This is a genomic window from Acetobacter garciniae, assembly GCF_017377735.1.
Classification (GTDB): Bacteria; Pseudomonadota; Alphaproteobacteria; order Acetobacterales; family Acetobacteraceae; genus Acetobacter; species Acetobacter garciniae.
Genome location: NZ_JAFVMH010000012.1, coordinates 1 through 57,671, shown reverse-complemented (window position 1 = coordinate 57,671; position 57,671 = coordinate 1). Strand labels below are relative to the sequence as shown.

The 57,671-nt window shown below is 63.9% G+C and carries 50 protein-coding genes (1 of these 50 running past the window's edge); 31 read left to right on the top strand and 19 right to left on the bottom strand.

Going from position 1 to position 57,671, the window contains the following annotated elements; translation table 11 throughout:
• Window positions 1-741: the 3' portion of an FAD-dependent oxidoreductase gene (locus tag J2D77_RS15595; RefSeq protein WP_207847343.1), read on the top strand. Its footprint begins 375 nt before the window's first position; only the last 741 of its 1,116 coding nucleotides appear in the window; the start codon falls outside the window, past its left edge; it ends in the stop codon at window positions 739-741.
• 13 nt (window positions 742-754) lie between these two features.
• Here J2D77_RS15595 and J2D77_RS15590 read toward each other — a convergent pair whose 3' ends face one another.
• Together J2D77_RS15590 and J2D77_RS15585 are read right to left on the bottom strand one after the other, a co-directional pair.
• Window positions 755-1,303 (bottom strand): hypothetical protein, encoded by a 549-nt coding sequence (locus J2D77_RS15590; protein WP_207847341.1) that lies wholly within the window; start codon window positions 1,301-1,303, stop codon window positions 755-757.
• Complete coding sequence (locus J2D77_RS15585) at window positions 1,300-2,493, bottom strand: DUF3500 domain-containing protein (RefSeq protein WP_207847340.1); 1,194 nt, start codon at window positions 2,491-2,493, stop codon at window positions 1,300-1,302. Before J2D77_RS15585 ends, J2D77_RS15590 begins: the two co-directional genes overlap by 4 nt.
• A 379-nt stretch (window positions 2,494-2,872) precedes the next feature.
• On the opposite strand from J2D77_RS15585, the gene J2D77_RS15580 reads away from it, so the two are divergent.
• Complete coding sequence (locus J2D77_RS15580) at window positions 2,873-4,078, top strand: MFS transporter (protein WP_207847339.1); 1,206 nt, start codon at window positions 2,873-2,875, stop codon at window positions 4,076-4,078.
• On the opposite strand, the gene J2D77_RS15575 is transcribed toward J2D77_RS15580, so the two are convergent.
• Entirely contained in the window at window positions 4,063-5,067 is a 1,005-nt protein-coding gene (locus tag J2D77_RS15575; protein ID WP_207847338.1) for an LLM class flavin-dependent oxidoreductase, read from the bottom strand. The two genes, J2D77_RS15580 and J2D77_RS15575, sit on opposite strands and share 16 nt — an antisense overlap.
• A gap of 77 nt (window positions 5,068-5,144) precedes the next feature.
• Complete coding sequence (locus tag J2D77_RS15570) at window positions 5,145-6,182, bottom strand: Ldh family oxidoreductase (RefSeq protein ID WP_207847337.1); 1,038 nt, start codon at window positions 6,180-6,182, stop codon at window positions 5,145-5,147.
• A 145-nt stretch (window positions 6,183-6,327) separates the two neighbouring features.
• On the opposite strand from J2D77_RS15570, the gene J2D77_RS15565 reads away from it, so the two are divergent.
• Complete coding sequence (locus tag J2D77_RS15565) at window positions 6,328-7,845, top strand: aldehyde dehydrogenase (NADP(+)) (protein ID WP_207847336.1); 1,518 nt, start codon at window positions 6,328-6,330, stop codon at window positions 7,843-7,845.
• Window positions 7,846-8,000: 155 nt separating this feature from the next.
• The gene (locus J2D77_RS15560; protein WP_207847335.1) at window positions 8,001-9,242 is read left to right on the top strand and encodes an NAD(P)/FAD-dependent oxidoreductase; all 1,242 of its coding nucleotides are present in this window, start codon (window positions 8,001-8,003) and stop codon (window positions 9,240-9,242) included.
• 141 nt (window positions 9,243-9,383) lie between these two features.
• On the opposite strand, the gene J2D77_RS15555 is transcribed toward J2D77_RS15560, so the two are convergent.
• Window positions 9,384-10,556 carry an MFS transporter gene (locus tag J2D77_RS15555; protein WP_331000128.1) on the bottom strand — a complete coding sequence of 391 codons (1,173 nt, stop codon included), beginning with the start codon at window positions 10,554-10,556 and terminating at the stop codon, window positions 9,384-9,386.
• 324 nt (window positions 10,557-10,880) lie between these two features.
• Here J2D77_RS15555 and J2D77_RS15550 point away from each other — a divergent pair, with 324 nt between their 5' ends.
• From J2D77_RS15550 to J2D77_RS15530, 5 genes are all read left to right on the top strand, one after another.
• Complete coding sequence (locus tag J2D77_RS15550) at window positions 10,881-12,290, top strand: aminotransferase-like domain-containing protein (RefSeq protein ID WP_207847334.1); 1,410 nt, start codon at window positions 10,881-10,883, stop codon at window positions 12,288-12,290.
• Window positions 12,291-12,341: 51 nt separating this feature from the next.
• Window positions 12,342-12,671, top strand: coding sequence for a putative quinol monooxygenase (locus tag J2D77_RS15545; RefSeq protein WP_207847332.1), 330 nt, complete (start codon window positions 12,342-12,344; stop codon window positions 12,669-12,671).
• 185 nt (window positions 12,672-12,856) lie between these two features.
• Window positions 12,857-13,540 (top strand): Fe2+-dependent dioxygenase, encoded by a 684-nt coding sequence (locus J2D77_RS15540; protein ID WP_207847330.1) that lies wholly within the window; start codon window positions 12,857-12,859, stop codon window positions 13,538-13,540.
• Window positions 13,541-13,656: 116 nt separating this feature from the next.
• On the top strand, window positions 13,657-14,532 hold the full coding sequence (locus J2D77_RS15535; protein WP_230975872.1) for a DNA/RNA non-specific endonuclease: 876 nt from the start codon (window positions 13,657-13,659) through the stop codon (window positions 14,530-14,532).
• A 246-nt stretch (window positions 14,533-14,778) separates the two neighbouring features.
• Window positions 14,779-15,468: a YfdX family protein gene (locus J2D77_RS15530; protein WP_207847328.1), complete on the top strand. Its 690-nt coding sequence runs from the start codon at window positions 14,779-14,781 to the stop codon at window positions 15,466-15,468.
• 307 nt (window positions 15,469-15,775) lie between these two features.
• Here J2D77_RS15530 and J2D77_RS15525 read toward each other — a convergent pair whose 3' ends face one another.
• Window positions 15,776-17,194, bottom strand: a complete 1,419-nt coding sequence (locus tag J2D77_RS15525) for a helix-turn-helix domain-containing protein (RefSeq protein ID WP_207847326.1) — start codon at window positions 17,192-17,194, stop codon at window positions 15,776-15,778.
• A 130-nt stretch (window positions 17,195-17,324) separates the two neighbouring features.
• Here J2D77_RS15525 and J2D77_RS15520 point away from each other — a divergent pair, with 130 nt between their 5' ends.
• The 4 genes from J2D77_RS15520 to acs are packed head-to-tail and all read left to right on the top strand — an operon-like array spanning window position 17,325 to window position 23,068.
• Window positions 17,325-18,887 (top strand): MmgE/PrpD family protein, encoded by a 1,563-nt coding sequence (locus tag J2D77_RS15520; RefSeq protein WP_207847325.1) that lies wholly within the window; start codon window positions 17,325-17,327, stop codon window positions 18,885-18,887.
• 53 nt (window positions 18,888-18,940) lie between these two features.
• Window positions 18,941-20,107 carry a bifunctional 2-methylcitrate synthase/citrate synthase gene (gene prpC, locus J2D77_RS15515; protein WP_207847324.1) on the top strand — a complete coding sequence of 389 codons (1,167 nt, stop codon included), beginning with the start codon at window positions 18,941-18,943 and terminating at the stop codon, window positions 20,105-20,107.
• Window positions 20,104-21,036, top strand: coding sequence for a methylisocitrate lyase (gene prpB, locus J2D77_RS15510; protein WP_207847323.1), 933 nt, complete (start codon window positions 20,104-20,106; stop codon window positions 21,034-21,036). The genes prpC and prpB overlap by 4 nt, the downstream gene beginning before the upstream one ends.
• A gap of 49 nt (window positions 21,037-21,085) precedes the next feature.
• Window positions 21,086-23,068: an acetate--CoA ligase gene (gene acs, locus J2D77_RS15505; protein WP_207847322.1), complete on the top strand. Its 1,983-nt coding sequence runs from the start codon at window positions 21,086-21,088 to the stop codon at window positions 23,066-23,068.
• Window positions 23,069-23,318: 250 nt separating this feature from the next.
• On the opposite strand, the gene J2D77_RS15500 is transcribed toward acs, so the two are convergent.
• Complete coding sequence (locus tag J2D77_RS15500) at window positions 23,319-24,524, bottom strand: acyltransferase family protein (RefSeq protein ID WP_207847321.1); 1,206 nt, start codon at window positions 24,522-24,524, stop codon at window positions 23,319-23,321.
• A gap of 641 nt (window positions 24,525-25,165) precedes the next feature.
• Here J2D77_RS15500 and J2D77_RS15495 point away from each other — a divergent pair.
• The 5 genes from J2D77_RS15495 to J2D77_RS15475 all read left to right on the top strand — a co-directional run bounded on the left by J2D77_RS15495 (window position 25,166) and on the right by J2D77_RS15475 (window position 30,902).
• Entirely contained in the window at window positions 25,166-26,404 is a 1,239-nt protein-coding gene (locus tag J2D77_RS15495; protein ID WP_331000129.1) for an MFS transporter, read from the top strand.
• A 79-nt stretch (window positions 26,405-26,483) separates the two neighbouring features.
• Entirely contained in the window at window positions 26,484-27,059 is a 576-nt protein-coding gene (locus tag J2D77_RS15490) for a DUF1643 domain-containing protein (RefSeq protein WP_207847320.1), read from the top strand.
• Between the two features lie 197 nt (window positions 27,060-27,256).
• Entirely contained in the window at window positions 27,257-28,477 is a 1,221-nt protein-coding gene (locus tag J2D77_RS15485) for an aminopeptidase (RefSeq protein WP_207847384.1), read from the top strand.
• A 30-nt stretch (window positions 28,478-28,507) separates the two neighbouring features.
• Entirely contained in the window at window positions 28,508-29,050 is a 543-nt protein-coding gene (locus J2D77_RS15480) for a hypothetical protein (RefSeq protein ID WP_230975871.1), read from the top strand.
• Between the two features lie 298 nt (window positions 29,051-29,348).
• A complete protein-coding gene (locus J2D77_RS15475; protein ID WP_207847319.1) occupies window positions 29,349-30,902 on the top strand; it encodes a hypothetical protein in 1,554 nt (517 codons plus the stop codon).
• A gap of 32 nt (window positions 30,903-30,934) precedes the next feature.
• Here the strand turns inward: J2D77_RS15475 and J2D77_RS15470 are convergent, their stop codons facing one another.
• The 3 genes from J2D77_RS15470 to aspS form a co-directional block, all read right to left on the bottom strand.
• A complete protein-coding gene (locus J2D77_RS15470; RefSeq protein ID WP_207847317.1) occupies window positions 30,935-32,068 on the bottom strand; it encodes an L-dopachrome tautomerase-related protein in 1,134 nt (377 codons plus the stop codon).
• Between the two features lie 220 nt (window positions 32,069-32,288).
• Window positions 32,289-33,137 carry an EipB family protein gene (locus J2D77_RS15465; RefSeq protein ID WP_230975870.1) on the bottom strand — a complete coding sequence of 283 codons (849 nt, stop codon included), beginning with the start codon at window positions 33,135-33,137 and terminating at the stop codon, window positions 32,289-32,291.
• A gap of 129 nt (window positions 33,138-33,266) precedes the next feature.
• The gene (aspS, locus tag J2D77_RS15460; protein ID WP_207847313.1) at window positions 33,267-35,063 is read right to left on the bottom strand and encodes an aspartate--tRNA ligase; all 1,797 of its coding nucleotides are present in this window, start codon (window positions 35,061-35,063) and stop codon (window positions 33,267-33,269) included.
• A 223-nt stretch (window positions 35,064-35,286) separates the two neighbouring features.
• Here aspS and J2D77_RS15455 point away from each other — a divergent pair, with 223 nt between their 5' ends.
• The 13 genes from J2D77_RS15455 to J2D77_RS15395 all read left to right on the top strand — a co-directional run bounded on the left by J2D77_RS15455 (window position 35,287) and on the right by J2D77_RS15395 (window position 48,198).
• Entirely contained in the window at window positions 35,287-35,889 is a 603-nt protein-coding gene (locus J2D77_RS15455; protein ID WP_207847312.1) for a 50S ribosomal protein L25/general stress protein Ctc, read from the top strand.
• A gap of 92 nt (window positions 35,890-35,981) precedes the next feature.
• Entirely contained in the window at window positions 35,982-36,563 is a 582-nt protein-coding gene (pth, locus tag J2D77_RS15450) for an aminoacyl-tRNA hydrolase (protein ID WP_207847311.1), read from the top strand.
• The gene (gene ychF, locus J2D77_RS15445) at window positions 36,563-37,657 is read left to right on the top strand and encodes a redox-regulated ATPase YchF (RefSeq protein ID WP_207847310.1); all 1,095 of its coding nucleotides are present in this window, start codon (window positions 36,563-36,565) and stop codon (window positions 37,655-37,657) included. Before pth ends, ychF begins: the two co-directional genes overlap by 1 nt.
• A gap of 245 nt (window positions 37,658-37,902) precedes the next feature.
• The gene (locus J2D77_RS15440; RefSeq protein WP_230975876.1) at window positions 37,903-39,132 is read left to right on the top strand and encodes a glutamate-5-semialdehyde dehydrogenase; all 1,230 of its coding nucleotides are present in this window, start codon (window positions 37,903-37,905) and stop codon (window positions 39,130-39,132) included.
• Between the two features lie 28 nt (window positions 39,133-39,160).
• Complete coding sequence (locus J2D77_RS15435; protein ID WP_230975869.1) at window positions 39,161-39,847, top strand: nicotinate-nucleotide adenylyltransferase; 687 nt, start codon at window positions 39,161-39,163, stop codon at window positions 39,845-39,847.
• The gene (rsfS, locus tag J2D77_RS15430) at window positions 39,844-40,383 is read left to right on the top strand and encodes a ribosome silencing factor (RefSeq protein ID WP_207847378.1); all 540 of its coding nucleotides are present in this window, start codon (window positions 39,844-39,846) and stop codon (window positions 40,381-40,383) included. The genes J2D77_RS15435 and rsfS overlap by 4 nt, the downstream gene beginning before the upstream one ends.
• Window positions 40,384-40,644: 261 nt before the next feature.
• A complete protein-coding gene (locus J2D77_RS15425; RefSeq protein ID WP_207847308.1) occupies window positions 40,645-41,100 on the top strand; it encodes a 23S rRNA (pseudouridine(1915)-N(3))-methyltransferase RlmH in 456 nt (151 codons plus the stop codon).
• Between the two features lie 184 nt (window positions 41,101-41,284).
• Window positions 41,285-42,778: an FAD-linked oxidase C-terminal domain-containing protein gene (locus tag J2D77_RS15420; RefSeq protein WP_207847307.1), complete on the top strand. Its 1,494-nt coding sequence runs from the start codon at window positions 41,285-41,287 to the stop codon at window positions 42,776-42,778.
• 15 nt (window positions 42,779-42,793) lie between these two features.
• Window positions 42,794-44,023 carry an FAD-binding protein gene (locus J2D77_RS15415; RefSeq protein WP_207847306.1) on the top strand — a complete coding sequence of 410 codons (1,230 nt, stop codon included), beginning with the start codon at window positions 42,794-42,796 and terminating at the stop codon, window positions 44,021-44,023.
• Window positions 44,016-45,344: a glycolate oxidase subunit GlcF gene (gene glcF, locus J2D77_RS15410; RefSeq protein WP_207847304.1), complete on the top strand. Its 1,329-nt coding sequence runs from the start codon at window positions 44,016-44,018 to the stop codon at window positions 45,342-45,344. Before J2D77_RS15415 ends, glcF begins: the two co-directional genes overlap by 8 nt.
• A 102-nt stretch (window positions 45,345-45,446) precedes the next feature.
• Window positions 45,447-46,190, top strand: a complete 744-nt coding sequence (locus J2D77_RS15405; protein ID WP_207847302.1) for a (Fe-S)-binding protein — start codon at window positions 45,447-45,449, stop codon at window positions 46,188-46,190.
• Window positions 46,187-47,614, top strand: coding sequence for a lactate utilization protein B (locus J2D77_RS15400; RefSeq protein WP_207847300.1), 1,428 nt, complete (start codon window positions 46,187-46,189; stop codon window positions 47,612-47,614). Before J2D77_RS15405 ends, J2D77_RS15400 begins: the two co-directional genes overlap by 4 nt.
• The gene (locus J2D77_RS15395; protein WP_207847298.1) at window positions 47,611-48,198 is read left to right on the top strand and encodes a LutC/YkgG family protein; all 588 of its coding nucleotides are present in this window, start codon (window positions 47,611-47,613) and stop codon (window positions 48,196-48,198) included. The genes J2D77_RS15400 and J2D77_RS15395 overlap by 4 nt, the downstream gene beginning before the upstream one ends.
• A 365-nt stretch (window positions 48,199-48,563) precedes the next feature.
• On the opposite strand, the gene murA is transcribed toward J2D77_RS15395, so the two are convergent.
• The 9 genes from murA to J2D77_RS15350 form a co-directional block, all read right to left on the bottom strand.
• On the bottom strand, window positions 48,564-49,826 hold the full coding sequence (murA, locus tag J2D77_RS15390; RefSeq protein WP_207847296.1) for a UDP-N-acetylglucosamine 1-carboxyvinyltransferase: 1,263 nt from the start codon (window positions 49,824-49,826) through the stop codon (window positions 48,564-48,566).
• Window positions 49,827-49,830: 4 nt separating this feature from the next.
• Window positions 49,831-50,385, bottom strand: a complete 555-nt coding sequence (gene dcd / locus J2D77_RS15385) for a dCTP deaminase (protein WP_207847294.1) — start codon at window positions 50,383-50,385, stop codon at window positions 49,831-49,833.
• Window positions 50,376-50,573: a hypothetical protein gene (locus tag J2D77_RS15380; RefSeq protein ID WP_207847376.1), complete on the bottom strand. Its 198-nt coding sequence runs from the start codon at window positions 50,571-50,573 to the stop codon at window positions 50,376-50,378. Before J2D77_RS15380 ends, dcd begins: the two co-directional genes overlap by 10 nt.
• 212 nt (window positions 50,574-50,785) lie before the next feature.
• Window positions 50,786-52,633 (bottom strand): carbohydrate porin, encoded by a 1,848-nt coding sequence (locus J2D77_RS15375; RefSeq protein ID WP_230975867.1) that lies wholly within the window; start codon window positions 52,631-52,633, stop codon window positions 50,786-50,788.
• A gap of 414 nt (window positions 52,634-53,047) precedes the next feature.
• The gene (gene hpnK / locus J2D77_RS15370; RefSeq protein WP_207847292.1) at window positions 53,048-53,908 is read right to left on the bottom strand and encodes a hopanoid biosynthesis-associated protein HpnK; all 861 of its coding nucleotides are present in this window, start codon (window positions 53,906-53,908) and stop codon (window positions 53,048-53,050) included.
• A gap of 84 nt (window positions 53,909-53,992) precedes the next feature.
• Window positions 53,993-55,420, bottom strand: a complete 1,428-nt coding sequence (gene hpnJ / locus J2D77_RS15365; RefSeq protein ID WP_207847291.1) for a hopanoid biosynthesis associated radical SAM protein HpnJ — start codon at window positions 55,418-55,420, stop codon at window positions 53,993-53,995.
• A gap of 127 nt (window positions 55,421-55,547) precedes the next feature.
• A complete protein-coding gene (gene hpnI / locus J2D77_RS15360; protein ID WP_207847290.1) occupies window positions 55,548-56,747 on the bottom strand; it encodes a bacteriohopanetetrol glucosamine biosynthesis glycosyltransferase HpnI in 1,200 nt (399 codons plus the stop codon).
• A gap of 83 nt (window positions 56,748-56,830) precedes the next feature.
• On the bottom strand, window positions 56,831-57,484 hold the full coding sequence (locus J2D77_RS15355; RefSeq protein ID WP_207847289.1) for an ABC transporter substrate-binding protein: 654 nt from the start codon (window positions 57,482-57,484) through the stop codon (window positions 56,831-56,833).
• A gap of 3 nt (window positions 57,485-57,487) precedes the next feature.
• Window positions 57,488-57,671, bottom strand: a 184-nt coding sequence (locus J2D77_RS15350) for a hypothetical protein (RefSeq protein WP_207847288.1), incomplete at its 5' end; no start/stop codon positions are given.

Here is a 57,671-nt window from a genome sequence, read left to right as displayed (position 1 = left end):
GCGAAAATTATGCCTTCTGATAAAGGCTTTTCGGTAATTGGTGCGGGATGGCAGGAAGAATTCGATGTGGTGGTGGGGGCCGATGGCGCATGGTCATGCGTGCGCCCGCTGCTGAGTGACGCCGTGCCGGTTTATGAAGGTGTGACACTGGTCGAGCTGGGCTTTGATGTTGCGCGCCATCCCGCCATCGACCTGCTGACGGGCCGGGGCAAGATGTTTGCGGTGGGCGACAACCGGGTGCTGGTCACGCAGCGCAACGGGTTTGGGCATATTCGTGGCTATGCGGGCCTGCGCCTGCCCGAGGAAACGGCCCGGCAATGGCGGGGCCTGTCCCCCCGGCAGGTGCGCATGGCCTTGCAGGAGGCGTTCGCGGGCTGGGCCCCCAGCCTGATGGCGGTGATCCAGAGCGGGGATTTCATAGGGGTGCGCCCGCTTTATGCCTTGCCGGTGGGCCATTGCTGGCAAAGCCGGCCGGGGCTGACGCTGCTGGGCGATGCAGCGCATCTGATGTCGCCCTTTTCGGGCGAAGGGGTCAATCTTGCCCTGGCCGACGCACTCGACCTTGCCAGCGCCTTGACCGCTACGGGGGACTGGTCGGCCGTCACCCGTTATGAGGCGGCAATGTCAGCGCGGGCCGCCATTGCCGCAGCAGGTGCGGCACAGGGGCTGAACGGGGCGTTCTCACCCCAGGGTGCGGCACCCGTGCTGGCGCATTACCGCGCGCGCGTGTGCGAAATGTGAGGGCGCGCCACCGTCAGGACGGGCTGATGGAAAAATCCAGCATGTAGGATGACTGGTTTTCCGAGCGTTTTTGCTGGACGATATGGATCGCGGGGTCCTGGGGTTGCAGGCAGTTCACAAGCCAGACCGTCTCGGGCCCGGCCCCCCGGTTGGTATAGGCCAGATGGTAATTCCCCTTCTGGAGACTGGTTTTTATACGAATTTGCAGATCGATGACGCCTGTGCCCGTCCTGATTGCCGTAAGGGAGGGAAATTTGGCCACCTCCGTCAGCAGGCGGTCCGAATGCCCGTTCAGGGAAAAGGAAAGGCGCTGCGTGACCTGCCACACATAAGAGCGCCGTTCGGCAAAAGACAGCCTGCCATCGCCGTTCCGGTCGATCTGGCGGATAATGCTCTCGGCAACGTCCACGCCCGGTGTAAGCCGCAGGTGCAGCAGGATATGATCGCGCGCAAGTGTTACGGTGGTTGCCTGCAGATATTCGTCCAGCCGGTGGGCCTGGGCCGATGCGGGCAGGCCCAGCAGGACAAGGGCTGCGAAAAACGCTTTTCCTGTTCCGGTCATGGCAGGGTAAACCGGCTGCCGTAGCTGTTGGTCGGGTCCCGATAGACCGTATGGACATGCAGGCTGGGATCCCCGCCAACACCCTGGGGTGAAAATTCGATCAGCAGGCGCGGTCCCTGAATCCGGTAATAGGCGGAGCCATTGCGGTCGGGTTCGTGGGTGGTGGGCCCGCTCCAGGCGAACCAGGTGTCATCCAGCGTGTCGCGGATTTCCTTCAGCCGGGGGGCGGCATAGGCGTCGTTGATAATGCCCGCCCATTCCCCGATGACATCCATCAGCATATCCTTCTGGGCGGCGGTCAGGTCGGAGCCCTTGATGCCTTCGGGCACCAGGGTTTCTCCATCGTGCCCGGGGCCCTGCACCAGATCCTCGACCTTGTAGGGCAGGATGGCCTTCTGGCGCTGGGCAGGGTCAAGGGCCGCCAGAAGGGCGAAAGCCTTGTCGTTTTCCCCCGCCAGCACGCGCACGGTCCTGTTGTCGCGCTGGTATATGGCGGGCTGTGCGCCGGTCAGCGTGGGGGTCATGACGCCATGCGTGCCGTCGATGACCACATTCAGCCCCAGATGATGGCCGCCGAACTGCACCATCCAGGGTGTTGCCTGAGAAGGCTGGCCGAAGACGGCAATGGTATAAACCGCCTTGCCCGAGGCGAAGGGCGTACCGCTATCGGCCAGCGCCTGATCGGACCCCATGATGTCCTGCACCTTCTGGTAACCCCTGGCACTCAGAAGCGTTTGCAACAAATGGAACGCCGCCGCCCGCTGATCGGGGGTCAGGTGGCCCATTTGCAGGCCCGGACGGGGCACGTCGCTGACAGGGAAATTGGACCAGACCGCCATGCCGTATCGCTCGCCGACAAAGCCGCCCGGCGGCCCCATGCCCGGTCCCCGTTTCATCGGGGCTTCGGGCTGGGCATCCGTTACCGGCAAAGCGGGCTGGTCCGGCGCAGTCCTGCGGAAACGGGCCAGCGTGCCGGATTTTTGCACGACAAAGGAAAACTGCACCTCCTTGCGGGTTTTGGGGTCGAAGGTCGCAAGAAAAGCGTTTGCCGCGGTGACAGCCTCACGCGTCGCGGTTGTGGGCATGATGGCTCCCGATGTCACGGGGGAAGGGGACTGCGCCGCGTTCTGTGCAAAGGCCGGGGTGGCCGCCAGTATCAGGCCGCCTAGTATCCATACCGTATTCTTCATCCCCGCCATGCCTTGTCTTGACCTTCCTCTTACCCGAATGCCCGTTTTCTGGTGGGCTGCTATCCGGACAGTGCATGGCCTTGGCAGCGCGATCAAGTCCCTGTGTGGCCCGACGCGGCACAGGCTGCATCAAAAGATGAGGGGACGGGCCTTTGTTCCTGCCCCGGAACATACGGCGCCATTGCCGGGGTATTGCCGGGCGGGAGAAGGGAAAGTGTCACGCGACACTATAGCGATATACGCAAAGTCTTCCCCCGCGCTAGTTTCGGAACTGTAATCCTTCCCCAACGGCGCGAAGCATGAAAGCATGGCGCGCCCGCTGGCAGGGGTTTTCGGACATGGATTTTCGGGCATTGGTTTTTACAGGCAGGGTAAGGCCGTGACACAAGACACGTTCCGGTTGTCTCCAACGCTGACGGGCATTTTTTCCGCCGTCTGCGGCCTGACGGTTGCCAATATCTACTACGCCCAGGCCCTGGTCGGCCCCATTACCCATGACCTGGCGATTGCGCCGCGCTGGGCCGGGATCATCGTAACACTGACCCAGCTTGGATATGGCGCGGGGCTGTTCCTGATCGTTCCACTTTCCGACAGGGCGGAGAACCGCCGGCTGATCCTGCTGACCATGACCGGGCTGGTGCTCAGCCTTGCGGGTGCGGCATCCAGCCCGTCCGCCACGGCCTTCATGCTGTGTTCGGTCTCGGTCGGGCTGTGTTCCGTGACCTCCCAGATCCTGCTGCCGCTGGCGACACATTTCGTCCCCCCCGCCATGCGCGGGCGGGTGATCGGCAATATCATGGGTGGGCTGATTACGGGCATCATGCTGTCTCGGCCCCTGGCCAATGCCATTGCTGCAGGTTTGGGGTGGCGCGCCGTGTTCTGGATTTCGGCCCTTGCCATGGCGCTGGTAGGGGCTGTGCTGTGGCGCGTGCTGCCCACTTACGCGCCCGAACAGCGGCTGCGTTACAGCGCGCTGCTGGCCTCCATCGGGCGTCTGCTGCTCGATTACGCGCCGTTGCGGCGGCGCATTGCCTATCACGGTATTCTCTTTGCGGTGTTCAACATGTTCTGGACCGCCGTACCGCTGATGCTGCATGCCCGGTTCGGGCTGGGGCAGGGCGGGATCGCCCTGTTCGCGCTGGCCGGGGCCGGGGGAGCTCTTGCCGCGCCATTGGCCGGGCGGCTGGCGGATGCGGGCTATACCAGATCCGCCACTTGGGGGGCGATCGGCGCTGTCGGGCTGGGCGCGCTCGTGTCAGGCTGGGCGGTCGGTGCGGGCTGGCTTGTCCTGCTTGCCTTCACGGCGGTTTTTCTTGATGCCGGTGTGCAGACCAACCATATCGTCAGCCAGCGGGTGGTCTACAGCCTGAACGACGCGGCGCGCGGGCGTTTGAATGCCGCTTATATGACCGCGATCTTCCTGTGCGGTGCGGCCGGGTCTTCTGCCGGTGCGGCATTGTACAGTCTTGGCGGATGGTGGGGGTTCGCCCTTGCGGCAACGCTGCTGTGCCTGGCCGACCTGGCGTTTTTTGCAACCGAAAATGGCCGCAGCCGCGAAGGAACGCCTGCTCAGCCTCCCGGTTGAGCCGCAAGCAGCCTGTGGGCCTCCATCACGATCTCGATGCTGCGGCGGCGGGCCTGATGGTCGTGGATCGGGGCTGTCATGATAAGCTCATCGGGCTTGTGGCGCTCCACAAACGCGCGGATGGTTTGCGTCACGGTGCCGAGATCGCCTACGGCGCGGCAGGCAAGTGCGGCTTCGATCTGTGCGCGTTCGACGGGGGACCATGGCAGGGTGGCGGGGTCCACCGGCGCGGGATAGGCGCGGGGACGGCCGCTGCGCAGCGCCACGAAATACATCTGGTGTGACGTAAACAGGCGTTCGGCCTCCTCGCACGTATCGGCCGCGATCACGTTCATGGCCAGCATGACATGCGGGGCGGACAAATAGCGCGAAGGCTTGAACTGGTGCCGGTACAGGGCCACGGCCTCTTCCATCATCCGGGGCGCGAAATGGGATGCAAAGGCGAAAGGCAGCCCCAAAACAGCGGCCAACTGCGCCGAATACAGCGATGAACCAAGCAGCCAGACGGGAATGTCGCACCCCGCACCCGGTGTGGCCACGACAAGCTGGCCGGGCTGGGCGGGTTCGAAATAATGCAGCAGTTCCAAAACGTCTTCGGGAAAGGTGTCCGCATTGTCGGGGCGGCGGCGCAGGGCCCGGGCGACGGTCTGGTCACTGCCCGGGGCGCGGCCAAGGCCCAGGTCAATGCGCCCGGGATAGAGTGTAGCCAGCGTGCCGAACTGTTCGGCAATGACCAGCGGGGCGTGGTTGGGCAGCATAACCCCGCCGGCACCTACCCGGATACGCTGTGTCAAACCCGCGAGATAGCCGATCAGCACACTTGTCGCGGCCGAGGCAATGCCGGGCATGGCATGGTGTTCGGCCACCCAGTAGCGGGCAAAACCAAGCTCTTCCGCGTGCCGTACAAGGTCGCCCGAATGACGGAACGCGCTCGCCGCGTCGCCATCATCGGTAATGAGGGACAGGTCCAGGATCGAAAAGGGAATCATAAGGCAAATATCATCGGATCAGGGGTGGTTCGTCCACACCTCTTTTGCCGCTCTTCCCCTTTCGAAGCTTTCCTGTCTTACGCCACCGCGTCCAGCCCCAGGGCCAGCAGGCGGTCGAGCTGGGCGATCTCGGCCTGGGTCAGCACAATGCCTTCGGCTTCGGATTTCGCACGGGCGGCAAAACGGCGCTGCGAAGGCAGGCGCGCACCTTGGCCCGCAATGGCGTCGAACAGGAGTTCGGCATGGGCGATGGGGTTGCCCGGCCGCCCGGCGGCGAAAACCTCTGGCGAGAAGGCGATGACCAGTTCACCGTGCGAGGGCAGCAGGGTTGTGGTGCCGAGCTTGGCAAGCGCTTCCTCGCTGTTCAGGTCGCCGATCAGGCTACCGGCCAGCAGTTCGATCATGGTGCTGATGGCAGAGCCCTTGTGTCCGCCAAAAGGCAGCATGGCCCCGCCAAGGGCGGTCTGCGGGTCGGTCGTGGGGTTGCCTTCGGCATCGAGCGCCCAGCCTTCGGGCAGGGGCTTGCCCGCACGGCGGTGCAGTTCGATCTCGCCCCGCGCGGCAACGGAGGTGGCGAAGTCGAACACATAAGGCGGCTTGCCCGCGCGCGGCCAGCCGAACGCGAAGGGGTTGGTGCCCAGAAGCGGCTTCTTGCCACCGCTGGGGGCGACCGTCGCATAGCTGGGGCACATGACCATGGAGGCAAGCCCTTGTTCCGCCAGGGCTTCGGCCTCGGGCCAGAGGGCGGAAAAATGCCCGCAATCGTTAATGGCAAGGGCCGCCAGCCCCAGGCTGCGCGTGCGTTCGACCAGGGTGGGCAGGCCCAGTTCGAAGGCCGGATTCGCAAAGCCGCCGCCCGCGTTCACCCGCACGACGGCCTTGCCGGGGTTGGGCACCAGTTCGGGCACCGCATCCGCCTTGACCTTGCCCGCCTTGATGGTGCGCAGAATGCCCTCGATCCGGTAGATACCGTGCGACTTGCAGGCATCGCGCTCGCCTGCCGTAATGACCCGAGCCAGAGCGCCCGCCTGCACGGGGCTGGCCCCGGCCTTGAGCAGAATGGCCTCCACACGGTCATAAAGTGCGGAAATGCTCATCACAGTGCTTGCGCTCATGTCGAACCCTTTGTCCTTGCTGCCGGGGAGTTGAACTTAAAATACACAACGTATACATATAATCGACAAAAATTCTGGCGACGATCACAGCGTTGCGCATTGGGGCCAGTGTGTCCAGAGATGTGTTCGCAGAAAGGAACGGTTCATGACTTTCATTCCCACGGGCAAGCATCTTGTCGCAGGCAACTGGCTGGACGGGGAGGGCACGTTTACCTCCACCCCCGCACACGGCCCGGCCCATGTTTTCGCCGTTGGCACCCCCGCCCTGGTGGCGCGCGCGTGCGAAGCGGCGGAAGAGGCGTTCTGGCAATATGGTTATTCCACCCGCGCGCAACGCGCCGCCTTCCTGCGCGCCATCGCCGATGAGATCGAGGCCCGGGCCGATGCCATAACCGAAATCGGCAGCCAGGAAACGGGCCTGCCCGAAGGCCGTCTGCAGGGAGAGCGCGGCCGCACCACGGGCCAGTTGCGCATGTTCGCCGACCATATCGAGGAAGGGGCCTATCTGGACCGCCGGTGCGACCCCGCCCTGCCGGACCGCAAGCCCGCCCCCCGCCCCGAACTGCGCCTGATCGAACGCCCGGTGGGCCCGGTCGCGGTTTTTGGCGCCTCCAACTTCCCGCTGGCGTTCTCCACCGCCGGGGGCGACACGGCGGCGGCACTTGCGGCAGGCTGCCCCGTGGTGGTGCGTGGCCACCCGGCCCATCCCGGCACGGGGGAAATCATCGCCCAGGCGATCGAGGCCGCCATTCGCAGGACCGGCACGCATCCGGGCGTGTTCTCGCTCATTCAGGGTGGCGGGAACGAGATCGGTGCCACCCTGGTCCAGCATCCGCTGATCAAGGCCGTGGGCTTTACCGGTTCGTTGCGCGGCGGACGCGCCCTGTTCGACCTGTGCGCCGCCCGGGCCGAGCCTATTCCGTTCTTTGGCGAACTCGGTTCGGTCAACCCCATGTTCATGCTGCCAGAAACGCTCAGCGCCCGGGCAGATGCGCTGGGGCGTGAATGGGCGGCCTCCCTCGTCATGGGGGCGGGGCAGTTCTGCACCAATCCCGGCATTGCCGTCGTGCTGGACAATGCGGATACCGACCACTTCGTGAAGGCCGCTGTCGAAGCCCTGGGCAAGGTTCCGGCACAGACCATGCTGACCGATGGCATCGCCAAGGCCTACCGCGATGGGCAGGCCCGCCTGGCCAGCCGCAACACGGTGCGTTCCCTGCTGGTGACCGAGTCCTCGGGCCGCATGGCCTTGCCCAACCTGTTCGAGACCACGGGCAAGGAATTCCAGGCCGACCCGGTGCTGGGCGAGGAAGTGTTCGGCCCGCTCGGCCTTGTGGTGCGCGTGACATCGGTAGAGGACATGCTGTCCCTTGCCCGCGGGTTCGAAGGCCAGTTGACCGCCACCATCCATATGGATCAGGCGGATACGGCAACGGCGCGGCAGTTGCTCCCCATTCTGGAACGCAAGGCCGGGCGTGTGCTGGTCAACGGTTTTCCCACCGGGGTGGAAGTCGTGGACTCCATGGTGCATGGCGGTCCTTACCCGGCATCGACCAATTTCGGGGCGACCAGCGTGGGCTCCATGGCCATCCGCCGGTTCCTGCGCCCTGTTTCCTACCAGAACATGCCCGCCGACCTGCTGCCCTCCGACTGCCTGGGCTGAACACCCCCGGCATCGGCACGGCCCCTGTTCCTTCATGGCTTGTCCTGTCCCATCGGGGCATGGCAAGCGCAGGAAGGGGCGGCGTGGCCTGCCCGGGCAGATAGCCAGCTTCCCCACCATGCCCGCATGCGGCGCGTTCTTGAAAGTGTAAGGCCATGGCCAAGTCGGATGTTCTTGTCATTGGGGCCGGGGTTGTCGGCCTTTCCGCGGCGATAGCCGCACAGGCGCGTGGCCTGGGCGTTGTCGTGATCGACCGCGAAGGCCCGGCCGCCGGTGCATCGGCCGGGAATGCCGGGGCGTTCGCGTTTACCGATATCCTGCCGCTGGCCTCCCCCGGGATCTTGAAAAAGGCCCCGAAATGGCTGCTGGACCCGCTGGGCCCGCTGGCCGTGCCACCCCGTTATGCCCTGCGCATCCTGCCGTGGATGCTGCGTTTCTGGCGGGCCTGTTCGCCTGCGCGCGTGGCGCGCTCCACCACCGCCCAGACCGCGCTGATGGACCTGTCCAAGGCGGAGCTTGAACCTTTCCTGACCGCGACCGGCACGCTGCCCATGCTGCGCAAGGGGGGCAATTTGCAGGTTTATGAAAGCGAGGCCGAATTCCAAGCCTCACTCCCGGGGTGGGAGGCACGCACGCGCCACGGTATCGCGTTCCACCACATGGATGCGCAGGAAATGGCGCAGTTGCAGCCCGGCCTTTCCCCCCGTTTCATCCGCGGGACGTTCACCCCCGGCTGGTACTCCATTACCGACCCCAAGCTGTATACGCTGGCTTTGGCCGAACATTTCCGCGCCATGGGCGGGGTGATCGAGATTGCCGATGTCACCGCCCTGCGCCCCGACGCGCAAGGCGTGCAGTGCACCATGGGCGACGGCACCATACGCAATGCGGGCAAGGTGGTGGTGGCCGCCGGCGCGTTTTCGCACCGGCTGAGCCGCACTTTGGGCGATGTCATTCCGCTGGAGACCGAGCGCGGCTACAACACCACCCTGCCGGGCGATGCGTTCGACCTGCGCACACAGATCACCTTCGGTGGGCATGGGTTTGTCATTACGAAACTGACGAGCGGCGTGCGCGTGGGTGGTGCCGTGGAACTGGGCGGGCTGGACCTGCCGCCCAATTTCCGCCGTTCGGATGCGATGCTGAAAAAAGCGCAGATGTTCCTGCCGGGGCTGAAAACGCAGGGTGGGGTGCAGTGGATGGGCTTTCGCCCTTCCCTGCCCGACAGCCTGCCCGTGATCGGTCGCGCAGGCAGCACCCCCAATGTCGTCTATGCGTTCGGCCATGGGCATCTGGGGCTTACGCAGTCGGCGGGGACCGCGCGGCTGGTGGCCGACCTGCTGACGGATCGGCCCCTGCCTATGGATATCGCATCCTTTTCGCCACGGCGTTTCTGACTGACGCTGCGAAAGTCAGCTTGGGAAATACCTTGCAAATTTCCCGATGGTTTTTGAGACGTCGCCTTTTTTAAAAGGGCGACGTCTCTGAAGCTTTTTGGAACAAGCTTCACCAAAAACGTTTCTTGTTTCAGTTTTTCCTTATGCGGTCATTGTCCGGGTATCGGTGGCCCCTTCGTTCGCGGGGGCTGCCAGGGTCAGGGCGAAGGCGCCTGCGGCCAGCAGGGCGCCGGCCACGCTGACCCAGTTATAGCCCAGCCCGGCGCTGATGACGGTGCCCCCCACCACAGCCCCCAGCGCATTGCCCAGATTGAACGCCCCGATATTGATGGAGGCCGCAAGGTTGGGGGCTTCGGCCGCTGCGGTCATGACCTGCATCTGCACGGGCGAGACAATGGCGAAGGCCGCCATCCCCCACAGGAAAATCACCCCGATTGTGGCGACCGTACTGCCCATGACCAGCGGGAGCACCAGCAGCAGGCCGACCAGGGCGCTCAGGGCGACAAGCAGGGTTTTCTTCAAGGACCGGTCGGCAAAGCGCCCGCCCAGCATGTTGCCAACGGTAAAGCCAACGCCGATCACCACCAGCACCGCCGTAACCATGCCGGGGGTGGCCGCAATCCCGGCCTGTAGAACGGGGGCGATATAGGTCAGCAGCGTGAACATGGCCCCGGCCCCCAGCACCGTGGTCAGCAGGGCGCGCAGCACCGTCGGGCGCACCAGCACGCTGAACTCGCTCCGGATTTCGGCCGGGGTTTCAGCGGGCAGCTTCGGCAGGGCCAGCCACAGGGCCAGCATGGCCACAAGCCCCCACAGGGTAATGACGGCAAAGGCCAGCCGCCAGCCCCAGCTATCCCCGATCCAGGTACAGAGTGGCGAGCCGACAATGGCGGCCAGGGTCAGCCCCATGAACATGGTGGCCACCGCACTGGCCCGCCGTTCAGGCGGCACAAGGGCCGCGGCCACGACCGAGCCCACGCCGAAAAACGCCCCGTGGGAGAATGATGTCACCACGCGGGAGATGAGCAGCACCGTGAAATCGGGCGCGCAGAACGACAGCAGGTTGCCCAGCGTGAAAATGGCCATCAGCCCGACCAGCACCATGTGCCGTGGCAGGTGGCGCACCCCGATTGTCATGATCGGGGCCCCCGCCATGACCCCGAAGGCATAGGAACTGATCAGCAGCCCGGCCGTGGGAATGGAGACACTGAAATGCTCCGCCACCACGGGCAGCAGCCCCATGGGGGCGAATTCCGTCGTGCCAATGCCGAACGCCCCGACTGTCAGGGCGAGGAGAGGAAAATTCAACTTCATGCGGCGACCTGCCCTGTCCTGTTGGTGGCGTTCCAATTGATGCCGTGTCCGGCTTGCGCGCGACCCGCTTCCGGCCCAGGCAGGCCGGACTGTGCCGCTTGGGCCCGCCACACCGGTATTGCCCGGTCCCTGTATGGGCACGACGGGGCTGCGGCGCATAGCCCGGGCGAGCCTTGTCCTGCCGGGTATCTTAGGGGGCGTGACACTTTATGCGTATTCAAATAGTGTCACGTGACACTTTTGGAGTGCGGCAGTGTTCCCCGGCGGCAACACCCGGCCTGATCGCCTTGTCGCCCCTTGTCGCCCGTTATCGATGGACGGATCATGCGCCCCAAATCCCCCTGGCCCGCGCGCCTGCATGACGGTGCGGGCTCCCCCGCTCACCGCCTGGCCGAAGCGCTGGGGGCGGATATTCTTGCCGGTCGCCTGAATGCGGGCGATCGGCTGCCCGCCCACCGGGACCTGGCATGGCGGCTGGGCATTGGCGTGGGCTCGGTCACGCGCGCCTACGCCATGCTCGAACGCCGCGGCCTGACCCATAGCGTGCGCGGGCGGGGCACCTTTGTCACGGTCCGGGCGGATGCTGCAAGCACCGTGCTGGACCTGGCGACCAACATGCCGCCCCCCATGTTCAGCGACCGCGCCCTGGCCCGCACCCTGCATGCGCTGGCGCGGCGAATCGACCCGGCTTTGTTCAATATCTACCCGCCGGTTGCGGGGCACCTGGAACATCGCCGTGTCATGACCCGCTGGCTGGAAGCGCTGGGCCTTGTCGTGCAGCCCGACCGGCTTTTGCTGACCAGCGGCGCGCAGCAGGCGCTCAGCGTCGCCCTGGCCGTGGCCCGCCCGCATGTGCACTACGCCCTGACGGAGGAGCAGACCTATCCCGGCATGCTGGGGACCGTGCGCCAGAGCGGGCTACCTTTGGGCGGCGTGCGCATGGATGGCGGCGGCATGCTTCCCGCCTGCCTGAAGGCAGCGCTGGCGGGCAGGCCGGGCCAGAGGGCCGTGGTCTACCTGACCCCCACGGCCCACAACCCCACGACAGCCACGATGGATGAAGCACGCCGCCGGGACATTGCCGCCCTGTGCCGCCAGTACGACGCGCTGGTGATAGAGGACGGCGTATATGTCTGCGGGGCGGAGGGGGAGCCGCCTACGCTGTGGAGCCTCGCCCCCGAGCGGACATTTCATGTCGGCAGCCTGTCCAAGATCCTCAGCCCCGGGCTGCGCATTGGCGCGCTCATTCCCCCGCCCGCCCTGGCGGAGGCCTGCCTGCCCGCCCTGCTGGCATCTTCGCTGATGATAGCGCCCCTGTCCTACGCCATGATGGCGCAGTGGATGCAGGACGGCACAGCCCAGAGCGTGCGGGTTTCGCTCCAGGCGGAATCGGCACGGCGCATGGATCTGGCGGCATCCATCCTGGGGCCTGACCTTGCAGTCGCACCGGGGCGGGCGTTCCATGCCTGGCTGCCCATGCCCCCCGGCCAGGCCGTGGCCGTTGTCGAACGCGCGCGGGCCTTGGGCGTGATCCTGCCCCAACCCCATGTTTTCGAAAGCGGGCGCGCGAACGCCGAAGGTCCGGCGGATACACAGGCGGCCGGCATGACGGGCCTGCGGCTGGCCCTGGGTTCGGTCAGCTTCGCGGCCCTGCCCGACGCCCTGATGCGCGTGCGCGCCGCATGCCACGCCCCCAGCCCGGAAGTGTCACGTGACACTTTGCCGATATACTAGAGCTGTCCCTGACCCTAGGCTCTGCCCGGTGATGAGGAATGGAGGAAGATCATGCCAGATACATCTGCACATACATCTGCAAAACCCGTGACGATTATCGCGTCTTTTCGTCTCAAGCCGGAGGCGGTGGATCACGTCCTGCCCATAGTGGCCGAATGTATCCGCCAGTCGCGCAAGGAAAGTGCCAATCGGTTCTATACCTGCCGCCAGGACAGCCAGGACCCGCTGCATTTCGTGTTCATCGAACAATGGCAAAGCCTTGAAACCCAGCGCGAGCATGAACTCAAGCCCCATTTTCTGGCCATGAAGGCGGCGTTTTCCACCGCACTTGCCGCCCCGATGGATGTCACCTTCCTGTTCGACACCGACCGGCTGCCCTAGCACGGGCGGGCCTTTCCTGATGGCCCATGTTGATTATGCGAATTAATATCAACTATAAGGGTGTTTCAAACGACCCGCTTCCCGGCCACACTGGCGCCAGGATGGAATGCCACGATGGGGCAGGCCGGCGGAACGACCGGAACGACCGGGGGCCGGGGTCAAGGCAGGGAAGGAACAGGCGGATTATGCTGGTGTCTATCGCCAAGGTGCTGACAGCGGAAGAAGTGGCATTTTGCCGCCGGGTTCTCGAACAGCAGGAATGGGTCGATGGCAAGGTGACGGCGGGGGAACAGTCGGCCAAGGCCAAGTTCAACCTCCAGATCCCCCAGGAGAGCGACACCAGCCGGCAGTTGGGCGATCTCATCCTGCGGGCGCTGGGCCGCAATCCCATGTTCAACAGTGCCGCCCTGCCGTTGCGGGTGTATCCGCCGCTGTTCAACCGGTATGATACGGGCATGCATTTCGACATGCATGTCGACAACGCGATCAGGCCCCTGCCGGGCACGGGCTTCCGGCTTCGCACCGATGTGTCATCCACGCTGTTTCTTAGCGAACCCGATGATTACGATGGCGGCGAACTGGTGATCCAGGATACGTTCGGCACCCAGCGCGTCAAACTGGCGGCGGGGGATATGGTCGTTTATCCGTCAACCAGCCTGCATGCCGTCAGCCCGATCACGCGTGGCAGCCGGTGGGCATCGTTCTTCTGGACCCAGTCCATGGTCAAGGATGACGGGCAACGCGCGCTCCTGCACCAGTTCGACCTGTCCATTATTGAAACGCGCAAGGAACTGCCGGACAACCACCCGGCCGTGCTGGGCCTGACAGCGGCGTACCATAACCTGCTGCGGCAATGGGCCGAACTCTGAACACGGGGCGTAAAAACACGGTGGCGTGCCCTGTCGATGCTGAACGGGGAACGTGCGTGAGGAAAATGCCGTCACGCCGTGGCTTCCGCCTGCCGGGCAGGGCGATGGCGCATTTTATGCTGGCATTTGTGGCGATGGGGGGCATGCTTGCCAGTGCCAGTGCCAGTGCCAGTGCCAGTGCCAGTGCCAGTGCCAGTGCCAGTGCCAGTGCCAGTGCCAGTGCCAGTGCCAGTGCCAGTGCCAGTGCAGACCCGCAATGCCTGGCGTTCAGCCCAGGTCAGGTCATGCCCAGTATCACGCGGGCTTTCATGCTCAAGCAGACCCAGCTTCTATGCAACCAGGGCTATGCGGTCATGGTGTCGGGTGTGACCCATACCCCGCTCTGGGCGGCGGAACATCTTGTGCCTGCCACATTAGACCGTGCGGCGGGGCTTGAACGGGCCGGCACCTTCCATACGGACCCGCGCTGGGCGGGGGGCAGCACATTGGGGGATTACGCCCATTCGGGCTACAGCCGGGGCCATATGGCGCCCAGTGCGGACCAGGCCGATAATGCCGCGCAAATGGAAACCTTCGCCCTGTCCAATATCGTGCCGCAAACCGCGGTGCTGAACGAAGGAATCTGGGCGCGGATCGAACGGACGGTGCGCGACATGACGTATCAGGACGGGGAGATTTATGTCGTGACCGGCCCGGCTTTTCATGGCCATCCGATCCCCACCATTGGCGAAAGCCATGTTTTTGTGCCCAGTTCCACCTGGAAGGCGCTGTATGAACCGCGCCGCCAACGCGCGGGTGTGTATGTCTGCAAGAACCGCCGCGCGCATGTGCAGTGCGATGTCGTGACCGTGGCGACCCTGACGCGCAATACCGGTATCGACCCTTTTCCGGCCCTGCCGGCCCAGGTCAAGGCGCGTTTCTGGCGTCTGCCATCGCCGCACAAGAACAGGGCCGTGGCCACCACCCGGCCCACGGCCCCGGCTATGGACTAAAAGAGTGTTTCAAAAGTCAGTCGGGTGGGGCTGAGCGGGTCTTTTCCGGCCAGAAAACCCCTCGTCAGCCCTGCGCGGCCGCCTTTTCGAAACAGCCCCCAGCGGCCTGGGCGCAGCACGGCGGCCAATACGACCGCTGTCATGGCCTTGATTTTTACACGCAGCAGATGGCCGTCCGTGCGCCTACTCAGCCACGGCAAAAAAATTTAATCTGATTTATCAAAGTGATTTTATGGAAAAATGACAATGCGTTTAAAAAAATCTTTAATGCTCGCGGCGGCTTTCATGGTTGGCATTTCCACGGCCCAGGCGGCCAGCCTGCATACGCAATGGGAAAAATTCCAGGCCGGGCGCGCCATGCACCATTTATCCGCCGATGGCCAGAAAGCCATGGTCGATGTGCTGCAGGCACGCGACCTGCTGAGCCAGGGCAAGGTCGATGCCGCTATCCCGCCCCTGTATGACGCGCAAAAGCGCCTGGCCGCCGCCGCCAAGGACAACCGCAATTTCATGGCGGCTGAAAGCCAGTTGCAGCCCACGCCCCAGCACCCGGCCCCGACAACCCACAAGCCCAGCGCCGGTACCGTGACATGGATCCCGGTGGGCGGCGAATTTATCGTGACCGATACCCTGGCGCCCGAAAAGAAGACGGCGGCCCAGGCAGCCAACCAGCAGTTGAAGGCAGGCCAGACCCAGCAGGCCCAGCAGAATGTGCAGGTTGTGGGTGAGGATGCGGACTTTATCGTGGCCCTCGCGCCGCTGGAACCCGCCCAGGGTGCCCTGAACCGTGCCACGGTATTTACGGAAGGTCGTCAGGCGGCCCCGGCGGTGGAAGCGCTCGATGACCTGCTGAGCGGCATCGTCTTCGTCTCGGACGATTTTTTCGCCCAGGCCGTGCCCGACAAGGGTCAGGCCGCGGCCAAGAAAAGCCAGTAATCGTGCAGTAACGACTACCAGCTTTCCGGCAGCACCCAGCCTGCCGGAAAGCGTCTGGCTCGTTCCTAATCCGGGCCCGGCCACAGGAAGCTTTTCCGGCCTTGCTGCGCGGGCTTCGGTTTGCTGATCCAGTCAGGCCCCGCAGACTTGTTTCAAAAGCCTGCCTGTGAAATATCCGATCAATAGAGAAAAGTTTCTGGGGAAGCTTTTTGCAAAAAGCTTCAGAGAACGACATCTTTTTGAAAAAAAAAGGCGACACCCAAAAACTCTTATTCCTGTTGATCGATTTGTTGTCTGGAGTGGCCGCCTATCTTTTTTCGGGCAAGGCCCGGTAGGGCACCACCCCTCTTGCATCATTACCGGTATCCAGCGTGCGGCCCGATACGGGCAGGGAGCGGTGGCTGCAATTATCGCGCACGCAGGCCCGGCACCCCGGGCCGATGGGCACGACAAGGCTGCTGTCTTCCAGGTTCAGGCCGCTGGCGTAAACCGTCTTGGGCGCGTCCGACAGCTTGCACCCCAGCACAATCGCGATCTGGCGGGGTCTGTCGCCATAGGTCAGCCCTTCGCGGCTGACGGTGCGGGCCACGTTCAGATAGACCGAGTCGTCCGTGGTCTGCGACAACTGCACCTGAACCTGCCCCGGTGTTGCGAAGGCGCGAAACACGTTCCAGAGCGGGCAGGGCCCGCCGAACCGGGCTTGCGAGAACCGGTTGGCGGAAAAGCTCTTGAGGATATTCCCCGCGATATCGAGCTTGAGAAAATAAAAGGCAATGCCTTCCTGCCCGGGCCGCTGCATGGTGCTGAGCCTGTGGCTGACCTGCTCGAAGCTGACACCAAAATGCCGGCGCATCCGGTCGATGTCGTAGCGTGTCTGTTCGGCCGTCTGCAAAAAGCGGCCATAGGGCAGCAGCAGCGCGCCTGCGAAGGAATTGCCCAGATACACCCGGGCCAGCGCCTGCGCGTTGCTGTCGCGCGGTCCTTCGCGGCGGATGATACGCGACATAAGCGGGCTGTATTCAAGCTGGCCGATAATCTGGGCCAGGCAGAACAGGGTGCTTTCGGGCGGCTGGTTGTGGGGCAGTAAAATGCGGCGCTTCTGCCGGTCTATGCGCCAGACCAGGCCGCGTGCCTCCATCGTGGTGTCGCGGTCGATCTCCAGCCCGTGCCGGGCCAGCAAATGCGCGGCCAGGGCGGGGGCCAGTTCTCCGTCCTCGACATGCAGCTTTTCGTAGAAATCTTCGGCCGCGCGGTCCAGTTCGTGGAAATAGTTTTTGTGCTCCTGCACCCAGTTGCCGACCGTCTCGTACGGTTCCAGCGGCGGGCTGCTTTCCTTTTCCTGGTCCCTGCGTTCCAGGTCGAAGGCATAGGCACGGTACAGCGTCAGGAACGCTTCGCACAGGTCAGGATTATTCCTTGCCGCGTCGGACATTTTTGCAAGGGATAAAGGTGCGTCCTTGAAGATCGGGTCGGCCAGGACCTCGCGCAGGGCCTGCACCCTGTGCGCCTCGCGCGTGTCGGTGAACCAGGCGGGGCCAAGATCGAAGCGTTCGCACAGGGCGATAAGCTGGCGCTCGGGCAGGGGGCGGTGGTCGCGCTCCATCTGGTTGAGATAGCTGAGCGAAATATCCAGCAGACCCGCAAGGGCTGCCTGGGTCAGCCCTTCGCGCTGCCTGAGCTGGCGTAATCTGGGTCCGGCAAAAAGCTTTGTTTTTGATTTTGGCATGCAGGCGGACTTCGCAAACTTTGCAAACGGGATAATTCCCTTCGCTTCTTTCTACTCTTATCCGTCTGCTGTTCCACACAATACTCTGCGACAGTCAGCCCATACACCAAACGGAACAAGGGTTGGTTCAATGCAGTATCATGACGTGCGCGTACATCCCGAAAGCGATCGCCTGCCGCGGGCCGAACAACTGGCATGGAAGATCGCGCAGGTCGCGACCGACCCCGTCGGGGTGGAAGACAGTGTTGCGGACATGATCGTCAACCGCATGATCGACAATGCCGCTGTTGCCGTGGCGTCGGTGAACCGCCACCCGGTCATGAGTGCGCGGGCCGAAGCCCTGGCCCATGTCCGCCCCGGTGGGGCCACGCTGTTCGGCATGGGGCCGGACGTGCGCGTGCATGCGGAATGGGCGGCCTGGGCAAACGGCACCTGCGTGCGTGAACTGGATTACCACGACACCTTCCTGGCGGCGGAATATTCGCATCCGGGCGATAATATTCCCGGTATCCTGGCGGTGGCGCAGCAGTGCCAGCGCAGCGGGGCGGACCTGATCCGCGGCATTGCCACGGGGTACGAAATCCAGATCGATCTTGCGCGCGCGATCTGCCTGCACCAGCACAAGATCGACCATGTCGCCCATCTCGGCCCGTCGGTGGCGGCGGGGATCGGCACGTTGCTGCGCCTGCCGCCCACCATTGTCTACCAGGCGATCGGCCAGGCCCTGCATGTGACAACAGCCACGCGCCAGAGCCGCAAGGGCGAAATTTCGTCCTGGAAGGCCTATGCCCCGGCCCATGCGGGCAAGATGGCGGTGGAAGCGGTGGACCGCGCCATGATGGGCGAGACCTCGCCCACCCCGATATATGAAGGGGAAGACGGTGTCATCGCCTGGATGCTGGACGGCAAGGCCGCACTCTACCATGTGCCCCTGCCCGAGGCGGGCGAGCCCAAGCGCGCCATCCTGTCGTCCTTCACTAAGGAGCATTCGGCCGAATACCAGAGCCAGGCGCTGATCGACCTTGCCTTCCGCATGGGCAAGCGGGTCAGCAACTGGGACGATGTGGAGGACGTGCTGATCGAAACCAGCCACCACACCCATTACGTGATCGGCACCGGCTCCAACGACCCGCAGAAGTTCGACCCCAATGCCTCCCGCGAGACGCTGGATCATTCCATCATGTATATCGTGGCCGTGGCGCTGCAGGACGGGGCGTGGCACCAGGTGAAGTCCTACGCCCCCGAACGGGCGCGCAGGCCCGATACGGTGCGGTTGTGGCGCAAGATCCACACGATCGAAACCCCGGAATGGACCGCGCGTTACCACGAAACCGATCCGAACAGGAAAGCCTTTGGCGGGCGGATCATCATCCGCATGAAGGACGGTTCGGTGATCGAGGATGAACTGGCCGTGGCCAACGCCCATACGCTGGGTGCAACGCCGTGGAAACGTGCCGATTATATCGGCAAGTTCCGCATGCTGGCCGAAGGCGTGGTTCCCGCCGCGGAGGTCGAGCGTTTCCTGCAGGTCGTGCAGTCCTTGCCCGATCTCAAGGCGGGGGAACTGCACAGGCTCGAAATCCTTATTCCGCGCCAGGACCTGCAACAGAACACGGCCGAGGGCATTTTCAATTTCGGGACCGTTCAGGCCGGCACGGGCCTTGGCAGGCAATCCGCCGAACTGATGTCCTGAGGCACAACAACACGGTTTCCAGGGTCGGGTGTGACCGGCCAAGGAGAAGAACAATGACAACCGAACTGTACAGAAAACCAAAAAAATCTGTCGCACTTTCAGGAACGGTTGCAGGCAATACGGCGCTGAGCACGGTCGGGCATAGCGGGGATGACCTGCATTACCGGGGCTACGATATCAGGGATCTGGCGCGCTCCTGCACGTTTGAGGAGGTCGCGCACCTGCTCATTCACGGCTACCTGCCCAACAGTGCGGAACTGGAAGGCTACAAGCGCCACCTGGCAAGCCTGCGCGATATCCCCGATATCGTGCGCGCAACACTTGAACGCCTGCCTTGCGCCACCCACCCGATGGACGTGCTGCGCACTGCCGTATCCGTCCTGGGCTGCGCCCTGCCCGAACGCAGCGACTGCCCGAGCGCGGGCGCGTGCGAAATTGCGGACAGGCTGGTGGCTTCCGCCGGGTCCATGCTGCTGTATTGGTACCATTACGCCACCCATGGCCGGCGGATCGACACCCATACGGATGATGACAGCACGGGCGGGCATTTCCTGCGCCTGCTGCACGGCACCACACCGCCCGAGGACTGGGTGCAGGCCATGCACACCTCGCTCATCCTGTATGCCGAGCATGAATTCAATGCCTCCACCTTTACCTCGCGCGTGGTGGCGGGCACGGGTTCGGACATGTATTCCGCCGTCACTGCGGCCATTGGCGCGTTGCGCGGGCCCAAGCATGGCGGGGCGAACGAGGTCGCACTCGATATCCAGCAGCGCTACCGCACGCCCGATGAGGCCGAAGCCGATATCCGCCGCCGCCTTGCGGAAAAGGAAGTCATCATCGGGTTCGGGCACCCGGTCTATACCATAGCCGATCCGCGCAGCGACATTATCAAGGATGTGGCGCGCAATCTGTCGCGCCGCAACGGGGCCATGCGCCTGTATAACGTCGCGGAACGGATCGAGCAGATCATGGCCGAGCAGAAGAAGATGTTTCCGAACCTGGATTGGTTCAGTGCTGTCTCCTACAGCGCCATGAGCATTCCTACGGCCATGTTCACGCCTGTCTTTGTCATCGCACGCGTCACGGGCTGGTGCGCGCATGTCATGGAACAGCGCAAGGACGGAAAGATCATCCGCCCTTCGGCCAATTACACCGGGCCGGACGCCCGGCCCTTTGTTTCCCTGCGCGAGCGGGACGGACTGGAGAACGCAGCATGACATATCTGGTAGGGCGGGACCTGCCCGCGACATCCGCTGGCAAACGGTTTCGGGACATGATGGCGCGCCGCGGCATCCTGCGCATGCCCGGCGCACATAACGGGCAGGCGGCCCTTCAGGCCAAGGATAACGGGTTCGAAGCCCTGTACCTGTCCGGTGCTGCCATGACGGCAAGCATGGGCCTGCCGGATCTGGGCATTATCACGGTCGATGAAGTGTGTTTCTTCATTCGCCAGATCGTGCGCGCGTCCGGCCTGCCACTTCTGGTCGATGGCGATACCGGCTACGGCGAGACCCTGAACGTCATGAACATGGTGCGCGCGTTCGAAGATGCGGGTGCCGCTGCCGTGCATATCGAAGATCAGGTCCTGCCCAAGAAATGCGGCCACCTGAACGACAAGAAACTGGTCTCGCCGCAGGACATGGCCCAGAAGGTGGCCGCCGCCGCCAAGGCCCGGCGCGATATGATCATTATCGCCCGGACCGACGCAGCCGGGTCCGAAGGGCTGGACGGGGCGGTGGCCCGCGCGCGCCTGTATTACGAGGCCGGGGCGGACGCCATTTTCCCCGAAGCCCTGATTTCTGAAGAAATGTTCAGGGAATTCGTGCGCAGGCTGCCTGACGTGCCCCTGCTTGCGAACATGACGGAATTCGGCCGCACGCCATACCTGACCGCCCGCGAGTTCGAGGAACTGGGATACGCCATGGTCATCTGGCCGGTCAGTTCGCTGCGCGTGGCCAACAAGGCGCAGGACGAGCTTTACAAGACCATAGCGCGCACCGGCGGCACGCGTGAGATGCTGGAGCAGATGCAGACGCGCGAGGAACTGTACCGCACCTTGCGCTATTATGACTACGAAGCGCTCGATGCGGGAATTGTTGCGACAGTGCTGCCCCATATCGGCCACACCGATCGCGACGCCGCTTAGTTTTACCTTTCTGTCCCCCATAACAATAAAAAAACAGGGAAACGGAAATATGTCAGACCATACAGTCATCCAGCCCGGCCACTACAAGGGCTACCCCACCACCATGACCCGTGCGAGCCTTGACGCCATGACCAGGCAGGCCCGCAAGGACCAGGACGGTTTCTGGCTGGAGCAGGCCGAACGCGTGCATTGGCACAAAAAGCCCACGCGCGGGTTCGAAGGCAGTTTTGAAGGGGATGTGTCCATCAAATGGTTCGAGGACGGGCTTTTGAACGTGTCCGTCTGCTGCCTGGATCGCTACCTGACCGACAAGGCGGACCAGGTCGCCCTGATCGCGCACCGCGAAGGGCATGGCCCGGCCGAAAAGCTGACCTACGCCATGCTGCATGAACGCGTGTGCCGCCTGGCCAATGCGCTGACCCATCTGGGCGTGGAAAAAGGCCAGCGCGTGGCCATCAACCTGCCCATGGTGTCCGAAGCGGTGGTGGCCATGCTGGCCTGTGCGCGGATCGGGGCGGTGCATGTGGTGCTGTTCGGTGGCTTTTCAGCCGACGGCATTGCTGAACGCCTGGTCGATAGCGGGTCTGTTGCGGTCATTACCGCCAGCGTTGCCTATCGGGGTGCGAAAATCATTCCGTTCAAGGAAATGATGGATACCGCCCTTTACAAGGCGGGGGCCGATAGTGCGGTGCATTCCGTGCTGGTGGTGCGCACGTCCGACGATGCGGTGCCGATGCTGCCGGGGCGGGACCACGACTATCATGATTTTGTCGACAGTTTCGAAGTGGATTTCGTGCCCGTCATCATGAAGGCTGAAGACCCGCTGTTCATGCTGTACACATCGGGCAGCACCGGCAAGCCCAAGGCGATCGTGCATGCCTGCGGCGGCTATATCGTGTGGGCGTCCTACACGATGGACATGGTCTACGCCCAGCGCCCGGGTGACGTGCTGTGGTGCACGGCCGATGTCGCCTGGATCACGGGGCATAGTTCCGTGGTGTATGGCCCGCTCGCCAATGGCGGCACGACCATGATCTCCGACAGCCTGCCCGCTTATCCGCATCCGGGGCGGTGGTGGGACCTGGTGGACGAATACAAGGTGACCATGCTGTTTTCCTCCCCCACGGCGGTACGCGCCATGATGGCGGATGGGGATGACGTGGTGAACCGCCATGACCTCAGCTCCCTGCGGCTTCTGGGCATTGCGGGTGAACCCATCAGCCCCGATGCCTGGCTGTGGTACCATGACGTCGTGGGCAAGAAGCGCTGCCCGGTGGCCGATACATGGTGGCAGACGGAAACGGGCGGCATCGTCCTGGGGCCCATTCCCGGTGTGCAGTCGCTCAAGCCCGGTTCGGCCAGCAGGCCGCTGCCCGGGATCGAGATGGCGATAACCGACACGCGCGGGCGCGTTGTGCAGGGCGTGGCCGAGGGCAGCCTGTGCATTGCCCGGTCCTGGCCGGGACAGGCCCGCACGATCTGGGGCGATCATGCGCGGTTCTGCCAGACCTATTTCACCAAGGTGCCGGGGCTCTATTTCACGGGCGACGGGGCCCGGCGCGATGCGGATGGCTATTACTGGATTACCGGTCGCATGGACGATGTCATCAACATCGCCGGGCACAGGCTGGGCACGGCGGAGGTCGAGGACGTGCTGGGCGAAGACCACCGTATTCTGGAAAGTGCGGCGGTTGGCGTGCCCCATCCGGTCAAGGGGGAAGGGCTGGTCGTCTTCATCATGCCGCGCAAGGATAGCGCGACGGAACTGACCGAAGAGGGCGTTGCACGGCTGATCACCCAGCGCCTGGGCCGCTATGCCGCCCCGGAGGCTGTCTATCTGGTGCCCGACCTGCCGCGCACCCGCTCTGGCAAGATCGTCCGCCGCCTGCTGCGCAAGATCGCATCGGGGGAGACGGAAAACCTGGGCGACCTCTCGGCCCTGACCGATCCATCGGTCGTGGGTGCGGTGTGCAACCGGGTCTGGGGGGCAATGGCATTTGCCGGGGGCGAACCCGCCCGTGCCCGTGCCTGATAGCGTCAAAATCCGATTTTGACAGGCTGGTTACTGACGTTTTTGCATCTCCAGGTCGCGGCTCTCGCGGCCTGGAGATTTTTGTTGTGTGGCACAGGCCTGGCGGTATTCCCGGCAAGAGGCTGTTCCAAAACAACGCATTGATAAAAACTGATAAAAGTTTTTGGTGAAGATTTTTTCAAAAAGCTTCAGAGAACATCACCTTTTTAAAAAGGAGACACCCGAAAACTTCTCTATATTAGTGAGGGTTTCATTCTGCGGGTGGGGTGGCCGGGCTGCTCTGGTGGGGAAGCCAGCGAGCAGGCCAGATCCATTTGCGCAGGCGGTGCAGCGCACCCAGAGACGGTTCATCGACAACGCGCGTGAAAATATAGCCCATTGTCAGAATCACGGGAACATAGACAAGGAACAGGACCACCAGCCGGGCGGACCAGGGCAGGAAGGTGGAAACAGCCATGCCCGCGAACAGCGTATACAATAGCGGCACATGCGTCAGGTACAGGCCGAAGGAGATCCTGCCCAGGAATTGCGCGGGCCGCGCCATGAGAAGTTTGCGGACAAAATGCAGATGGCGCGCGGCATAGACAAGGGCGATCGCCCCCAGCGTCACCCACACGGACATGGTATCGTCCCCCGCGACCAGGGTGGGCACATGGTTCAAAATCGACAGTGCCGGGTGGTGTTCAAGGAAAGGCGTCGTAAACATGCCCAGAAGCAGGGAAAACAAAAATAGACAGGCATGGACGTATTGCGAATGGTTGCCGCGCATCCGGGTTTCGTAAATCAGTGCGCCGGCGAAAAATGCCGTGTAGGAAAAGCGCTGTACGCACAGTGTGGCGATCAGGCCCAGGACGAGACAATACAGCCGGTATCTGAAAGCGGGGCGGGAATACAGCGCATAGATCATGCACGAACCCAGGAATTCCTTTTTCATGGTCCACAGGACATTGTTGAAAGCGGAATCGCCCGTATGAAACACATCGACCAGACCGTCTCTGACCGCTGTCATGAAGGGGGGAAGGTCCAGGCCATAGCTGGCGGCAAGCCACGGGCTGCCAATGATCGCGCGGGCCGATTCAAGTTCTGATGCAAAAAGTTTCAGTAAAATCCAGGCATAGATGGTACTGGCGCAGGCCGGAAGTGCCAGCCGGAAATAGCGTATCCCGCAGTTCAGCAGCATGGGGTATGCAAGCTTGGAAGATGTCAGCGCGATGACGAAGCCCGAGAGCACAAAAAATATCGCAACCGGGAAGGAACCATTGAACAACAGCGCAAACGGCGTATCCGCGATCCAGGACGGGTTGGCGGCATAAATAGGCAGCCAGGCGGGCAGAAAGGCGCAGACAAAATGCGAAAAGGTCACGACCAGTGCCGCAACCCCGCGCAACCCGTCCAGAACGGTATCCCGTTTTGGCGTGGGCATACTGGCCGGGGAAGGAGCGGGCGGGTCCTGCATTATGGGATCATAGACGATATGGGCGGCAAATATCACGAAAAAAGCGCAGCCCCCGGACCCGTATCAGGCATAAAAAATCGGGGCTGACAGCGCTTGTGCGGGGGCTTATCCGTGGCGTGGGCTGGCGGGGAATAAAGGGCGGCGGGCAGGGGAAGGCGGGGTGGGTGCGGGGTAGATCTGCCACGGTCCCGCAGCATGCAGCGGGCTGGTAAGCCGCACGACGGAAACAGCAGGGCGCACAGGCCTTGCCGGGACTGCCCCCTGACTGGCGGAGGGCAGGGCGGGCCCGGATGAGGGTAAAACCACCAGGGCTGCAAGGGCGGATAATGCGGGCAAACCGCGAACCATGAGGCACGCCTTTAAAACAGATCGGAAAATAGATCGGGAACGGTATGATGGGACGGGTCGAAAAATCTCTAAATTATTTATTATAGTGTTGTTCTATTACGGAAATTCCGCTCTCATGCGGTCATGCCATGCAAATACTGTATAAATATTAATAATCCCTTTGTGCGCGGTGGGGCATTGGGTCGGGAATGGCGTATTCGTGAATGACACGGCATGGCGAAGGGTATTGTACCGTGCCACAAAGGGCGACCCTGGCCGATTGACGCCAGCGTGCAGGACAAGGAGTGAAGCGAGTGGCTGCTGTGGCTCCTCAATCGGTTGATCGCGCAACAGCCCGCCATGTGGTGGCGGCGTCGTTCTTAAGCTGGATGCTGGACGCCTGTGATTTTTTCATTGTGCTGTTCACCCTCGATAATGTGGCCCATAGTTTTGGCGTCTCGCTTGAGGCGGTCCTGCTGGCCCCTACGCTCACGCTCATCACCCGGCCTGTCGGCGCGTTCCTGTGCGGCAGGGCGGCGGACAAATACGGGCGCAAGCCGGTTCTGATGGCGACGATCGGCATCTATTCCCTGATCGAGGTCCTTTCGGCCCTGTCGCCCACCCTGGGCATTTTCCTGGGCCTGCGTGCGGTCTTCGGCATCGCCCTGGGCGGGGTGTGGGGGGTTGGCACGTCGCTGATCATGGAAAGCGTGCCCCCTACATGGCGGGGAACGGCCTCGGGCATTTTGCAGGCGGGGTACCCTGCGGGGTATCTGCTGGCTTCGCTCATGTTCCTGCTGCTGCCGGTCATGGGCTGGCGCGGGCTGTTTATTCTGGGCGGGTGTTCCGTGGTGTCGGCGCTGTATATCGCGCTGCGGGTGCCCGAAAGCCCCGACTGGCTGGCCCGCCACGCCCAGGGTGCGACCGGCATGCGGGCAGGCGCACAACAGCCGGGCATGCTGGCGGTCGTGCGCAACAATACGGCCCTGTGCATTTTTGCGGTGGCCCTCATGACCGGCTTCAATTTCATGAGCCACGGCTCGCAGGACCTGTATCCCAAGGTCTTTCTGGCGCTTGAGCGGCACATATCGCCCCCGTCCATCACCACCATGGTGGTGATCTACAACATCGCGGCCATGGCGGGCGGGCTGGTTTTCGGCATGCTGTCGCAAAAGATCGGGCGGCAATACGCCATTGCCGTGGCCGCCCTGGCCACGCTGCCGCTGCTGCCCTTGTGGACCCTGCCGTCGTCTCCTGTTCTGCTGGGGGTGGGGGCTGCGTGCATCCAGTTCTGCATCCAGGGTGCGTGGGGTGTGGTGCCCGCTTATTTGAGCGAACTTTCGCCCGCATCCGTCCGCGCGACTTTTCCGGGCCTTGCCTATCAGTGCGGCAACCTGCTGGCGGCCAGCAACGCCCTGCTGCAAACACAGATCGCGGGCTGGCTGGGTGTAGGCCTTGCCCCCGCCCTGATGCTGACCGTGGGCGGGGGTGCCCTGGGGGTGCTGGTCCTGACCCTGCTGAATGCCCGCCTGAACTGGCGCGTGACGGCATAAAACCGTCACGTCGCCCTTTGTGCGCAGGCCCGGCCTGGCCTAAACAGCAGACAGGTCGGGTTATTCGCGCAGGAGCATCATGAAGGATTTGTTCGCAGGTCAGCAGCACCATGTGGGATCGTCCCGCCCGCTGAAACTGTCTGATGACGTTGTCAGCCAGGCGACCTATGACGGGCCGGGCGAGTGCTATCGTTATACGCTCAAGCGGGTATGGGACCCCACAAAGCCGCTGGTGATGTGGCTGATGATGAACCCTTCCGTCGCCACCGAACTGGGGGATGACCGCACCGTCGCCAAATGCCAGCGCTATGCACGGACGTGGGGATATGGCGGCATGTTCGTGGGCAATACCTTTGCCTATCGCTGTACGGACCAGCTACGCCTGCTGGAAGTCGCCGACCCCGTGGGCCCGGGGAACGATGCCGCCCTGCTGGCCATGGCGCGCGAGGCCGACAAGGTGATCGTGGCGTACGGTTCCCCCCATCACAAGCAGTTGCGCGCGCGTGGGCCGGAGGTCGTGCGCATGCTCCAGGCCCATGGCATTGCCCTTTATGCCCTGCGGGTCGGCAAGTCGGGGCGGCCGTGCCATCCGCTCTACCTGCCCGCCGATCTCACGCCGCAGCTCCTGCCCTGTCCGGCCCCGGCCGAAACGTGACGGGTAATGCGTGACGGAACCCGCGCGCGGCGGCGCATGTTGACTGATGGGGCACTTCGGTATCCGATAGGACGGAACGGGACATAGTGTCGGCACCCGCAGGACGGGTGCTGCAACGCGGGAGGAAAGACGACATCGTGACAGGAGAGAATACGCACAATCCGGGCGGCTACCTGGCATCGGCCGAATTTGCGTCCATGCTGGACCGCCTGGCCGAAGTCGGCGTGCGGACCGGCCTGAACGTGGCCCCCGGCCAGCAGGTGATCCTGACGGCACCGCTGGATGCCGTGCCCCTGGTGCGCAAGATCACGCAGCATGCCTACCGCGCCGGTGCGTCGCTGGTGACGACCTTCTATGCCGATGATGAAACCACCCTGGCCCGATACCAGTACGGGCATGAAAACACGTTCGACACTGCCGCGGGCTGGCTGGCCAAGGGCATGGCAGAAGGCTTTCGCAGCGGGGCCGCGCGCATGGCCATTACGGGGGGCAACCCCACGCTGTTGGCCGGGCAGAACCCCGACCATGTCTCGCGCGCCAGCCGTGCGGCCTCCGCCGTCAACCGCCCGGCGATGGAGATCATCACCAATTTCGACGTGAACTGGTGCATCGTGGCCGCGGCCACGCCCGCCTGGGCGGCCCAGGTCTTCCCCGACCTGCCGCGGGATGAGGCAGTGGAAAAACTCTGGCAGGCCATTTTCTCGGTCTCCCGCCTGACCGGGGCCGACCCGGTGGCGGACTGGGCCGCCCATAACGCCGTCCTGCACCGCAGGGCCGCGTTCCTCAATACCGCGCGTTACGCGGCACTGCATTTTTCAGGCCCCGGCACGGATATGACCGTGGGCCTGGCCGACGGGCATGAATGGGCGGGTGGTGCCGAACAGGCTGGCAACGGCGTTCTGTGCAACCCCAACATGCCCACGGAGGAGGTGTTCACCACACCGCACCGCCTTAAGGTCGAAGGCGTTGTGGCCAGCACCAAGCCGCTTTCCTACCAGGGCACGCTGATCGATGGCATTCGCGTACGTTTCGAAGCCGGGCGGATCGTGGATGTCCATGCCGATCGCGGGCAGGATGTGCTGGCCCGCGTGCTGGACACGGATGAAGGCGCGCGCCGGTTGGGAGAGGTCGCACTTGTGCCGCATTCCTCCCCTATTTCACGCAGCGGTATCCTGTTCCAGAACACCCTGTTCGATGAAAATGCCGCGAGCCATATTGCCCTGGGGCAGGCCTATACCAAATGCATGCGCGATACGCAGGGCCAGGACGAAGCAGCCCTTGCCGCGCGTGGTGCCAATAGCAGCATGATCCATATAGACTGGATGATCGGCTCTGGCGCGGTGGATGTCGACGCGATTGACGCGGCAGGGACCAGAACGCCCCTGATGCGCCAGGGCGAATGGGCGAATGACGTATAAATGGGATACAGCATGATGAGGTCGAGCAAGATGTCTTTTTTCCGTAATGGCGCTTTGGGCGTTTTGGGTGCTGTCTCCCTTCTGGCCGTGGCTTCGGCCCAGACCGTGGCCCCGGCCGGGGCGAACGGGCAGCCCCCCGCCCTGACGCCCGAACAGCAGGCCACCATGCAGCGTGATGCGAACACCGCGCTGCATTACAAGCTTGCCCCCGACGTGCTGCCGCGCCTGACATCGGCGCTGAAGGCGATCCAGGCGGCGGGTATCCAGCCCCCTTCGCAGTTCGGCATGTCGCTTGACCAGCAGATCGGCCTGGTCGAACAGGTCAAGGGGCTGGACGGTATTCTCAAAGCCAATGGCTTTACCGCGCGTGAATTTGTCATGAGCCTGACCTGCGTGGGCCTGACCGCCAGCCTGATGAACGTGCCCCCCAACCAGGCGGGCAGTTCCACCCTGGTGCCCGATGCCGGCAACGCCACCCTGCTCAAGAACAACGATGCACAGTTGCAGGCGCTGGCCGATGTGCTGCGTGGTGGCCAGCCGGGTGGTCGGCCGGGTGGCGGCCAGCCGCAATAACGCTGCAAAAGCGGCCAGGGACGTTCGGCACGCTGAATGCCCTGGCCGCCAGCGCGAATTGCTGACCCCCCGGATTACCTTGGGGGAAAAACATCCCCGTATGCTGCCATCGCACGGCGGGTGGAAAGTCCCGGACCCGAACCCTGTAAAAACCCCGGGGCCTAACGCCGAAGGGCCGTGCCGGCGGCTGTGTGGGCGGTGCAGTTTGTTAATGACTTTGTAACGGTTTTCGGTGTTCCCTGGTCGGGGCGTTTCTGCGCTGGCAGGGACTGTTTTGAACAGACCGGAGAACCGGACCATGACAACATCGCAGCCGGTAGGTTCTGCATGGTCCGACGGCCCGGCCCGGCTGGCCGAAGCCCTGTACAAGCTTGCGGATGACGATCAGGCGGCCCAGGCCGACACTTCCGGGGCCGCACTTTCTCCCGCTGACCGGATCGAACTTTCACCCCAGGCGCTGGAGGCGCTCAGCCAGTCGGACGAAGCCGAAAACCCTTTGCTGGGCTCGGCGCTGGAGGCGTTGCAGGCCGGGTCCGGCGCGGCCTATGACCCGGCCATGGTGTCCGCCGGGAATACCAGCGGGAACGTTATCGGGAATACCAGTAACAGCACCACTGTTACGGATGTTCTCAAGGCGCTGGAACGCTGGATGCGCCCTGTCGTCAACCCCGACGCTGTCATGGGCGGGGGGGATATAGGTTGGACCCCCATGGCCCGGCCTGCCAACACGCCCGCGCCCGCCACGGCGGAGCAGTCCGGTGCGGATGCCAATACGGCTTCCGTCATGAAAGAGGGGGCAGGCCAAGTGGGTGAGCAGTCGGCGGCGAGCCTCCCCCCCGATCCGACCGAAACCACCCCCGCCTTCGATGTCAGTTCATCGGCCGATCTCCTGGCCGCGGGGGATGGTGCCATGCTGCTGCCTACCCCGGGCCAGCCGGTCTCGATAGAGCAGGCCCTGCGTGCGGCCGTGCAACTGGCGGAGGCGGAGGCATTCCAGGCCGCTCAATCGGGGGCAGAAACCCAGCCTTCCCCGCTTACGCAGCAGGCTGCCCGGTCTGCGTTGCTGTCGCGGGCAGAGGCGGGGCCTGCGCATATGTCGGCCATTCAGGCATGGGCCAGTGCCTATGACATGCCGGTGGATGATCTTGTTCCCGCAATGGCCCAGATCGAACAGGACGCCATGCAGGCCGCAACGGGGCCCGATCAGTCACAGAATGCCGGGGCCAACGTGTCGGAGCTGGGACCGGGAGCACTTTTGTCGCTTTCCCTGCAAATGCTGGAATCGGTGCTGGAAAACCCGGATGACGGGCTGTTCCAGGCTTTTCGTCTGGGTGGCCAGGCCCATGGAACACCCGCGCAAGGTGGCCTTGCCTCGCATGAGACGCGGCAGGCGGGCAGGGGGCAAAGTCCTGCCGAAACGCGCGCGGTGTTGAGCGCCCTGCTGGGTGCCCAGGCCGGAACAGGACGCGCGGCCTTCTCGGGGCACACACATCCGGCGTTGCGCGACGGGCTGGCCTTTCTGGACACGGATGAGGGGCTGGACACCCTGCCGGCCACCCATGCGGGGGCGAATACATCCCCCGCCAATACGGCCACGGCGGCAACCCTGACCGGGTTCGATCCCACGCATCTGCTGCCCGACACATCCCTGAACGCGGAAATGCTGGGTGGCTCCGCCCTTGTATCGGTCTTTGCCATGGGCTGGACCCTGCTGATTTCGGGCTATCAGCCCCGTGGCTACCTGCCGGTGCCCTGGGCCCGGCGCGGCCCTGGCGACAGACGCCGCCGCGACCGGCAGGACCAACCCGACGCACCCGTAAATGCCGCCAGCCCATCCGCACGGGCGCATTAGGGCACACGGTTTTTCCGAATGAACGCCCCTGCCTAGTTGCGTGGGGGTGTTTTAAGATGTGCGTTCACCGCGTAGATGCTGACGGGCAGTTTCACGCGCGATACGCCGTCACGCTGGAAGGTGGCCGTGCGGTTGAGCTGGATGGCGGGAATCCACAGCGCGCCCGTATCGGTAATCCACATCGCATCCGCCCAGACAAGGCGCGGATCGGCAATGAAGGTCGAGCCTTTTCCTTCGGGCGTGATCTTGACGATCCGCAGATGGTCCACGTCAGAGACATACAGGTTGCCGTCTCCGTCCATGGCGGTGCCGCCTGTTGTCGGCGTGTCGTAGAACGGGTGCACCCGGGCGTTGAGCTGCGCATCATTCAGGGATGTATTTTCCAGGTCGGCGGTGGCGACCTTGAACATCGGGCCGGAGCTTGGCTGGAAATACAGGGTCTTGCCATCGGGCGAGATTTCAAGCTGGTCGGCGTGAATGCGCACTTCCTTCCCGCCTGTCATCATTATCTGGCCTTCCGCCCGCATGGGCCGCTCATCGGTCGTGCAGGGCTTGTGGGACAGGACACGACGTTGCTGGCCGGTCTTCATATCCACCACGATCAGGGCGGGGTCACCCGCATCGGTCAGGATCAGCGTGTCGCCATGAAAACGCAGGTCGTCCACATAGCTGTAGGGCGTTATGCCCTGGCGCAGCACGATCAGGTGCACGGCCTTGCCGGTCGCCAGATCGAAGGCGATCAGCTTGGGGGGCGCGCCGTCGGGCGGATTGGGCTTGCCGCCAACATTAGCCTCGCCCGAATCCACCACCCACAGCAAGCCGTCCGGCCCCATGCGAATGGCGTTGACCCGCACGAAGCTGCGCAGCGCGTCATGCGAATGCGCCCAGTCGTTCCATGCCTGATCGGGGAAGGGGCGCAGGCTGTCATCGGCCAGGCGTTCGCCCACCGTGGGCCCTTGCCCGCCCCCGCCCCAATAGGGAAAGGACATGAAAATGCGCCCGTCCTTGCTGGCCGTGACGGCGTTCATGATCCGGTTGGAAGAATAGATCGTTTGCAGGGCCGGGGCGGGCTGTGCGTGCGCGGGAAGGGCCGCAAGGCCCAATGCCCCGGTGGACAGTGCCCCGGCGGCCAAGGCAAAAACGGACAGGATACGCGAAACAGGCATGTCATCCTCCTTCTGCGGCCAATAGCCAGGCTGGCGGTAAACGGACCGTAGCAGAATGCGCGGGTTACGGGGTGGCTGTCACCCTCGCAAGGGGCCGCCCTGGCCACTTGGCGAACACGTCCTGTAGTGCTGCATGGCTTCTTGCGCCTGTCTTGCGTGTTATCCGCTCATCGGTCCATGGCCTGAAGCCTCGAGCATGGACTTGTGGCTCAGGGCGCGTTCACGGCGTGGTACGGCGTGGGGCACCGGGTGTTTTTGCGCTGGGGCGGGCAGGGCAGGCGGGTTCGGACAGCGTGAGCGTTTTCAGCGTGCCCTTCATGCGGTAGTCGCCAAAATCCATATCCAGCCGGTCGGACACGCCATTGGCGAAATAGCGCATGCCGATCTCGTAAGTCGGGGTCATGGTCTGGGTCGCGCGTTCGAAAAAGGCGATATGGGCCCGTGTCGCCGCAAGACTGGCCAGTGCGGGCATCGCATCGCCCGGGGGTGGCACGGCCCAGCCCAGCAGGGTGGCGTAGGTATCTTCCGGCCCATCGGGCAATGTGCCGTCAAAAAGCGGGGTGGCCAGTTCCGTCTGTCCGCCCTGGGCTGCGGTAATCAGCGCGCGCATATGGGCAATGGGGAACAGGGTTCTGGCCGGCAGGCCAAGGCTCTTGGCCACGGGGCGGTCATAGGTCACACGCCCCGACCCGTCGGGGTTCAGGCTGGCCTGCCCGCTGACGGTCTGTGCCAGGACGCCGTCATGTGTTTCCTGGGTCACGAACATCAGATGGCGGCCATCGGCGCTTTCCTGGGCCGTGTATTCGGCCACCATACGCTCCGGCCCGTGGGCTTTTGTAACACTTTCAATATCCAGCCGCTGGCGTGTGGTCCAGCCCGTGCAGGTCTGCTGGATCACGTAGCTCATGCTGCCGGTGGCCGAGAGCGTCTGCCGCCCTGCGGATTCCACCAGCCCGAGATCATACACCGCATGTTGCGACACCAGATGCACGCCCGCGGGGGCCGTTTGACCTGACTTTGGGGGGGCAGAAAGGGGCAGGGACCGCGCGCGCGCTACAGGGTGGCGCATCAGGACGACAGGAAACGCACAAAGAAGGAGAAACGCCAGGGCAGAGCGGGAGATCATGCCCCTAGCAAAAAGCATCCGGCGCGGTCATGCAACCGGCCGGATGTGTCAGAGACGCTTAAATGCCCCGGATCAGTCTTTTTTGACCGCCGGTTTGGGCTTGGGCAGGTTGATGGCGAGCGAAAGCTCCTTCAGCCGTTCGGGCGGCACCGGGGCGGGGGCACCCATCATCAGGTCTTCGCCCTGCTGGTTGAGCGGGAACAGGATCACCTCGCGGATATTGGGCTCATCGGCCAGCAGCATCACCATGCGGTCAACACCGGGGGCGGACCCGCCATGCGGCGGCGCGCCATAGCGGAAGGCGTTGAGCATGCCGCCAAAGCGGGCTTCAACTTCCGATTCAGGGTAGCCCGCGATCTCGAACGCCCGGATCATCACTTCGGGCAGGTGGTTACGCACCGCACCCGATGACAGTTCGATCCCATTGCACACGATGTCGTACTGATAGGCCAGGATATCCAGCGGGTCCTTGGTGTTCAGTGCCTCCAGCCCGCCCTGGGGCATGGAGAACGGGTTGTGCGAGAAATCGACCAGCCCGGTTTCCTCGTTCAGTTCATACATCGGGAAATCGGTCACCCAGCAGAAGCGGAAGGCGTCGCGCTCGATCAGGTCCAGTTCTTCGGCAATGCGTGTGCGCACCAGGCCCGAGAACTTGGCGACCTCAAGCCCCTTGCCCGCGGCAAAGAACACGGCATCCCCCGCCTGCAGCCCCAGCTTGGCGCGAATGGCCTCCACCCGCTCGGCTTCGAGGTTCTTGGCGATCGGGCCCTGCCCACCCTCGGCCGAGAAGGTGATGTAGCCCAGGCCGCCGCCACCGTTCTCACGCGCCCAGCTATTGAGCTTGTCGAAGAAGGAGCGCGGCTTGTCCCCGGCCAGGGGTGCGGGAATGGCGCGGATTTCCCCGCCATCGGCGGCAATGCGGGCGAACAGGCCGAAGCCCGATCCCGCGAAGGCTTCCGTCACGTCGGTAATGCGCAGCGGGTTGCGCAGGTCGGGCTTGTCGGAGCCAAATTCCTTCATCGCGCGTGCGTAGGGAATACGCTCGAACGGTGTGGCGCTGACCGTGCGGCCCTTGCCGAATTCGGTGAACAGGCCGGACATGACATCTTCCAGCACCGCGAAAATCTCGTCCTGCGTGGCGAAGGCCATCTCGAAATCGAGCTGGTAGAATTCCCCCGGCGAACGATCGGCGCGGGAGGCTTCATCGCGGAAACACGGTGCAATCTGGAAATAGCGGTCGAACCCGGCCACCATGGCAAGCTGTTTGAACTGCTGGGGGGCCTGGGGCAGGGCGTAGAACTTGCCGGGGTGCATGCGCGCAGGCACCAGGAAGTCGCGCGCCCCTTCGGGGGAAGACGCAGTCAGGATCGGGGTCTGCAATTCGATGAAGTCCAGATCCGTCATGCGACGGCGCAGGCTGGCGATCACGGCGGAGCGCAGGCGGATATTGCGGTGCACCTTGTCGCGCCGCAGGTCGATATAACGGTAGCGCAGCCGCACTTCATCGGAATAATGCTCATGCCCCGCCACCTGCAACGGCAGCACGGCGGCGGCGGACTGCACCACGAATTCGCGTGCGCGCAGTTCGATATCCCCTGTCGCCAGTTCGGGGTTGCGGGTCATCTCGTCACGCAGGACAACCTCGCCCGTCACGGTAATGACGCTTTCGGCCCGGACATGCTCGGCCGTTTCCATGACGGGGGAGCCCGCGGGGATGACAATCTGGGTTATGCCGGTTTCGTCCCGCAGGTCGATGAACAGCAGCCCGCCATGGTCCCGCTTGCTGTGCACCCAGCCAGACAGGCGCGCGGTTGTGCCGGCATCGCTCGCGCGAAGGGCCGAACAGCTATGGGAACGGTAAGGGTGCATGGTTTCGTCCTGAACTCTGGCCCGGCTTGGGGCTGTTACCTGTTTTAAGACCTGTAGTGCCGGAGGAAGCAGGGGTGAGGCGGTTATGTCAAGGCTGCATGGCGCTATCGGCCCATGCCGGGGGGCGGCAAAACTTGCTTTGGCAGGGCTTTTCCTGTATGGCGCAGCCACCGCACGGGCACCCCTGGAGGCCCTGCGTGTTCAAGTTTTAGGAGAGTTTGACGTGTCCAAGATTACATCGATCGAAGCTGAAGTGCGCGCGAAGGCTGGTAAGGGGGCAGCGCGGGCAACTCGGCGTGCGGGCCTGGTGCCGGGCGTTGTCTACGGCGGCAAGCAGGAACCCACACTTATCGCGCTTGATCCGCGCATTGTCGTGAAAGGCCTGCAGACCTCGGGCTGGCGTTCGCGCGTGTATGAAATCAAGGTGGGCGGCAAGACCGAACGCGCCCTGGTGCGTGACGTGCAGCTTCACCCCGTGAAGGATTCGCCCGTCCATATCGACTTCCTGCGCCTGGCCGCGGGTGCACGCGTGCATGTGGAAGTGGCCGTGCATTTCGTGGGTGAAGAAAAGTCCCCCGGCATCAAGCGCGGCGGCGTGCTGAACGTCGTGCGGCACACGGTCGACGTGGACGTGGATGGCGAGCACATTCCCGAATACTTCACGGTTGACCTGAGCACGCTCGACATCAACGACAACGTGCGCTGGGATGACGTGCAGGGCACGGCGGGTGCGACCCCCATCTCCCACGAGCCGAACTTCGTGATCGCCAGCATTGCCGCCCCCAGCGGCGGTGTCGCTGAAGAAACGGAAGCAGCCGCTTCCTGATCCTGGCGCGATCACACGGGTAAGGAGCACGGGGGCGTGTGCCAAGGGCACATGCCCCCTGCTCTTTTGGGAATGTTAGGCGGATAGACGCGATGCTGCTCTGGGTCGGGCTGGGCAACCCCGAGTCCTCCATGCGCCGGAACCGGCATAATGTCGGGTTCATGGCGCTGGAGGCCATTGCCGCGCGATACGGGTTTTCGCCCTGGCGCAGCCGTTTCAGGGGCGAGGTTGCCGAAGGCCGCATAGGTGGCCAGAAGGTGCTCGCCCTGCTGCCGATGACCTATATGAACCGCTCGGGCGAGAGCGTGCAGGAGGCAGCCGCCTTCTACAAGATCGCGCCCGAGGCGATCACCCTCTTTCATGACGAACTCGACCTGGCTCCCGGCCGCCTGCGTGTCAAACGTGGCGGGGGGGCTGCGGGGCATAACGGCCTGCGTTCGGCCGACAGGATGCTGGGTACGCCCGAATACTGGCGCGTGCGCATAGGTATCGGCCACCCCGGCGCCAGGGATCGGGTGCATGGCTGGGTGCTGGGCAATTTCACACAAACAGACCAGCAGGAATGGCTGGACCCGCTGCTTGACCGCATGGCCGATGCCGCCCCGCTGCTGGCGCAGGGGCATGCGGACCAGTTCATGACACGGGTGGCACTGCCGGAAGGGAGCAAGGGCTGATGGGTTTCAATTGCGGTATCGTGGGCCTGCCCAATGTGGGCAAGTCCACCCTGTTCAACGCGCTGACGGCGACAGCCACCGCCCAGGCGGCCAATTATCCGTTCTGCACGATCGAGCCCAATGTGGGCCGCGTTGCGGTGCCCGATCCGCGGCTGGACAAGCTGGTGGAAATTGGCAAGTCGCAGCGCAAGGTGCCGACCAGCCTGGAATTTGTCGATATCGCGGGGCTGGTGCGCGGTGCTTCGCGCGGGGAAGGGCTGGGCAACCAGTTCCTGGCCAATATCCGCGAGGTGGACGCCATCATCCACGTGCTGCGCTGCTTCGAGGATGACGACATCACCCATGTCGAAGGCGGCGTGGATCCGGTGCGCGATGCGGAAATCATCGAGACCGAGCTGATGCTGGCCGATCTCGACTCGCTGGAAAAGCGGGTGCCGAACCTGGAAAAGCGCGCGCGCAACCGCGATGCGGAAGCCACGGCCCAGCTTGCGGTCATCGCACCGCTGATGGAGGCCCTGCGCGAAGGCCGCCCCGCGCGCACCGCCATCCCCAAGGGGGAGGAGGAAACGGTCCGCCGCCTGCAACTGATGACCAGCAAGCCGGTCCTGTATGTCTGCAATGTGGAGGAGGATTCGGCGGCCACGGGCAACGCGTTCTCTGCCCGGGTGCAGGCCCGCGCGGCGGCCGAGGGGGCCGCGGTGGTGATCGTGTCGGCCGCGATCGAGGCCGAGGTCAGCCAGCTTGAAGACGATGAACGGCGCGAATTCCTTGAAGGGCTGGGCCTGAGCGACAGCGGGCTGGACCGCGTGATTGCCGCGGGCTACGGCCTGCTGGGCCTGCGCACCTACTTTACGGTAGGCCCGAAGGAAGCCCGCGCCTGGACGATTACCGACGGCACCAAGGCCCCGCAGGCGGCGGCCGTCATTCACAATGACTTTGAGCGCGGCTTCATTGCCTGCGAAACCATCGCGTTCGACGATTATGTCCGCTATGAAGGGGAAGCCGGCGCAAAGGATGCCGGTCGCCTGCGGGTCGAGGGGCGGGATTACGTCGTGCAGGATGGTGATATCCTGCTGTTCCGCTTCAACGTCTGATCCCCTCGCCCTCCATCAGGGGTCGCATGGTTGCGCCAGCCCCGTTACCGAACACGGAGACAGGAAACACCGTCATGATTACGGAGGGAGGCAGTCCGCAGCCTGTGCTGGCCCAGGATACGTCCGCTTTGGCACAGGGCCGGGCGCAAGCCGGCTCCATGCAGGGGGCACATGCAGGGCAGGGCGCACCAGCCGGGGCTCCGGCGGCGGACGGCGCAACGGGCGAGACTGCGGGCGAAAGCCCCATGGCCGTGCTGGCGGGCCGGGCCCGCAAGGCTGCCCGGACACTGGCGCAAAGCTCATCCTCCGAACGCGACAAGGCGCTATGGGCCGCGGCCAGCGCGCTGCGCACGGCCAGCGCGGATATTCTGGCGGCCAATGCGCGCGATCTCGCCGCCTATACGGGGAGCGAGGCCTTCCGCGACCGCCTGACACTCGATGCCGAGCGGGTGGAAGCCATGGCCCGGGGGCTGGAGGCTATTGCCGACCTGCCCGACCCGGTGGGCCAGGTGCTGGATGAATGGAGCCGCCCCAACGGCCTGCATATCCGCCGCGTGGCAACGCCGGTGGGCGTGATCGGCGTGATCTATGAAAGCCGCCCCAATGTCGGGGCGGATGCGGCTGGGCTGTGCATCAAGTCCGGCAATGCGGTGCTGCTGCGCGGCGGGTCTGAAAGTGTGCACAGCACGCGCGCCATCCACGCTGCCATACAGGCCGGGTTGCGGGTTGCGGGCCTGCCCGAAGATACGGTGCAGATCGCCCCCGACGCCGACCGCCGTCATGTGGCGGACATGCTGGCAGCCGCCGGGCTGATCGACCTGATCATTCCGCGCGGGGGGCGCGGGCTGGTCGAACGTGTCCAGCGCGAGGCCCGGGTGCCGGTCCTGGCCCATGCCGAAGGGCTTTGCCACACCTATATCCATGCCGATGCCGACCCGGCCATGGCCCGCCGTATCGTGCTGAACGCCAAGATGCGCCGCGTGGGCATCTGCGGCGCGACCGAGACATTGCTGATCGATGCGGCGATCGCGCCCGGCCTGCTGCCGCAGATCGTGGCCGACCTGGCCGAAAGCGGCTGCACCTTCCGGGCCGATGCGCGGGCGGTCGGCATCGTGCCCGACCTGCCCGCCGCAACGCCGAAGGATTTTGCGACCGAATGGCTCGATGCGGTGCTGAACGTGGCCGTGGTGGACGATGTGGATGAAGCCCTCGACCATATCGCGCGCTATGGCTCTTCCCATACCGAGGCGATCGTGACGGCGGATGAGGCAACGGCCATCCGCTTCATGAACGGGGTCAGCAGTGCCGTGGTCATGTGGAACGCCTCGACCCAGTTCTGTGACGGGGGGGAGTTCGGGTTTGGTGCTGAAATCGGCATTGCCACGGGGCGTTTCCATGCGCGTGGCCCCGTGGGGGTGGAGCAACTGACAACCTTCCGTTACGAGGTTCTCGGCAACGGACAGATCCGGGCGTAAGTTCGGGCAGCGGGATATGCAAAAGCCCATGCCGGATACCGCCGCGACACGCATTCCCGAATGGGGGGACACCCGTTGCTGCCGTATCGGCCTGCTGGGTGGTTCCTTCAACCCGGGGCATGTCTGGCACCGGGCCATTGCCTATCGCGCCCTGGTCGAACTGCAGCTTGATCAGGTGTGGCTCATGGTCTCGCCGGGCAATCCGCTCAAGGTCGGGCAGGACATGGCGCCTTTTGCGCTGCGCCTGACCACGGCGCGGCAACTGGCGGATGGCAGGCGCGTTGTGGCAACGGATATCGAAGCCCGAATCGGAACGCGTTATACGGTGGACACGATCAGGATTCTGAAAAACCGCTTTCCGCGTGCCCGGTTCGTGTGGCTGACCGGGGCGGACGGCTTTGCCGGGCTGTCATTGTGGAAAGGCTGGCGCAGGCTGGTGCATTGCGTGCCGATCGCGGTCTTTCCGCGCCCGGGCGTGAATGCGCGCGCCCTGCGCGGTGCGGCGGGCGAATATATGGCCCGCTGGCGGGTGCCCGCGCGGCAGGCCGGGCGGCTTGCATCACTTTCCCCCCCTGCGTGGGCTTTCCTTCCGGGGGTGCAAAACAGTATATCTGCGACTCAGATCCGGCAGCAGGGCGGGTTCCGTGTCCCTGCGGATCAGTCCACGCCCCCCGATTTACGCACGACTCGACGCAAGACAGGAGAACAGTCATAGCCAGAAAGCCCCCCGCCGAGACGCCGGCACGCCCCCGTTCGTCCACCGCCGCCCGCAGCGGCCGGGCCACCCCCACGCGCGCCGTAGCCGGTGCAGCCGCGGCCCCCGGCTCGGTCCGCAAGAAGGCCGCCGCCGCTGGCCCGAAAACCCGCACCAAGCGCGAAGCCGTGGCCCCCGACCTGATCGAGCAGTCCCTGAGCATCATCACCGCCAGCCTTGAAGACGACAAGGCCGAGGATATTGTCGTGATCGACCTGACCGGGCGCGCCTCCTTCGCGGATCGCATGGTGGTGGCAACCGGCCTTGCGGACCGGCAGATCGCGGCCATGGCGCAGCATATCGAACGCAAGCTGCGCGAGATCGGGATCAAGCGCGTGCTGGTCGAAGGGGCCAACGGGTCGGACTGGGTGCTGCTCGATACGGGCGATATCGTGGTGCATCTGTTCAAGCCCGAAGCCCGTGGCCTGTACGGGCTGGAAAAAATGTGGGGTGCCGAACTGGACGAAGGCAATGAAGACAGCGTGACCCGCCTTTAACGTGTCCACGCGGTTCGTGCCTGTGCCCCGGTCTGTGCCCACGTCTATGCCAGGATCCCTGGCCGGGTTCGTGCCCCGACGCGGGCCTCCGTTCGTGCGTGGGGGCATAAGGGCGGTCCCCCTGTCCTTCCCGGCATGTCGGGCGGGTTTTGCCGCCCGGTGGCCGCGCAAGGCACGCGGGCGGGGCCTGTCGGTCCTGTTCCCCTCAGCCCTGAAGGGCGGGGCCCGCTGTCGTGGGTTGTGCACCAGCGGGGGCCTGGCATGAGGCTGGTTGCCATCGGCCGCATGAAGGACAAGGCCGAACTGGCGTTGGTCGAGCGTTATCTCAAGCGGTTGCGGCCCCGGCTCGAAATCGTGGAACTGGCGGATGGACGCGGCAGTCCCGAAGAAATCAAGCGGCGCGAGGCCCAGGCCATTCTGGCCGCCATTCCCGCGCAAAGCTTTGTCATTGCCCTCGATCAGGATGGGCAGGCCCATGACAGCGTTGCCTTCGCCCATGCCATGCAGGACTGGATGGCGGCGGGGCGCGCCCCCTGTTTCATCATTGGCGGGGCAGAAGGGCTGGATGGGGCGATTCTTGACAGGGCAGATGCAGCAATGTCACTCGGTGCCATGACGTGGCCGCATATGTTGGTGCGGATCATGTTGGTTGAACAGGTGTACCGTGCTCAGGCTATTGTGGCGGGGCATCCCTACCATCGGGCCGGACGGCCTTAAGGGGGTTTTGGGGTAAGGTCGTGCGCAGGCCGTGGGGATGCGGCGTGGGACGTGGAACATATAGCGCGAAACAGGGTCGGGTGACGCTGTAAGCGATGTGTGTTTTGCTGTGCCACCCGATTTGTTATAACATTGTGGGCGTGTAACCGCTCGCGGCTGCATAGCAAAAGAGAGAGAAAACGCCATGCAGATGCCACAACCCGACCAGTCCGTCATAAACCGGCGCGAAACGCTGGCTGCGGGGCTGACGCGGATTGTCGGCGCCCAATGGGTGATCGTGGACGAGGCCGAGCGGCGGCCTTACCAGTGTGACGGCATTACGGCCTACATGGCCATGCCGCTTCTGGTCGTGCTGCCCGGCAGCACCGACGAACTGCGCCAGGTGCTGCGCTTCTGCCATGACAATGCGGTCAAGGTCGTGCCGCGCGGATCGGGCACGTCGCTGTCGGGCGGGGCGCTTCCGCTAGAAGATGGCGTGCTGCTGGTAACCTCGCGCCTGTGCGAAATCCTGTCCATCGACCGCGAAAACCGCGTGGCCCGCGTGCAGCCCGGCGTGCCCAATATCAAGATCAGCGAGGCGGTGCACCATCTGGGCCTGTGCTACATGCCCGACCCGTCCAGCCAGTTGATTTCGACCATAGGCGGCAATGTGGCGGAAAATTCCGGCGGCGTGCATTGCCTGAAATACGGTGTCACCGCGAACCATATCCTGGGGATCGAGGCGGTGCTGATCACGGGCGAGGTCATCCGCCTGGGCGGGGCTTTCCTGGGCGGGGCCGAGGGTGAGCTTGACCTCATGGGCGTGCTGACCGGCTCGGAAGGGCTGCTTGCGGTGGTTACGGAAATTGCCGTCAGGCTTGAACCCCTGCCCGAAGTGGCGCGGGTGATTTCCATGAGCTTTCCCTCCGTCGAGAAAGCCTGCGAATGCGTGGGGGCCATTATCGGCGCGGGCATTATTCCCGCCGGGCTGGAATTCATGGACCGCAAGGTGCTCGATGCTGTTGCCGCCCTGATCCGCGAAAGTTTCGACAGCAGGACCGAGGCCCTTCTGCTGTGCGAACTCGACGGCACCGCCGTGGAGGTGGATGCGCTGGTCCAGGTGGTGAACGACGTGGCCCGCAGCCAGGGGGCGATTGAAACCAAAGTCAGCACCACCCAGGAAGAGCGTGAGCGGATATGGAGCAGCCGCAAGCTGGCTTTTTCCGCCATTGGCAAGTTGTGTCCCGATTATTACTGCACGGATGGCACCATTCCGCGCAACAAGCTGCCCGAAGTTCTCAATAAGATGGCGCAACTGTCGGAACAGTACGGGTTGGACTACGCCAACTGCTTCCATGCGGGCGATGGCAACCTGCACCCCATTATCATGTACGATGCCGCCAAGCCCGGCGATCTTGAAAAAGCCGAGGCTTTTGGCGCAGATGTGCTGATCGCCTGTGTGGATGCGGGCGGCGTGCTGAGCGGCGAACACGGGGTGGGTGTGGAAAAACGTGACCTGATGACCCATCAGTTTTCCGAAATCGACCTGCAACAGCAGCAGATGGTCAAATGCGCGTTCGATCCGGGGGAACTGCTCAATCCGGGCAAGGTATTCCCCACCACCTGCCGCTGCGCGGAATTCGGACGCATGCATGTCCATAAAGGGAATCTCCGCTTTGCGGATATTCCACGGTTCTGAGCGGGCACGGATAACATGACACAAACCCAAGCGGATACCACGATCCAGCGCCCCGCCACCGTGCAGGATGTGGCTGATATCATCATGGATGCGGCCCAGGCCGGGTGCCGCCTTGCCATTACGGGCAACGGCACGCGCCCGGGGCTGGGCAACCCGGTTACGGCAGCTGGCACGCTGTCGCTGGGCGGACTGGACAAGATCGATTTCTACGACCCCGATGACCTGGTCATTCGTGCGGGGGCGGGGATCACGCTGGACGAGCTGGAGGCCATTCTGCTGGCCAAGGGCCAGTACCTGCCGTTCGAGCCACCACGATACGCCGCACTTTACGGCACCGATCCCCGGCGCTGCACGCTGGGTGGGGCTGTCGCGACCGCCCTGTCCGGCCCGCGCCGGATCCTGAGCGGTGCCGTGCGGGATTTTGTCCTGGGCGTGGAAGGGGTGAACGGCCAGGGCGATGTGTTCAAGGCGGGCGGCCGCACCATGAAAAACGTGACTGGGTATGACCTGGCCAAGCTGGTCACGGGCTCGCACGGCACGCTGGCCGCGCTGACATCGGTCACGATCAAGGTGCTGCCCGCGCCCCGGGCCGAAATATCCCTTGTTCTGCCGGCGGCAGGCCTGGCCGAGGATACAGCCCTGTTCAGCGCCATTCGGGCCCTTCCTTTAGGCGTGGGCGGGCTTGCGCGCCGGATGAACGATGGCGGAACCTGCGAAGTGGTGATCCGTGTAGAGGGCACGCAGCCCGGTGTTGCGGGTAACAGGCAGGTGCTCGAAGGGCTTTTGCAAAAACGCGGTGGAGCACATGTGCTGGTGCAGGAAGAAAGCCAGGCCCAGTGGGCGGACATTCGCGAACTGGCCTGCCTGCACCCCCGGGCGGATGAACTGGTCTGGCGTGTGAACCTGCCCGCCACCGCCGTTACGGAATTTGTGGCCCGCGCGCGCGAAGCTGGCTGTATCAACCGGTTTTTCATCGACTGGGCGGGGGGCGTGGTGTTTTCCACCATGCGGGGCGTTCAGCCCGAAGTCGATGTGCTGCGCTATCGGAAAATGGCAGAGTCCATCGGGGCAAAAGCGACAATGCTGCGTGCACCCTGCGCGGTGCTGACCCGGTTCGGCGCGTTTCCCCCGACCTCGTCCGGTGTGGCGGCCCTGGCCGCACGCACCCGCGCCGCCTTCGACCCGGCGGGGATTCTCAACCCAGGCCGCATGAGCCTTCAGCCGCAGGAGCAGGGGCATGCTTAGCCATATCCCACAGGCCGCCCAGGACGCGGACCCCAATATCAGCCTGGCCAAGGATATTATCGGCACCTGCGTGCATTGTGGCGTATGCCTGTCACGCTGCCCGACCTACGCCGTGCGGCATGAGGAAAATGACAGTCCGCGCGGGCGTATTTTCCTGATCAAGTCCATGTACGAAAAAGGCGGCGCGCCGGATGACAAGACCGTCGAACATCTGGACCGCTGCCTGACCTGCCTGGCCTGCGAAGCGATCTGCCCTTCAGGCGTGGAATATTCGAAACTCATCGCCCACGGGCGCGAATATGTGGAACGGCATTATCGCCGCCCGCTGGCCGAACGCGTCATACGGGGCCTGCTGGTCAATCTTTTGCCCCGGCCCGGCCTGTTCCGCGCGGCCCTTGCGGCGGGCAAGGTCGCACGGCCCGTGCGCGGGCTGTTTTCGGGCACGCTGCGCGCCATGCTGGACATGGTGCCCACAAGCCCCCTGCCGCACCCCAGCCCGGTCGACCGGCCGCAGGTCTTCAAGGCCGAAGGGCAGGGGGCCGGCACGCGGCGCAAGCGTGTCGCGCTCTTGAACGGCTGCGTGCAGACCGTGCTCGATACCGCGATCAACGAAGCGACGATCAGGCTGTTGCAGCGCCATGGTGTGGAGGTTGTGGTGGCGCGGGGTTCGGGCTGCTGCGGCGCCCCCGCCGAACATATGGGGGACGAGGACCGTGCCCTGCCGCTGGTCAAGGCCAATATCGACGCCTGGCTGCGCGAGGCCGACGGCCCTGACGGGCTGGACGCGATCATCATCAACACCTCGGGGTGCGGGACATCCGTCAAGGCTTACGGACATGCGCTGCGGCTTGACGGCCAATGGGCGCAAAAGGCGGCCCGGGTTTCCGCCATGGCGCGTGATATCAGCGAATTCATGGCCGAGATCGGGCTGAATGTTCCCAAGAACCCGCATAACCTGCGCGTTGTCTATCATTCCGCATGTTCCATGCAGCATGGGCAGCGTATCGTGAACCAGCCCAAGGACCTGCTGCGCGCGGCCGGTTTTACCGTGCTGGATGTGCCCGAAGGGTATCTGTGCTGCGGATCGGCGGGAACATACAACCTGCTGCAACCCGAAATTGCCACGACGCTGAAGGAGCGCAAGCTGCGCAACATCCGCTCGGTCAAGGCGCAGGTCGCGGCCAGCGGCAATATCGGCTGCATGACACAACTGGCCGGTGCCGTGGGCATTCCCTTCGTGCACACGGTCGAATTGCTGGACTGGGCGACCGGCGGGCCTGAACCCGCAGCACTGGCCGGGCAGGCACTGGCTTTGGAATAGACCCACCATGCTGGCGGGTCGGGCGGAGAGCAGGACGATGTGCTCCGCCTGTTTTGTAGAAAGAGCGACCGTTTGCAAGGACGGTCCTAACCGGGGGTGGGTATGAGAATAGGGTTGTTCGTTCCCTGCTATATCGATGCGTTTTATCCGAAAACGGGTATCGCCACACTGGAACTGCTGGAACGGCTGGGCCAGGACGTGGACTATCCCATGGACCAGACCTGCTGCGGCCAGCCCATGGCCAATTCGGGCTGCAACAAGGACGCAGCGGCGGCGGAAGCGTTGTTTGTCAAAAACTTCGCGCAGTACGATGCCATCGTCATGCCCTCGGGCAGTTGCGCGCATCATGTGCGCGACAATTTCGACGCCATTCCCCAGACGGATGAGGTCAGGCACGTTCGCAAACATACTTACGAACTGGTCGAATTCCTGCATGACGTGCTCAAGGTCGAGGATTTTCCCTGGGCGGAATTCCCCCACAAGGTCGGGCTGCACAACAGTTGCGGCACGTTGCGCGCGCTGCGCACGGCCAGCATGTCCGAACTGGGGGAACCGTTCTTCTCCAAGCCCATGGACCTGCTTTCGAAAGTGAAGGGCATTTCCTTCGCCACCCCCAAGCGGCCTGACGAATGCTGCGGTTTCGGCGGCACGTTCTCGGTCACGGAAGAAGCGGTTTCCGCCAAGATGGGGGTGGACAAGGTGCGCGACCATCATGGTGCCGGAGCGGAATATATCGTTTCGGCCGATACGTCGTGCATGATGCACCAGCAGGGCTGTGCCGAACGCGCAGGGGTGCCGATCCGCTTCATCCATATTGCCGAAATTCTGAACGGAGCACGGGAATGAAAGTCAAACCTGTCAACCATGCCCGGGCGGCGGCGGAGTTCATAGAAGATACGCCGCACATGACGTTCCACGACGAACGTCTGTGGGACCTGCGGCAAAAGCGCGACCAGCAGATGCATATCCTACCCGAATGGCAGGACCTGCGCACCCTGGCCTCGCAGATCAAGGAACACACTCTGGCCAACCTGCCCGAGTATCTGGAACAGTTCGAGGCCAACGCCAGGAAGAACGGCATTCACGTGCACTGGGCGGCGGATGCTGCCGATCACAACCGGATCGTGGGCGAAATTCTTGAAAAGCACGGCGCCAAGTCGCTGATCAAGTCCAAGTCCATGGTCACTGAAGAATGCAGCATGCGCGAATATCTCGAACCGCGCGGGGTGGTGGTGACCGAAACCGACCTGGGTGAGCGTATCCAGCAGCTTGATGACCAGATGCCCAGCCATATCGTGGTGCCTGCCGTCCACAAGCTGATCCCCGACGTGGCCAAGATCTTTGCCGAACACTACCACACCGACCCCAAGGATAACGACGCGCAGTCCCTTGCCTGGCAGCAGCGCCTGGCCGCCCGTCCCGTCATTCTGGCAGCCGATGCGGGCATGACCGGGGGTAACTTCCTGGTGGCCGAAACAGGCACGTTCGTTGTGTGCACCAATGAAGGCAATGCCGATCTGAGTGCGACCGTGCCGGGCCTGCATATCGCCACATTGGGGATCGAGCGGCTGGTGCCGCGCATGGCCGATCTGGGCGTGTTCGTGCGCCTGCTTTCACGCAGTGCGCTGGGTTCGCCCATTACGCAGTACACCACGCATTTCCGTGGCCCCCAGGAAGGGAGCGAGATGCATGTGGTACTGGTGGATAACGGCCGTTCGCACCGGCTGGGGATGGAGGAATTCTGGACCTCGCTCAAATGTATCCGCTGCGGGGCGTGCATGAATACCTGCCCGGTCTATCGCCGCTCAGGCGGGCTGTCGTACGGTGCGGTCTATTCCGGCCCCATTGGCGCGATTATCGACCCCACCTTCAACGAACGCAAATACAGCACCCTGCCTTTTGCCTCGACCATGAACGGCAGTTGCACCAATGTCTGCCCGGTCAAGATCAATATTCACGAACAGCTTTACAAATGGCGGCGCGTGCTGGCCGAACACCATGAACTGCCCTTCGTCAAACGCGAGATCATGCACATGGCGGGCAAGCTGATGGGCCAGCCCAAGCTGTACCGCGCGGCCATCAACGGCACGGAGGTCGCACTCAGCGCCATGCCGCGCTTCGTGCTGTATAACTGGCTGAACCCGTGGGGCAAGCACCGCGAACTGCCACACCCGGTCAGCCAGACATTCCATAACTGGTACAAGAAAAACCGTGTGGATGCAGGCAAGGCCGCGCCGAAGGCCACCGCCAAGAAAGGGGAAAACGCATGAGCGCGCGCGATACTATCCTGAGCCGCCTGCGGGACAACCGGCCGAAACCTGCCGAACACCCCCTGCCGCCGGTGGCCCGCCTGGGCGACATGGATAACGGCCAGGCCCGGTTCGAGAACAGCCTGCAGATTCTGGGCGGGCAGGTGCTCGAACGCCAGGAAGGCGATACATTGGCTACAGCCATTGCCCGCCGCTTTCCTGATGCCAAGATCGTCTGTTCCGCCGTGCCGGAATTTGACGGCACGATCCGCATTCAGGACCTGGCCTCTCCCCAGCAGGCGGCCACGGTCGACGTGCTGGTGGTGCGAGCCCCCTTCGGCATTGCGGAAATGGGCTCGATCTTCCTGAGCGAGGCGCAACTGCACAACCTCAATTCCGCGGCCCATCTGACGCAGCATATCGTGGTCATTCTCTCCCCCGCCGACCTGACTGCGAACATGCACACGGCCTATATCGAACGGCCGGAGTTCAAGAGCGCCAGATACGGCGTGCTGATGAGCGGGCCTTCCGCCACGGCGGATATCCAGGGCGTGCTGATTCGCGGCGCCCAGGGCGTGCGTACCCTGAGCGTGTGGTGGGACTGACCCGCACGGCACAGGCCACAATGCCCCGCAGGCTGTGATCGGGGTTTACTGACAGGGGCAGGGCTTTTCGAGTGCAAGCCCCTTTATCGGGAAATTCCCGGCGGCCCGTTGCCCCGCCGGGAATCCGGCCTGCCCTGTGTTGGCCGGGTCTTGCAGGCAAGGGCGCTCGTCAGTCGCGCCAGGCCGGCCACGCCCGGGCAATCCCGCGCGCGCCAGACAGGCTACAGGCTATGGTGTGACAGAGGAAAATGCGCCAGCCTGTAACGGCGACGGCGTGCTGGTTACACTTCGGCGGGCGAGGGTTTCAGGCCACTGCCCGCCCGCCGGGCATATTTCCGGTCAGGGCGGCAGCGATCCTGTCGGGTTCAGTCGCGCAGGCGTTCGATCTGTGCGCCGCAGGCGGCAAGCTTGCGCTCCACGGCCTCATAACCACGGTCCAGATGATAGACGCGGCTGAGGATCGTCTCCCCATGGGCGGCAAGCCCCGCCAGGATCAGCGAGAACGAGGCCCGCAGGTCCGTCGCCATGACGGGGGCCCCCGACAGGCTGTGCACGCCGCGAATGATGGCGGATGAACCATGCACGTTGATGCGCGCGCCCATGCGGTTCAGTTCGGGCACATGCATGAAGCGATTTTCAAAAATGGTTTCCGTAATCATGGACGCGCCCTCGGCCACCGAAAGCAGGGCCATGAACTGGGCCTGCATGTCGGTGGGGAAGCCGGGATAGGGCTCGGTCATGATATCGATGCCGCGCAGCGCACCCGTCCGGCGTACGCGCATGGCGTCCCCATCCTGGGTGACTTCCACGCCGGTTTCCTCCAGCGCGCGCGCGACGGCACCCAGATGATCGACATGCCCGCCGATCAGCCGCAGGTCGCCCCCGGTTATGGCGGCGGCACAGGCATAGGTGCCGCATTCGATCCGGTCAGGCATGATCCGGTGCTCGGCCCCGTGCAGGGCGTCCACCCCATCGATCACGATGGTGCCGCTGCCGGCCCCTTCGATCCGTGCGCCCATGGCGTTCAGGCAGTTGGCCAGGTCCACCATTTCGGGCTCGCGCGCGGCGTTGATGATTTCCGTGCGCCCCTTGGCCAGGGTGGCCGCCATCATCAGGTTCTCGGTCGCCCCAACGGAGGCAAACGGCAGGATAATCCGTTCGCCTTTCAGCCCCTGGGGGGCCTGGGCGTTGATATACCCGTTCTCGAGCGTGATCTCCGCCCCCAGCGTTTCCAGGCCTTTCAGGTGCAGGTCCACCGGCCGCGTGCCGATGGCGCACCCGCCGGGGAGCGAGACACGCGCCTTGCGGCACCGTGCCAGCAGCGGCCCGAGCACGAGAATGGAGGCCCGCATCTTGGAGACGATATCGTAGGGCGCTTCGGTATTGGTAATATCCCCGCCCACCGACAGGACCGATCCGTCACCGGACAGATCCTGCACGTCCAGCCCGTGCTGGCCCAGCAATTCGCGCATGGTGGTGATATCGGCAATGCGCGGCACGTTGGTCAGGGTCAGGCGCTCGGCTGTCAGCAGGCCTGCCACCAGCAGTTTCAGCCCCGCGTTCTTGGCCCCGCCAATAACAATGTCGCCCCGCAGGGGGCGGCCGCCGTGAATGACAAAACGGTCCATGGGGTTACATCCTTGGCGTGGCAACGCCACGCTGGCCCATATACTTGCCCGCCCGGTCCGCGTAGCTGACCTCGCACGGGCTGTCGCCCTTGAAGAACAGGAACTGGCAGATGCCTTCATTGGCGTAGATACGCGCGGGCAGGGGGGTCGTGTTGCTGATCTCGATCGTGACCTGCCCTTCCCATTCGGGTTCGAGCGGGGTCACGTTCACGATAATGCCGCAGCGCGCATAGGTGGACTTGCCTAGGCACACCACCAGCACGTCACGCGGGATGCGGAAATATTCCACCGTATGGGCCAGCACGAAGCTGTTGGGCGGAATAATGCATTCATCCGCCTTGCGCGAGACAAAGCCTTCGGGGCTGAAGTTCTTGGGGTCCACGATGGCGTTGTTCACATCGGTGAAAATACGGAAATCATCCGCCACGCGCGCATCGTACCCGTAGGATGACAGGCCGTAGGAAATAACCCCTTCGCGCCGCTGGTTTTCGACAAAAGGTTCGATCATGCCGTGCTCCGTCGCCATCTTGCGGATCCATGTGTCGGGCATCACGGGCATGTCTTGTCTTCTCCAGGGGTGTCTGTCTCGGGGGTAGATCTGTCCTGGCGGGTGCGCGCCTGTTCCTTGCGGCGGCGCAGGTTGGCGCGCAGGGCTGCGGCCTGGCGCGCCAGCCGTTCGGCGCGGGCCGCTTCCGCCCTGTCGGTCAGGCGTGGGCCGGGGGGTGTGGTGTCGGATGTGTCGGTCATGCCGGTATGCAGCGGCCAGTCGCACGCGGGTTGAACAGTCATCTGCTGACTAGCAGAGGCAGCCTGCCATGCCTAGGCCTTGGGCGCGTAATACCCAGGGACCAGGCACGGTGAACGGCCAGCGCGCGGCCAGGGGGTGCGGATACTGCCACCCGGTGCCGTGGTGAGGGAGACCCCGGCCGTTCTCCCTCTGGGCATGCTGCGTAACGGGCTTACAGGTTGGCGACCACCTTCAGCCCCATCATGGCGGCGTTGGGGATGTTATGGGTTTCGCCCGGGTGGATCATGTACTGGAATTCGGGCTGGATCAGCACGCCCGGGGCCGCGTCTATACCGTAATAGGCCTCGATCACCTGCGAACTGTTCTGGATACCGTGAATTGTGGACCCTAATGAGTAGCCCTGTTCCATGGCCAGAACCTGGCTTTCGCGCCGCCGGTCGCTGACCTTGTACCACGAATACAGAACGCCCATCCGGTCCGTCACGCGCTTGGGAATAAGCCCCACCAGCGAAAAGCCCGCATAGGCTTCGTCCGACAGGTTCACGGCCCGGGGCGTGACATGGATATATCCCGCCATCAGGTAGCCGCCCGCCATCTCGTTGCGCCCACCCAGGCGGTAGACCATCTGGTCCGTCTCCAGCCAGAAGATATCCGCCGGGGCCGAACGCGTGCCCGGCAGGTGCGCCGCGATCTTTGCGGGCAGGACGGAGCCGATCTTGTCGGCATAGCGCGTCGTATCATGCGCATAGCCGATCACGTAATGGCCGGGCAGGCGGTTGCGGGTCAGGTAAGGCTGCCACGTGAACTCGATCGGCAGGGTCAGGCCCGTGGCGTTCTCCGCCCCCCATGCCCAGCCCGACGGGTTGTCCTGCAAGGTGTCGACCGAATAGGCCCCCACCTGCAAGGCCGTGTCCCGCGTGGGGCGCAGGCGGATGCGCGCGCCCCAAGTCGCCTTGGGATAGACGCTGAACGCGGGGTCCTGTTTCAGCGCCACGGGGGCCGAACAGGTGACCATAAACGAACACAGCAGCGGCGATGTGGCATAGACATGGGTCAGCGACATGCGCCCGAAAATGACATCCAGCGTGTTGTGGCGCATTTTCTTTTCGGCGTACATATCCACCAGATGGGCCGCGACGTTGCCCGAAAGCGAATACACCTCCTGCAAGGCCACGTAATATTCGCCCGCGCGGGTGCTCTGTATGGCCTTGCCCGCGCGTTCCAGCACCAGCGCATGCACCGACCAGCCATTCAGGCTGGGGGCCATGCGGCCCAGGTCGAACGTGCCCTGCAAGGTCAGTTCATGCACGTAGCTGGTGCCTTTCTGGCCCGGCAGGCCGCCATCGAACAGGCCCATCATTTCCCCCTTGTAGGAGAAGGTGAAGGTAAAGCCCTTATCGCGCAGCCGGTCGCGGAACGGCATAAGCTGCGGAACAAGATGGCCGGTGCCAGCCGTGGGCACGTAGTAGGGGTCGTCCAGGTCGGCATGGCGCTGCGCGTCAAGCCAGGCAGGCAGCAGGGCGGACGGCCCTTCGCCTTCGCTTATGGCGTCCAGTTCGATCTGGTGGGCGGTATGCCTGCTTTCCGAGGGCATGATGGGGGCGATCCCCAATGTCGCAAGGCCCGGCGAAGGCAGGACTGGCACGCCGCTGGGGGGAATGGGCGTATTGGGCGGGCGGCGCAGGGCAGCCGGGTCCGGCCCGATGACCGTGATCTCGGTCGCGGCCCCTGCCTTGACGGGGGCGGGAGAAGCCGCACGCGATGATGCACCGTGGGCAGCAGGCGTTGGGGCCGTGCTGGCCTGGGGCCGCCCTGCCGTCTGTAAAGCCTGGTCCTGCATGGCCTGGGCTGGTGTGGCCGGGGGGCGTGCGGAATGTGCCTGCGCGGGCTGCGTCTGAACAGGCGTGGCAGCCGGGGTACCGCCATTCGTCTGGGCGAAGGCGGCGGGCAGGGGCCACAGCGTTGCCACGGCAAGGCTGGCGTAGCCCGCATGCAGTGCGGTGAGCGTACGAGGGCGCGCGCCGCCCCACGGGCGGCGGCTGGTGGAGTGGGAACTCATTTCGACAGATATCCTGTTACGACGGCTGCCAGGAACAGGCGCATGCCGGGTCAACCCCTTGGTGCGCCTGCCGGGCGGGTCGTCATGCCAATGTGCTGGGGGTCAGGGTGTCTCGCGCGCAGTGATCGATGCGGGCCAGACACATCCGGTGCGAGACCGGGCGGCTAGACCCGCATGGCGTCGGCAAGGGCCACATGGCGGTGGCGCGTAACAGGACGGGAACGCAGCATATGCGTGAACAGATAAGACATGGGACCAACCGTTCTTTTTTATGTTTTTGTCGGCCCGCCATCACAGCCAGAATATAAAACTGCCGTCAAGGGGTGTTGCGCAACAATGTTACGCAAAAATTTAAAAAAACGGAATAAAGGGAAAATTCTTTCCCTTATTTTGTTATAACAATAAATATATGCGTCAGCCTGCCCGCGGCAGGGGCACATCCTGCCAGCCGCAAAGCTGTGTATGCGACTGCGCAAGCCCGACCCGAAAGCCACTTGAACACAGGGCGTCGAATTCGCCTTCATGGTCATAACCGGGCATGAGCCGCTGAAGCAGCGCGTTCTTGTGCGTGGCCGGGTGGAAGTAGATTTCCGACACGCCATCGGGCAGGTGTGCTGCCAGCGCCGCCACGCGGTCCGCTGTCATGTGCCCGCTCCACGCCAGGCCGAAGCACCAGTCATTGGCGCGCATGCCCGCACGCCGCACCTGGTGGCGCAGCAGCCGGGTCCAGTGGCGCAGGGCGGCATCCCCCAGCGTGTCGGTATAGTTGCCCGCCGCCATGAGGGGGGCAGGCGGTTCCAGCGGAATGCGCACGGCGTTCAGGCCGTAACGCCTGCCGATCTCGATCATCAGCGCGCCCACGGTGGGGTGCAGGTGCATGTGCTTGTGGGCGTTCGCATGGTCCAGCCGCAGCCCCGTGCGGGCGAAGGCTTCAAATTGGGCGGTAATTTCGGCGCGTAATTCGCGCCGTCCCTCGGGGCGGAAGAAATAATCCACGCCCAGCCCCAGTTGGGATGAGGAAAACCAGCCATTCCCATCGGTCACCAGCGGCAGGCGCGCATGGGGCAGGACGGCGGGGCCTTCGATGGTGACAAGGTGCAGCCCGACATTGAGCGTGGGCAGGCGCCGCGCGCGCTCCACCGCGTCCTGTGCCGCCGCCCCCGCCACCATCAGGCTGGCAGTGGACAGCAGGCCGTCGCGATGGGCGATCTCGATGGCTTCGTTGACTTCGACAGACATGCCGAAATCATCGGCGGAGATAATGGCGCGTTTCATAGTGGGGCTCCTTCCGGCAGGTGTTTAGCACCGGCACGGAAGGGCTGTCATGGCCGCGATGGTCAAACGGCCATGGGGCAGGCTTCAGGCTGCCTTGCGGTCCTTGAGGAACTGGAAGAATTCCACACCTTCGCGCAGGCGGCGCTTCATCATCTGGGGGGAGGTGATCATTTCACCCAGGATGGAGGCGATCTTCGGCGCGCGGAAGTAGAACTTCTTGTAGAATTCTTCCACGCTGGTGAAAATCTCGGTGTGGGACAGATGCGGGTAGTGCAGGGGGGCCATCTGCACGCCGTTTTCATCGATCAGTTCGGCATTGCTCTCGTCCAGCCAGCCGTTTTCCGTGGCCTGCTTGTGCAAAGCCGTGCCGGGATAGGGGGCCGCCAGGGAAACCTGGAGCGTATGCGGGTTGATTTCCTGAGCGAAGCGGATGGTTTCCTGAATGGTCTCCTTGGTTTCGCCCGGCAGGCCCAGAATGAAGGTGCCGTGAATCTTGATGCCAAGTTCATGGCAGTTCTTGGTGAACTCGCGCGCGACTTCAACGCGCATGCCCTTCTTGATGTTGTGCAGGATCTGCTGGTTGCCGCTTTCGTAGCCGACCAGCAGCAGGCGCAGCCCGTTGTCGCGCAGCACCTTGAGCGTATCGCGCGGCACATTGGCCTTGGCGTTGCACGACCAGGTCACGCCCAGCTTGCCCAGTTCGCGGGCAATGGCTTCGGCGCGGGGCAGGTCGTCGGTGAAGGTGTCGTCGTCGAAGAAGAATTCCTTCACCTGCGGGAAATACTGCATGGCCAGGCGAATTTCAGCCGCCACGTGCTGCGGGCTGCGCGTGCGGTAGCGGTGCCCGCCCACGGTCTGCGGCCACAGGCAGAACGTGCAGCGCGACTTGCAGCCACGACCCGTATAGATGGAAATATACGGGTGCATGAGGTAACCGATGAAATAGTCCTCGATCCGCAGGTCACGCTTGTACACCTCGGTCACGAAGGGCAGGCTGTCCATGTCCTCGATCATGGCGCGGTCGCGGTTGGCAATGATCTCGCCATTCTTGTTGCGCCAGGTAATGCCGTCCACGTCCTTGAAGTCCATGCCGTCGGCAATGTCCTTGATCGTGAAGTCGAATTCGTTGCGGGCCACGAAGTCGATCGGCGCACCCTTGAGCAGGCTTTCCTCGGGCTGCACGGCAACCTTCGCGCCCACCATGCCGATCTTGAGGTTGGGGTTCACGTCCTTGAGCATCTGCGCCACCTGCACGTCCTTGCCGAAGGACGGGGTAGAGGTATGCAGCACCACAAGGTCGCGGTTCTTCACGTCTTCGAGCACGGGCTCCATGCCCATGCGCGCGGGCGGGGCGTCGATCAGCCGGCTGCCTTCCACCAGGGCCGCGGGCTGGGCCAGCCATGTCGGATACCAGAAAGACTTGATTTCGCGTCGCGCCTGATAGCGCGAGCCAGCGCCACCGTCGAAGCCGTCAAAGGTGGGGGGCTGGAGAAAAAGGGTTCTCATCGTCATCGGTTTCTATCCTGACAAGAAAGGCGTGAAGCGGATCGAAGGGCCTGCTCCATGCAGGCGGGGGAGATTTGCATCTGCGTTGGATTAGGCAATTACTCTGGTGGATAGGGAAAATACAAGTCTCGGATTACGGGGGCGGCGTTGCAGGCCCCTGCTGGCTGGCGGAAAAAGCCGGTGGCGCGGGTGGCGGCGCCGTCGGGTGCGGGCCCACATGCATGGTCTGGCCGCGCCAATGCACTTCCGTGCCACTTGCACTTCCCAGCATGATGGCGGCCGACAGCCAGTCCCGCAGGGGCAGCAGCAGCACCGGCCAGAGTGAGCGCGACCCCACTGCCCGGTCTATGATCACGGACGTCAGCGCCCGCACGGCCCACACGGCCCAGAAGAACGGCAGGCTCCAGCCCGCATGGGGCTGGAACAGGACCGCAAGGCTCGCCCAGAACAGGGGCAACTGGATGGAAGACGCAGCATAACCGGCCGGCGCCAGGGCACAGACCGTGCGGCCCCAGCGCAGTTCGTGGTGCATAAGCTCCCCGAAGCTGGATTCGGCAATGGTGGTCCAGGTCATGCATTCGGCAATGGCGATGTTCAGCCCGTGCTGGCGGATCAGCCGGCCCAGCAGGGCATCGTCCGCCACGTGGTCGACCAGGGCTTCAAGCCCGCCCACCGCGTCCAGCACGCTGCGGCGCAGCGCCATGGTCGCTCCCAGGCAGTCCTGGCGGCCCAGATAGCGCGAGAGAATGACCCCGGGCAGGAAGTTGTGGTTGATCTGGCATGCGGCCAGCGCCTGCACCAGCGTATGCACGGCGGGCAGGCCCGCGTAAAGCGTGGTGACAAGCCCCGTGCCCGGCGTGTTCAGCGCCGTCACCACATGGCGCAGGTAATCCGGGGTGACATGGATGTCGGAATCGGAAATGACCAGGATGTCATGCTTCACGTAAGGCATGACATTCATCAGGTTGCTGATCTTGCGGTTGATTCCGTGCAGGGCAGGGTCCACGACAAGCTGCATGTCCAGCCGGGGGTGGCGGCGCTGCAACTGGCGGACGATCTCCACCGCCGCATCATCGGCCTCACGCACCCCGAACAGGATCTGCATCTGCGGGTAATCCTGCGTGCAGAAGCTTTCCAGGGCTTCATCCAGCAGGGGTTCGGCCCCGTACAGGGGCTTGAGCACCGTCACGGGCGGCGGCTGCACAAGCGTGGTCGGGCGTCGTTCCGTGCGCCGGAAACGCGCCAGCAGGCCGGCCCCCAGAAGGGCCTGGACACATCCCGTGCCCGCCAGCGCTGCGCAGCCCACAGCCAGAACCGGGAAAACGCTGCTCATGGCCGGGCTGTCATGGGCCCTGCCACCAGGCCTGTTGTCTGTCTGCGACGCCGCACGCTTGGGTCCTGCCTGCTTGCTGGTTCTCAGTCGTTGGAGTAGCTCTGGACCTTGCGTTCCAGATAGGAGATGAGAGCCGGCACACCGCCGGACATCAGCGTGGACGTGAAATCGGACCGCTGCGCGCCAGCCTGGCTGATATGGGTGTCGGTCAGCAGCACGTCGATGATCTTCCACGACCCGTTTTCATTCTGCATGAGGTAGTCCACCTCAGTGCCGGGCATGGATTCCTCGGTCCCCAGATGGGTCTGCACGACCTTCGCACCACCCACGGGGGAATCCGTCACGGTGGGGGCGATCGTGAAGCGCACGTCCGAACCGGGCTTGAAGTTCGAGACGTAGCGCGCCGCCGTATAATTGCGGAATGCTGTCAGCAGCTTCTGCTTTTCATCAGGGGCCAGCGAATTGTAGCGCAGCCCGACCGATGTTTTCACGAAAGTGTCCAGGTCGTAGCTCTGGTCTATCGCGGTGGCGGCCACCTGGCTGCGCTGCGCGAAGCTGTCATGCGAGTGCTGGATCTGGTCCAGCGCCTTGTAAAGCGCCTCGATCGGCGCCTGCGGCGTGGCAGCGGATGCGGACTGGGCGAAAGCGACAGGAGCGGACAGTCCGGCCCCGGCCACTGGAAGCAGCGCCATGCTCATGCTGAGCAGGACGCCTGCACGGAAAGACATACGTTTCATGGATTACGATTTTGTGCCCATTGCGCGGTTTGGCAAGTTCTCTGCAAGCATGCCACCGATGTTCGTAGCGTCAATGCCCAGCGCGTTAAGTGCGGTAGCGACGATATGGGGGGCGTTGAGGCCTGCCTCGTCATATTGCGCGGGCTGCGAATTATGGTCGATGAACCTGTCTGGCAGGGTCATGGGT

Bases quoted from the DNA above. Each gene is read 5' to 3' on its own strand.
- J2D77_RS15420 (WP_207847307.1), top strand. From the start codon at position 41,285: ATGCAGATGCCACAACCCGACCAGTCCGTCATAAACCGGCGCGAAACG.
- J2D77_RS15555 (WP_331000128.1), bottom strand. From the start codon at position 10,556: ATGAAGTTGAATTTTCCTCTCCTCGCCCTGACAGTCGGGGCGTTCGGC.
- J2D77_RS15500 (WP_207847321.1), bottom strand. From the start codon at position 24,524: ATGCAGGACCCGCCCGCTCCTTCCCCGGCCAGTATGCCCACGCCAAAA.
- J2D77_RS15435 (WP_230975869.1), top strand. From the start codon at position 39,161: ATGCCGGATACCGCCGCGACACGCATTCCCGAATGGGGGGACACCCGT.
- hpnJ (WP_207847291.1), bottom strand. From the start codon at position 55,420: ATGACGATGAGAACCCTTTTTCTCCAGCCCCCCACCTTTGACGGCTTC.
- J2D77_RS15355 (WP_207847289.1), bottom strand. From the start codon at position 57,484: ATGAAACGTATGTCTTTCCGTGCAGGCGTCCTGCTCAGCATGAGCATG.
- J2D77_RS15425 (WP_207847308.1), top strand. From the start codon at position 40,645: ATGAGGCTGGTTGCCATCGGCCGCATGAAGGACAAGGCCGAACTGGCG.
- J2D77_RS15375 (WP_230975867.1), bottom strand. From the start codon at position 52,633: ATGAGTTCCCACTCCACCAGCCGCCGCCCGTGGGGCGGCGCGCGCCCT.
- hpnK (WP_207847292.1), bottom strand. From the start codon at position 53,908: ATGAAACGCGCCATTATCTCCGCCGATGATTTCGGCATGTCTGTCGAA.
- acs (WP_207847322.1), top strand. From the start codon at position 21,086: ATGTCAGACCATACAGTCATCCAGCCCGGCCACTACAAGGGCTACCCC.
- J2D77_RS15520 (WP_207847325.1), top strand. From the start codon at position 17,325: ATGCAGTATCATGACGTGCGCGTACATCCCGAAAGCGATCGCCTGCCG.
- J2D77_RS15380 (WP_207847376.1), bottom strand. From the start codon at position 50,573: ATGACCGACACATCCGACACCACACCCCCCGGCCCACGCCTGACCGAC.
- J2D77_RS15415 (WP_207847306.1), top strand. From the start codon at position 42,794: ATGACACAAACCCAAGCGGATACCACGATCCAGCGCCCCGCCACCGTG.
- J2D77_RS15485 (WP_207847384.1), top strand. From the start codon at position 27,257: ATGCTGGACCGCCTGGCCGAAGTCGGCGTGCGGACCGGCCTGAACGTG.
- J2D77_RS15565 (WP_207847336.1), top strand. From the start codon at position 6,328: ATGACTTTCATTCCCACGGGCAAGCATCTTGTCGCAGGCAACTGGCTG.
- prpC (WP_207847324.1), top strand. From the start codon at position 18,941: ATGACAACCGAACTGTACAGAAAACCAAAAAAATCTGTCGCACTTTCA.
- J2D77_RS15480 (WP_230975871.1), top strand. From the start codon at position 28,508: ATGTCTTTTTTCCGTAATGGCGCTTTGGGCGTTTTGGGTGCTGTCTCC.
- J2D77_RS15545 (WP_207847332.1), top strand. From the start codon at position 12,342: ATGCCAGATACATCTGCACATACATCTGCAAAACCCGTGACGATTATC.
- J2D77_RS15440 (WP_230975876.1), top strand. From the start codon at position 37,903: ATGGCCGTGCTGGCGGGCCGGGCCCGCAAGGCTGCCCGGACACTGGCG.
- J2D77_RS15575 (WP_207847338.1), bottom strand. From the start codon at position 5,067: ATGATTCCCTTTTCGATCCTGGACCTGTCCCTCATTACCGATGATGGC.
- J2D77_RS15470 (WP_207847317.1), bottom strand. From the start codon at position 32,068: ATGCCTGTTTCGCGTATCCTGTCCGTTTTTGCCTTGGCCGCCGGGGCA.
- J2D77_RS15560 (WP_207847335.1), top strand. From the start codon at position 8,001: ATGGCCAAGTCGGATGTTCTTGTCATTGGGGCCGGGGTTGTCGGCCTT.
- J2D77_RS15395 (WP_207847298.1), top strand. From the start codon at position 47,611: ATGAGCGCGCGCGATACTATCCTGAGCCGCCTGCGGGACAACCGGCCG.
- J2D77_RS15590 (WP_207847341.1), bottom strand. From the start codon at position 1,303: ATGACCGGAACAGGAAAAGCGTTTTTCGCAGCCCTTGTCCTGCTGGGC.
- J2D77_RS15585 (WP_207847340.1), bottom strand. From the start codon at position 2,493: ATGAAGAATACGGTATGGATACTAGGCGGCCTGATACTGGCGGCCACC.
- J2D77_RS15550 (WP_207847334.1), top strand. From the start codon at position 10,881: ATGCGCCCCAAATCCCCCTGGCCCGCGCGCCTGCATGACGGTGCGGGC.
- J2D77_RS15525 (WP_207847326.1), bottom strand. From the start codon at position 17,194: ATGCCAAAATCAAAAACAAAGCTTTTTGCCGGACCCAGATTACGCCAG.
- J2D77_RS15490 (WP_207847320.1), top strand. From the start codon at position 26,484: ATGAAGGATTTGTTCGCAGGTCAGCAGCACCATGTGGGATCGTCCCGC.
- aspS (WP_207847313.1), bottom strand. From the start codon at position 35,063: ATGCACCCTTACCGTTCCCATAGCTGTTCGGCCCTTCGCGCGAGCGAT.
- J2D77_RS15530 (WP_207847328.1), top strand. From the start codon at position 14,779: ATGCGTTTAAAAAAATCTTTAATGCTCGCGGCGGCTTTCATGGTTGGC.
- glcF (WP_207847304.1), top strand. From the start codon at position 44,016: ATGCTTAGCCATATCCCACAGGCCGCCCAGGACGCGGACCCCAATATC.
- prpB (WP_207847323.1), top strand. From the start codon at position 20,104: ATGACATATCTGGTAGGGCGGGACCTGCCCGCGACATCCGCTGGCAAA.
- murA (WP_207847296.1), bottom strand. From the start codon at position 49,826: ATGGACCGTTTTGTCATTCACGGCGGCCGCCCCCTGCGGGGCGACATT.
- J2D77_RS15535 (WP_230975872.1), top strand. From the start codon at position 13,657: ATGCTGGCATTTGTGGCGATGGGGGGCATGCTTGCCAGTGCCAGTGCC.
- pth (WP_207847311.1), top strand. From the start codon at position 35,982: ATGCTGCTCTGGGTCGGGCTGGGCAACCCCGAGTCCTCCATGCGCCGG.
- J2D77_RS15405 (WP_207847302.1), top strand. From the start codon at position 45,447: ATGAGAATAGGGTTGTTCGTTCCCTGCTATATCGATGCGTTTTATCCG.
- J2D77_RS15540 (WP_207847330.1), top strand. From the start codon at position 12,857: ATGCTGGTGTCTATCGCCAAGGTGCTGACAGCGGAAGAAGTGGCATTT.
- J2D77_RS15475 (WP_207847319.1), top strand. From the start codon at position 29,349: ATGACAACATCGCAGCCGGTAGGTTCTGCATGGTCCGACGGCCCGGCC.
- hpnI (WP_207847290.1), bottom strand. From the start codon at position 56,747: ATGAGCAGCGTTTTCCCGGTTCTGGCTGTGGGCTGCGCAGCGCTGGCG.
- ychF (WP_207847310.1), top strand. From the start codon at position 36,563: ATGGGTTTCAATTGCGGTATCGTGGGCCTGCCCAATGTGGGCAAGTCC.
- J2D77_RS15570 (WP_207847337.1), bottom strand. From the start codon at position 6,182: ATGAGCGCAAGCACTGTGATGAGCATTTCCGCACTTTATGACCGTGTG.
- J2D77_RS15465 (WP_230975870.1), bottom strand. From the start codon at position 33,137: ATGCGCCACCCTGTAGCGCGCGCGCGGTCCCTGCCCCTTTCTGCCCCC.
- dcd (WP_207847294.1), bottom strand. From the start codon at position 50,385: ATGCCCGTGATGCCCGACACATGGATCCGCAAGATGGCGACGGAGCAC.
- J2D77_RS15400 (WP_207847300.1), top strand. From the start codon at position 46,187: ATGAAAGTCAAACCTGTCAACCATGCCCGGGCGGCGGCGGAGTTCATA.